Source organism: Burkholderia stagnalis (assembly GCF_902830275.1).
GTDB classification, from domain to species: domain Bacteria; phylum Pseudomonadota; class Gammaproteobacteria; order Burkholderiales; family Burkholderiaceae; genus Burkholderia; species Burkholderia stagnalis.
The window spans coordinates 1-55,354 of record NZ_CADESW010000016.1; the positions used below are offsets into that span (position 1 = coordinate 1).

General features: G+C 68.7%; 54 protein-coding genes, 2 tRNA genes and 1 pseudogene (1 of these 57 cut by a window edge). 21 read left to right on the plus strand and 36 right to left on the minus strand.

Translation table 11 applies throughout. The annotated features are described in order from the left end of the window. Window positions 1-215 precede the first annotated feature (215 nt). Window positions 216-1,502, minus strand: coding sequence for a D-amino acid dehydrogenase (locus tag HWY45_RS24660; RefSeq protein WP_059885711.1), 1,287 nt, complete (start codon window positions 1,500-1,502; stop codon window positions 216-218). A 144-nt stretch (window positions 1,503-1,646) separates the two neighbouring features. Between HWY45_RS24660 and HWY45_RS24665 the strand changes: the two genes are divergently transcribed. After that, window positions 1,647-2,135, plus strand: coding sequence for an Lrp/AsnC ligand binding domain-containing protein (locus HWY45_RS24665; RefSeq protein ID WP_017333107.1), 489 nt, complete (start codon window positions 1,647-1,649; stop codon window positions 2,133-2,135). Window positions 2,136-2,215: 80 nt separating this feature from the next. Next, window positions 2,216-3,388 (plus strand): PA0069 family radical SAM protein, encoded by a 1,173-nt coding sequence (locus HWY45_RS24670; RefSeq protein WP_059885709.1) that lies wholly within the window; start codon window positions 2,216-2,218, stop codon window positions 3,386-3,388. A gap of 52 nt (window positions 3,389-3,440) precedes the next feature. Here HWY45_RS24670 and HWY45_RS24675 read toward each other — a convergent pair whose 3' ends face one another. Both HWY45_RS24675 and HWY45_RS24680 read right to left on the minus strand, forming a co-directional pair. After that, window positions 3,441-3,908 (minus strand): NINE protein, encoded by a 468-nt coding sequence (locus HWY45_RS24675; protein ID WP_059885707.1) that lies wholly within the window; start codon window positions 3,906-3,908, stop codon window positions 3,441-3,443. A 110-nt stretch (window positions 3,909-4,018) separates the two neighbouring features. Further along, window positions 4,019-5,158 (minus strand): PQQ-dependent sugar dehydrogenase, encoded by a 1,140-nt coding sequence (locus tag HWY45_RS24680; protein WP_059885706.1) that lies wholly within the window; start codon window positions 5,156-5,158, stop codon window positions 4,019-4,021. A gap of 154 nt (window positions 5,159-5,312) precedes the next feature. Here HWY45_RS24680 and rpsP point away from each other — a divergent pair, with 154 nt between their 5' ends. The 6 genes from rpsP to HWY45_RS24710 all read left to right on the plus strand — a co-directional run bounded on the left by rpsP (window position 5,313) and on the right by HWY45_RS24710 (window position 9,444). Next, window positions 5,313-5,567, plus strand: a complete 255-nt coding sequence (gene rpsP, locus HWY45_RS24685; RefSeq protein ID WP_006400702.1) for a 30S ribosomal protein S16 — start codon at window positions 5,313-5,315, stop codon at window positions 5,565-5,567. A 42-nt stretch (window positions 5,568-5,609) separates the two neighbouring features. Beyond that, on the plus strand, window positions 5,610-6,287 hold the full coding sequence (gene rimM, locus HWY45_RS24690) for a ribosome maturation factor RimM (protein WP_059559240.1): 678 nt from the start codon (window positions 5,610-5,612) through the stop codon (window positions 6,285-6,287). Then, complete coding sequence (trmD, locus tag HWY45_RS24695; protein WP_059559236.1) at window positions 6,288-7,082, plus strand: tRNA (guanosine(37)-N1)-methyltransferase TrmD; 795 nt, start codon at window positions 6,288-6,290, stop codon at window positions 7,080-7,082. 134 nt (window positions 7,083-7,216) lie between these two features. Then, window positions 7,217-7,609, plus strand: a complete 393-nt coding sequence (rplS, locus tag HWY45_RS24700) for a 50S ribosomal protein L19 (protein ID WP_059885704.1) — start codon at window positions 7,217-7,219, stop codon at window positions 7,607-7,609. An 88-nt stretch (window positions 7,610-7,697) separates the two neighbouring features. Next, window positions 7,698-8,384, plus strand: coding sequence for a CoA pyrophosphatase (locus HWY45_RS24705; RefSeq protein WP_059885702.1), 687 nt, complete (start codon window positions 7,698-7,700; stop codon window positions 8,382-8,384). A gap of 121 nt (window positions 8,385-8,505) precedes the next feature. Further along, window positions 8,506-9,444: a CobD/CbiB family protein gene (locus tag HWY45_RS24710; protein ID WP_059559225.1), complete on the plus strand. Its 939-nt coding sequence runs from the start codon at window positions 8,506-8,508 to the stop codon at window positions 9,442-9,444. Window positions 9,445-9,527: 83 nt separating this feature from the next. On the opposite strand, the gene HWY45_RS24715 is transcribed toward HWY45_RS24710, so the two are convergent. The 3 genes from HWY45_RS24715 to HWY45_RS24725 all read right to left on the minus strand — a co-directional run bounded on the left by HWY45_RS24715 (window position 9,528) and on the right by HWY45_RS24725 (window position 12,110). After that, entirely contained in the window at window positions 9,528-9,845 is a 318-nt protein-coding gene (locus HWY45_RS24715) for a putative signal transducing protein (RefSeq protein ID WP_059559221.1), read from the minus strand. A 64-nt stretch (window positions 9,846-9,909) separates the two neighbouring features. After that, window positions 9,910-10,854: a ribosome small subunit-dependent GTPase A gene (gene rsgA, locus HWY45_RS24720; RefSeq protein ID WP_059559217.1), complete on the minus strand. Its 945-nt coding sequence runs from the start codon at window positions 10,852-10,854 to the stop codon at window positions 9,910-9,912. Beyond that, window positions 10,851-12,110 carry a M48 family metallopeptidase gene (locus HWY45_RS24725; RefSeq protein ID WP_059559212.1) on the minus strand — a complete coding sequence of 420 codons (1,260 nt, stop codon included), beginning with the start codon at window positions 12,108-12,110 and terminating at the stop codon, window positions 10,851-10,853. Before HWY45_RS24725 ends, rsgA begins: the two co-directional genes overlap by 4 nt. 114 nt (window positions 12,111-12,224) lie before the next feature. Between HWY45_RS24725 and orn the strand changes: the two genes are divergently transcribed. Further along, entirely contained in the window at window positions 12,225-12,851 is a 627-nt protein-coding gene (gene orn, locus HWY45_RS24730; protein WP_059559208.1) for an oligoribonuclease, read from the plus strand. Between the two features lie 28 nt (window positions 12,852-12,879). On the opposite strand, the gene mog is transcribed toward orn, so the two are convergent. Further along, on the minus strand, window positions 12,880-13,497 hold the full coding sequence (gene mog / locus HWY45_RS24735; RefSeq protein ID WP_059802955.1) for a molybdopterin adenylyltransferase: 618 nt from the start codon (window positions 13,495-13,497) through the stop codon (window positions 12,880-12,882). Next, the gene (gene yjgA, locus HWY45_RS24740) at window positions 13,481-14,083 is read right to left on the minus strand and encodes a ribosome biogenesis factor YjgA (RefSeq protein ID WP_059559199.1); all 603 of its coding nucleotides are present in this window, start codon (window positions 14,081-14,083) and stop codon (window positions 13,481-13,483) included. Before yjgA ends, mog begins: the two co-directional genes overlap by 17 nt. 206 nt (window positions 14,084-14,289) lie before the next feature. Between yjgA and pmbA the strand changes: the two genes are divergently transcribed. After that, window positions 14,290-15,660: a metalloprotease PmbA gene (pmbA, locus tag HWY45_RS24745; protein ID WP_059559193.1), complete on the plus strand. Its 1,371-nt coding sequence runs from the start codon at window positions 14,290-14,292 to the stop codon at window positions 15,658-15,660. Between the two features lie 120 nt (window positions 15,661-15,780). Here the strand turns inward: pmbA and HWY45_RS24750 are convergent, their stop codons facing one another. From HWY45_RS24750 to HWY45_RS24785, 9 genes and pseudogenes are all read right to left on the minus strand, one after another. Continuing rightward, window positions 15,781-16,281 carry a dihydrofolate reductase gene (locus tag HWY45_RS24750; RefSeq protein WP_059802953.1) on the minus strand — a complete coding sequence of 167 codons (501 nt, stop codon included), beginning with the start codon at window positions 16,279-16,281 and terminating at the stop codon, window positions 15,781-15,783. 69 nt (window positions 16,282-16,350) lie between these two features. After that, window positions 16,351-17,922 (minus strand): annotated as a pseudogene (locus tag HWY45_RS24755) (sigma-54 dependent transcriptional regulator); the annotation flags it as partial. Next, window positions 17,855-19,237, minus strand: a complete 1,383-nt coding sequence (locus HWY45_RS36945) for a hypothetical protein (protein WP_059885700.1) — start codon at window positions 19,235-19,237, stop codon at window positions 17,855-17,857. The pseudogene HWY45_RS24755 and the gene HWY45_RS36945, both read right to left, overlap by 68 nt. Window positions 19,238-19,352: 115 nt before the next feature. Continuing rightward, a complete protein-coding gene (locus HWY45_RS24760; RefSeq protein ID WP_059885698.1) occupies window positions 19,353-20,180 on the minus strand; it encodes a hypothetical protein in 828 nt (275 codons plus the stop codon). A 6-nt stretch (window positions 20,181-20,186) separates the two neighbouring features. Then, the gene (locus HWY45_RS24765; protein WP_059564710.1) at window positions 20,187-20,897 is read right to left on the minus strand and encodes a C39 family peptidase; all 711 of its coding nucleotides are present in this window, start codon (window positions 20,895-20,897) and stop codon (window positions 20,187-20,189) included. A gap of 71 nt (window positions 20,898-20,968) precedes the next feature. After that, on the minus strand, window positions 20,969-22,411 hold the full coding sequence (locus HWY45_RS24770; protein WP_059885696.1) for a hypothetical protein: 1,443 nt from the start codon (window positions 22,409-22,411) through the stop codon (window positions 20,969-20,971). Between the two features lie 24 nt (window positions 22,412-22,435). After that, entirely contained in the window at window positions 22,436-23,068 is a 633-nt protein-coding gene (locus HWY45_RS24775; RefSeq protein WP_124519102.1) for a hypothetical protein, read from the minus strand. Window positions 23,069-23,106: 38 nt separating this feature from the next. Next, window positions 23,107-23,589 (minus strand): hypothetical protein, encoded by a 483-nt coding sequence (locus HWY45_RS24780; protein ID WP_059564713.1) that lies wholly within the window; start codon window positions 23,587-23,589, stop codon window positions 23,107-23,109. 47 nt (window positions 23,590-23,636) lie between these two features. After that, window positions 23,637-23,999 (minus strand): hypothetical protein, encoded by a 363-nt coding sequence (locus HWY45_RS24785; protein WP_063888826.1) that lies wholly within the window; start codon window positions 23,997-23,999, stop codon window positions 23,637-23,639. A 518-nt stretch (window positions 24,000-24,517) separates the two neighbouring features. Here HWY45_RS24785 and HWY45_RS24790 point away from each other — a divergent pair. Together HWY45_RS24790 and HWY45_RS24795 are read left to right on the plus strand one after the other, a co-directional pair. Continuing rightward, entirely contained in the window at window positions 24,518-25,918 is a 1,401-nt protein-coding gene (locus tag HWY45_RS24790; RefSeq protein ID WP_059885694.1) for a sigma-54 dependent transcriptional regulator, read from the plus strand. A gap of 40 nt (window positions 25,919-25,958) precedes the next feature. Beyond that, window positions 25,959-26,930, plus strand: coding sequence for a thymidylate synthase (locus HWY45_RS24795; protein ID WP_059885713.1), 972 nt, complete (start codon window positions 25,959-25,961; stop codon window positions 26,928-26,930). 85 nt (window positions 26,931-27,015) lie between these two features. Here HWY45_RS24795 and HWY45_RS24800 read toward each other — a convergent pair whose 3' ends face one another. Beyond that, window positions 27,016-29,991, minus strand: coding sequence for a DUF6600 domain-containing protein (locus tag HWY45_RS24800; protein ID WP_059885692.1), 2,976 nt, complete (start codon window positions 29,989-29,991; stop codon window positions 27,016-27,018). A gap of 137 nt (window positions 29,992-30,128) precedes the next feature. After that, the gene (locus tag HWY45_RS24805; RefSeq protein WP_059802945.1) at window positions 30,129-30,836 is read right to left on the minus strand and encodes an ArsR/SmtB family transcription factor; all 708 of its coding nucleotides are present in this window, start codon (window positions 30,834-30,836) and stop codon (window positions 30,129-30,131) included. Window positions 30,837-31,018: 182 nt separating this feature from the next. Here HWY45_RS24805 and HWY45_RS24810 point away from each other — a divergent pair, with 182 nt between their 5' ends. Together HWY45_RS24810 and HWY45_RS24815 are read left to right on the plus strand one after the other, a co-directional pair. Then, window positions 31,019-31,159 carry a hypothetical protein gene (locus tag HWY45_RS24810; protein WP_170304029.1) on the plus strand — a complete coding sequence of 47 codons (141 nt, stop codon included), beginning with the start codon at window positions 31,019-31,021 and terminating at the stop codon, window positions 31,157-31,159. A 100-nt stretch (window positions 31,160-31,259) separates the two neighbouring features. Continuing rightward, window positions 31,260-31,772, plus strand: a complete 513-nt coding sequence (locus tag HWY45_RS24815; RefSeq protein ID WP_017333137.1) for an acyl-CoA thioesterase — start codon at window positions 31,260-31,262, stop codon at window positions 31,770-31,772. A gap of 94 nt (window positions 31,773-31,866) precedes the next feature. On the opposite strand, the gene fumC is transcribed toward HWY45_RS24815, so the two are convergent. The 3 genes from fumC to HWY45_RS24830 form a co-directional block, all read right to left on the minus strand. Continuing rightward, window positions 31,867-33,261, minus strand: a complete 1,395-nt coding sequence (gene fumC / locus HWY45_RS24820) for a class II fumarate hydratase (RefSeq protein WP_059564718.1) — start codon at window positions 33,259-33,261, stop codon at window positions 31,867-31,869. A gap of 159 nt (window positions 33,262-33,420) precedes the next feature. Then, window positions 33,421-34,809 carry a multidrug efflux MATE transporter NorM gene (gene norM / locus HWY45_RS24825; RefSeq protein ID WP_059885690.1) on the minus strand — a complete coding sequence of 463 codons (1,389 nt, stop codon included), beginning with the start codon at window positions 34,807-34,809 and terminating at the stop codon, window positions 33,421-33,423. A gap of 173 nt (window positions 34,810-34,982) precedes the next feature. Next, window positions 34,983-35,201, minus strand: a complete 219-nt coding sequence (locus HWY45_RS24830; protein WP_059564720.1) for an RNA-binding S4 domain-containing protein — start codon at window positions 35,199-35,201, stop codon at window positions 34,983-34,985. Between the two features lie 297 nt (window positions 35,202-35,498). On the opposite strand from HWY45_RS24830, the gene HWY45_RS24835 reads away from it, so the two are divergent. Beyond that, window positions 35,499-35,909 (plus strand): hypothetical protein, encoded by a 411-nt coding sequence (locus HWY45_RS24835; protein ID WP_059885689.1) that lies wholly within the window; start codon window positions 35,499-35,501, stop codon window positions 35,907-35,909. Between the two features lie 101 nt (window positions 35,910-36,010). Here HWY45_RS24835 and HWY45_RS24840 read toward each other — a convergent pair whose 3' ends face one another. From HWY45_RS24840 to fdxA, 8 genes are all read right to left on the minus strand, one after another. Beyond that, window positions 36,011-36,790, minus strand: coding sequence for a DUF4088 family protein (locus HWY45_RS24840; protein WP_059564722.1), 780 nt, complete (start codon window positions 36,788-36,790; stop codon window positions 36,011-36,013). 150 nt (window positions 36,791-36,940) lie between these two features. After that, window positions 36,941-37,282 carry an AzlD domain-containing protein gene (locus HWY45_RS24845; RefSeq protein ID WP_059564723.1) on the minus strand — a complete coding sequence of 114 codons (342 nt, stop codon included), beginning with the start codon at window positions 37,280-37,282 and terminating at the stop codon, window positions 36,941-36,943. Then, window positions 37,279-38,031, minus strand: coding sequence for an AzlC family ABC transporter permease (locus HWY45_RS24850; protein WP_059885687.1), 753 nt, complete (start codon window positions 38,029-38,031; stop codon window positions 37,279-37,281). The genes HWY45_RS24845 and HWY45_RS24850 overlap by 4 nt, the downstream gene beginning before the upstream one ends. Before the next feature lie 112 nt (window positions 38,032-38,143). Next, a complete protein-coding gene (locus HWY45_RS24855; RefSeq protein ID WP_059885685.1) occupies window positions 38,144-39,046 on the minus strand; it encodes a helix-turn-helix domain-containing protein in 903 nt (300 codons plus the stop codon). Between the two features lie 55 nt (window positions 39,047-39,101). Beyond that, window positions 39,102-39,587: a CreA family protein gene (locus tag HWY45_RS24860; protein ID WP_059885683.1), complete on the minus strand. Its 486-nt coding sequence runs from the start codon at window positions 39,585-39,587 to the stop codon at window positions 39,102-39,104. A gap of 114 nt (window positions 39,588-39,701) precedes the next feature. Next, window positions 39,702-39,777, minus strand: a tRNA-Asn gene (locus tag HWY45_RS24865). A gap of 69 nt (window positions 39,778-39,846) precedes the next feature. Then, window positions 39,847-39,922, minus strand: a tRNA-Asn gene (locus tag HWY45_RS24870). A 99-nt stretch (window positions 39,923-40,021) separates the two neighbouring features. After that, on the minus strand, window positions 40,022-40,345 hold the full coding sequence (gene fdxA / locus HWY45_RS24875) for a ferredoxin FdxA (protein ID WP_059564727.1): 324 nt from the start codon (window positions 40,343-40,345) through the stop codon (window positions 40,022-40,024). Window positions 40,346-40,608: 263 nt separating this feature from the next. Between fdxA and pncB the strand changes: the two genes are divergently transcribed. The 5 genes from pncB (at window position 40,609) to HWY45_RS24900 (ending at window position 46,556) form a co-directional block, all read left to right on the plus strand. Further along, the gene (pncB, locus tag HWY45_RS24880; RefSeq protein WP_059882882.1) at window positions 40,609-41,808 is read left to right on the plus strand and encodes a nicotinate phosphoribosyltransferase; all 1,200 of its coding nucleotides are present in this window, start codon (window positions 40,609-40,611) and stop codon (window positions 41,806-41,808) included. 86 nt (window positions 41,809-41,894) lie between these two features. Then, window positions 41,895-42,557: a LutC/YkgG family protein gene (locus tag HWY45_RS24885; RefSeq protein ID WP_059882880.1), complete on the plus strand. Its 663-nt coding sequence runs from the start codon at window positions 41,895-41,897 to the stop codon at window positions 42,555-42,557. A gap of 42 nt (window positions 42,558-42,599) precedes the next feature. Next, a complete protein-coding gene (locus HWY45_RS24890; protein WP_059882879.1) occupies window positions 42,600-44,030 on the plus strand; it encodes a sodium:proton antiporter in 1,431 nt (476 codons plus the stop codon). A gap of 67 nt (window positions 44,031-44,097) precedes the next feature. After that, a complete protein-coding gene (locus tag HWY45_RS24895) occupies window positions 44,098-45,087 on the plus strand; it encodes a 2-hydroxyacid dehydrogenase (RefSeq protein ID WP_059882892.1) in 990 nt (329 codons plus the stop codon). Further along, entirely contained in the window at window positions 45,084-46,556 is a 1,473-nt protein-coding gene (locus HWY45_RS24900) for a DNA recombination protein RmuC (protein WP_059802927.1), read from the plus strand. The genes HWY45_RS24895 and HWY45_RS24900 overlap by 4 nt, the downstream gene beginning before the upstream one ends. An 87-nt stretch (window positions 46,557-46,643) precedes the next feature. On the opposite strand, the gene HWY45_RS24905 is transcribed toward HWY45_RS24900, so the two are convergent. The 6 genes from HWY45_RS24905 to HWY45_RS24930 all read right to left on the minus strand — a co-directional run bounded on the left by HWY45_RS24905 (window position 46,644) and on the right by HWY45_RS24930 (window position 53,864). Beyond that, complete coding sequence (locus HWY45_RS24905; protein ID WP_059882877.1) at window positions 46,644-47,129, minus strand: GNAT family N-acetyltransferase; 486 nt, start codon at window positions 47,127-47,129, stop codon at window positions 46,644-46,646. Further along, window positions 47,126-47,401, minus strand: a complete 276-nt coding sequence (locus HWY45_RS24910) for a hypothetical protein (protein ID WP_059564733.1) — start codon at window positions 47,399-47,401, stop codon at window positions 47,126-47,128. The genes HWY45_RS24905 and HWY45_RS24910 overlap by 4 nt, the downstream gene beginning before the upstream one ends. A gap of 40 nt (window positions 47,402-47,441) precedes the next feature. Beyond that, on the minus strand, window positions 47,442-48,740 hold the full coding sequence (gene moeA, locus HWY45_RS24915) for a molybdopterin molybdotransferase MoeA (protein WP_059882875.1): 1,299 nt from the start codon (window positions 48,738-48,740) through the stop codon (window positions 47,442-47,444). A gap of 111 nt (window positions 48,741-48,851) precedes the next feature. Then, a complete protein-coding gene (mobA, locus tag HWY45_RS24920) occupies window positions 48,852-49,469 on the minus strand; it encodes a molybdenum cofactor guanylyltransferase MobA (RefSeq protein ID WP_059882873.1) in 618 nt (205 codons plus the stop codon). Window positions 49,470-49,475: 6 nt separating this feature from the next. Continuing rightward, entirely contained in the window at window positions 49,476-50,588 is a 1,113-nt protein-coding gene (moaA, locus tag HWY45_RS24925; protein WP_059882872.1) for a GTP 3',8-cyclase MoaA, read from the minus strand. Window positions 50,589-50,714: 126 nt separating this feature from the next. Further along, a complete protein-coding gene (locus tag HWY45_RS24930) occupies window positions 50,715-53,864 on the minus strand; it encodes an Rne/Rng family ribonuclease (RefSeq protein ID WP_059882870.1) in 3,150 nt (1,049 codons plus the stop codon). A 722-nt stretch (window positions 53,865-54,586) separates the two neighbouring features. On the opposite strand from HWY45_RS24930, the gene HWY45_RS24935 reads away from it, so the two are divergent. Continuing rightward, window positions 54,587-55,354, plus strand: partial view of an RluA family pseudouridine synthase gene (locus HWY45_RS24935; protein ID WP_059564738.1) — the 5' portion only. It continues 237 nt past the right edge of the window; only the first 768 of its 1,005 coding nucleotides appear in the window; it begins with the start codon at window positions 54,587-54,589; its stop codon lies off the right edge, out of view.

The following is a 55,354-nucleotide window of genomic DNA, read 5'->3' on the forward strand; positions in this document are numbered from 1 at the left end:
ATCGCGATCGCGCAGCACTATGCGGAACACGTGCTGGTGCAGGCGGAAGGGCTCGAAGCGTCGATCGTCGGCGCGAAGGGCGGCGACGGCGTGCTCGCGCTGACGGAAGACCAGTTCTGATCGGGGAACGGTATCCGTTGAAAAGCTGAAAGGCACCCGAGGGCGCCTTTCAGCTTTGCTTGCTCGCGGCCCGCACGGCAGCGGGCCGGCGCGACTTACGCGTAGGCGGGGCGCGTCTGGCCGGCCACGTCCTTCAGGTAGCGATGCACCGACAAGTCGTCTGCCTGAATTGCGGGCATCTTGCCGGAGATCAGGTCGGCGATCAGCTGACCCGAACCGCACGACATCGTCCAGCCGAGCGTGCCGTGGCCGGTGTTCAGGAACAGGTTCGACACCGGCGTGCGGCCGACGATCGGCGTGCCGTCCGGCGTCATCGGGCGCAGGCCCGTCCAGAACGTTGCCTTCGACGTATCGCCGCCGCCCGGGAACAGGTCGTTCACGCACATTTCGAGCGTTTCGCGGCGCGCGTCGCGCAGGCGCTTGTCGAAGCCGACGATCTCCGCCATCCCGCCGACGCGGATGCGCCGGTCGAAGCGCGTGATCGCGATCTTGTAGGTTTCGTCGAGCACCGTCGACACGGGCGCCGCCGCTTCGTCGACGATCGGCGCGGTGATCGAATAGCCCTTGAGCGGATAGACCGGAATCTTCATCAGGTTCGAGATGAAGTGCGTCGAGTACGAACCGAGCGCGACGACGTACGCATCCGCGCGCACCATCTCGCTGCCGCACTGCACGCCTGCGATCTTGCCGCCCGCGATCGCGAGCGCGTCGATCGGCGTGTTGTAACGGAACTTGACGCCGAGCCCTTCGGCGAGCGCGGCAAGGCGCGTCGTGAACAGCTGGCAGTCGCCCGTCTCGTCGCCGGGCAGGCGCAGGCCGCCCGTCAGCTTGTGCGACACCGCGGCGAGCGCCGGCTCGGCGTTCTTCAGCTCGGCGGGCGACAGCAGTTCGAACGGCACGTTCGCTTCGCGCAGCACGGCGATGTCCTTCGCCGCGCCGTCGAGCTGCTGCTGCGTGCGGAACAGCTGCAGCGTGCCGCCCGTGCGGCCTTCATATCCGATGCCGGTGTCGGCGCGCAGCGCCTGGATGCAATCGCGGCTGTATTCGGCGAGCCGGACCATGCGGCCCTTGTTGACCGCATAGCGCTCGGCCGTGCAGTTGCGCAGCATCTGCCACATCCATTGCAGCTGGAAGCGGGTGCCGTCGAGGCGGATCGCGAGCGGCGCGTGCTTTTCGAACATCCATTTGACGGCCTTCAGCGGCACACCGGGCGCGGCCCACGGCGCCGCATAGCCGGGCGAGATCTGGCCTGCGTTCGCGAAACTCGTCTCGAGCGCCGGACCGGCCTCCCGGTCGATCACCGTGACTTCATGACCGGCGCGCGCGAGGTAATACGCGCTTGCCACGCCCACCACACCGCTGCCCAGAACGACGACTCGCATAGCTGCTCCACAAGGAAGAATCGGATCGAGGCCGGTCGCACCCGCGACTCCGTATAACCTCTATCTGACCTAGTTTTTTGCGCTATGGTATTGTCGAATGACCAGGTTTTGTTATCGTATTTTTTCGCTTTTCAGCAGAATCACATGAGAACTCAACGGCAGCCGGTACGCACGCTCGACAAGCTCGACCGGCGCATCCTCAAACTGCTTCAGAACGACGGCCGGATGGCGATGAAGGACCTCGCCGAGCAAGTCGGGCTCACCGTCACGCCGTGCATCGAGCGCGTGCGGCGCATGGAGCGCGACGGCGTGATCACCGGCTATCACGCGCGCGTCGATCCGGCCCAGCTTGGCGCGGCGCTGCTCGTGTTCGTCGAGATCACGCTCGGCCACAAGGGCGGCAACATGTTCGAGCAGTTCCGCCGGGAAGTGATGAAGATCGACGAGGTGCTCGAGTGCCACCTCGTGTCCGGCGACTTCGACTACCTGATCAAGGCGCGCATCGGCGAGATGGCCGACTACCGCAAGCTGCTCGGCGACATCCTGCTGCAGCTGCCCGGTGCGGTGCAGTCGAAGAGCTATGTCGTGATGGAGGAAATCAAGGAGACGCTGACGATTTCGGTCGACGAATAGGCGCCTGATTTCACCCTTGGCACGTCGCGCCGAATACTGTATAAATATCCAGTATTCGGCGCGAATGATGGGGTGTGGAGATGGGCGGTCGATCCGACAACGAATTTCCGGTTGCGCCGCCCATGCCCCGCAAGGGGCGCGGGGCGGTCGACAACCTGCAGGGGCGGTACGAAACGGCGCTGCGCGAGGCGGTCGACGATGGCTGGGCGCACGAGGCGGATGATGCCGACCTGCCGGCGCCGCTGCGCACGCAGGTGTTCGAGGAGCGTGCGAAGAGCATCCTGACGCGCAACCAGTCGCCCGACATTCCGTTCAGCGTGTCGCTCAATCCGTATCGCGGCTGCGAGCACGGCTGCATCTATTGCTTCGCGCGGCCGACGCACAGCTATCTCGGCCTGTCGCCGGGGCTCGATTTCGAGAGCCGCATCTATGCGAAGGTCAATGCGGCCGAACTGCTCGAGCGCGAGATCGCCCGGAAAAGCTACGTGCCCGAGCCGATCGCGCTCGGCGTCAATACCGATGCCTATCAGCCGGTCGAACGCGACTTGCGCATCACGCGCAGCGTGATCCAGGTCATGCACGATCACGGGCTGCCGTTCGCCGCGATCACGAAATCGTCGCTGATCGAGCGCGACCTCGACCTGCTCGCTCCGATGGCCGAGCGCGGGCAGGTGATGGCGGCGGTCACGATCACGACGCTCGACGCGGATCTCTCGCGCACGCTCGAGCCGCGCGCGGCGACGCCGGCCCGCCGGCTGCGCACGATCCGCGCGTTGCGCGAAGCGGGGGTGCCGGTCGGCGTGAGCATCGCGCCGGTCATCCCGTTCGTCACCGAGCCGGACATGGAACGGGTGCTCGAGGCATGCGCGGAAGCGGGCGCGACACACGCGAGCTACATCATTCTGCGGTTGCCGTGGGAGGTCGCACCGCTGTTCAGGAACTGGCTGGATGCGCATTTCCCGGATCGGGCGGAGCGCGTGATGAACCGGGTGCGCGACATGCGCGGCGGCAAGGACTACGACTCGGATTTCGGCAAGCGGATGAAGGGTGAGGGGATCTGGGCCGATCTGCTGAAGCAGCGCTTTCGGCAGGCGGTCAAGCGGCTGGGGTTGAACGAGCGCGCGAACGGCATTCTCGACCTGTCGCAGTTTCGGGGCGCTCGGGATGTTGCGGGAACGGTGGCCGTGCCGCGTGTGAATGCGCGGTCAGCCGGCGCGGCGCTACGCGACGATTCGCAGCTGAGTTTGTTCTAATCGAGCGCACGTCGCGTCGCCGGCCCGGCAGGCGCCCCGTGCGTCGTCCTTGTTACTGGGAAATCTGCTTGGCCGCTTCGACCTGCGTTTCGAAATACGTCTGAAACGACAGCGCAAGCGCGGTCATCAGCAGGAACGCGCCGATCAGCAGCGAGAAAATCACGACGAAGATCACCGTCCAGCCCGAACGGCTGTGTCGGCCGGTGTCGGCGTTGAATTGCGCGTCCCACTTGTCGTCAGCGCGCAGGCCGTAGACGATCGCGGCGAGAAACGCCGCCAGCAGCGAGATCGCGCCGGGAACGGCCAGCCACCAGCCGAGGCCGGCGGTGCGCTGGGTGGCCGCGAGCAGCAGGAAGCCCGGGACGCCGACGATCGTCGCGAGCAGGTGCGCCCAGCCATAGACGTCCCGGAAACCATACAGGTAGAAACGGTGCGCGCCGATCGAACCGAACAGGAACGCGAGGGCGGCGGTGAGCGTCTTGGAGCGGAAGCGGCGGAGCGGGGCGGTGCTGCTGGACATGGATGGCGGGCAGATTGTCGTTGGCATGGGCTGCCGGCAAGGCGGCGCGGGCGTGCGGCCCGGCACGCATTCTACGATGCCGCGGGTGAGGCGGTCACCTGCGGTCTGCGTCACGGTGCCGCATAGGTCACGCGATAGATCGCGCCGGCATGGTCGTCGCTGACGAGCAGGGAGCCGTCGGGCAGCGGCAGCACGTCGGCCGGCCTGCCCCAGACGGTGCCGTCGCGCCGCAGCCAGCCCGTGATGAAAGGCATCTGGCGTGCGTGGCTGCCGTCCGCCGAGACGACGACGCGCATCACGCGGTAGCCGACCTTCGTGCTGCGGTTCCACGAACCGTGCTCGGCGATGAAGATGTTGTTGCGGTATGCGGCGGGAAACATCGTGCCTGTATAGAAGCGCATGCCGAGCGCCGCGACGTGCGCGCCGAGCTTCAGCACGGGCGCGGTGTAGCGGCGGCAGGCGTCCGGGCTGCCGAATTCGGGGTCGGGCGTGTCGCCGCCGTGGCAATACGGAAAGCCGAAATCGAGGCCGGCGCGCGGCGCGCGATTGAGCTTGTCGTCGGGCACGTCATCGCCCATCAGGTCGCGGCCGTTGTCGGTAAACCACAACTCGCCCGAATCCGGATGCCACGCGAATCCGACCGTGTTGCGCACGCCGCGCGCGACCACCTTCCGATGGCTGCCGTCCGCATTCATCCGCGCGATGACTGCGTAGCGGTCGCGGTCGGCGACGCACACGTTGCACGGCGCGCCGGTCGGCACGTACAGCTTGCCGTCGGGGCCGAACGCGATGAATTTCCAGCCGTGATGGTGTTCGGTCGGCAACGCATCGGTGACGACGACGGGTTTGGGCGGTGCGGCGAGCTGGTCGTCGATGCGGTCGAGGCGCACAATACGCGACACGGCCGACACGAACAGCGCGCCGTCGCGATAGGCGACGCCGACCGGCATGTCGAGCCCGGACGCGATCACGTAGTGCGCGCTGATCTGCCCCTCGTGCATCACGAGGGCATGCACGCGGCCTTCGCGGCTGCCGACATACAGGATGCCGCGTGGCGACCACGCCATTTCCCGTGCGGCCGGCACCGCGTCGGTCAGCACCGACACGCTGAAGCCGGGCGGCACGACGAGTTCGTCGACCGGCAGCCGGCCGGCGGCGAAGGTCGTGGCGGAGGCGAGGCAGGCGACGCCGGCAAGCAGCCCCGCAAGGCAGCGCTCAGCGCGGCGCGCCACGGCGCGAAGCGGTGGCATGGCGGCGTCGGACGGTGCTGGACAGCACGATTGTATGCCCGGCCGGAAGGGCGTTTGCCGATTTTTTGCGCGTAAGTGTTTGTTGTGCCACTGGTTTCCAGCTATAATCGCGTGTTTCAGTAGTTTCGAACCCGGTTTTCCCGAAGGATTTCATATGGTTATCATCCGTCTGGCTCGCGGCGGCTCGAAGAAGCGCCCGTTCTACAACATCGTTGCTACCGATTCGCGCAACCGTCGTGACGGCCGCTTCATCGAGCGCGTCGGCTTCTACAACCCGGTCGCGACGAAGGGCGAAGCGCTGCGTATCGCTCAAGATCGTCTGACGTACTGGCAAGGCGTTGGCGCGCAACTGTCGCCGACCGTCCAGCGTCTCGTGAAGGAAGCGCAAAAGGCGCAACCGGCTGCCTAACATGGCGCGGTGTGCCGGTCGTGCCGGCTGCGAGGTGTATTGATGTCGGATCACGATTCCGGTAACGCAAGGCGCGGGCGAGCGTCGTTTGGCGCATTCGTCCGCAAGCCGGTCGAGCGCGGTTCTGCCGCGAACGCCGGCCAGGCTGCCGAGCAGGGCGGTCTTGAAGCAGCGTCATCCCTGCCCGACGATGCCGTTGAGGTCGGAGCGGTGGTCGATGCCTACGGCCTGAAGGGCTGGATCAAGGTCGCGCCTCATGCCGATACCGGTCGCGGCGGCGATGCGTTGCTCAACGCTCGCCGCTGGTGGCTGGAGCGGGGCGCCGAGCGTCACGTCGCACGCGTCACGCAGGCGAAGACGCACGGCGATACGGTCGTCGCACAACCCTCCGGGGTAGGCGATCGCGATGCCGCGCTGTCATTGCGCGGGTTTCGCGTGTTCGTGCGCCGGGAAGATTTTCCGGCGCTGGCGATCGACGAGTTTTACTGGGTCGACCTGATCGGTCTCGATGTCGTCAACGAGCAATCGGTGGCGCTCGGGAAGGTGGTCGGGATGATCGACAACGGCGTGCATTCGATCATGCGCATCGAATATCCGGCGACCGGGAAAGACGGCCAGCCGGCGAGCGCCGAACGGCTGATCCCGTTCGTCGGGGTGTACGTCAAAACGGTGGATCAGGCGGCGCGTCGCATCGTCGTCGACTGGGAAGCCGATTACTAAATGAATCAGGTCACGGAGCGCGCGGTGCAGTTCGATGTCGTCACGCTCTTTCCCGAAATGTTTCGCGCGCTGACCGACTGGGGCATCACCAGCCGGGCCGTGAAGCAAGGGCGTTTCGGGTTGCGTACCTGGAACCCGCGTGATTTCACGACGGACAACTACCGCACGGTCGACGATCGGCCTTATGGTGGCGGTCCGGGCATGGTGATGCTGGCGAAGCCGCTCGAGGCTGCGATCGGTGCCGCGAAAGCGGCGCAGGCGGAGCAGGGCGTCGCGAGCACGCGTGTCGTGATGATGTCGCCGCAGGGCGCGCCACTGTCGCACGACCGTGTGGTGCGGATGGCGCAAGAGCCCGGCGTGATCGTGCTGTGCGGCCGCTACGAAGCGATCGATCAGCGTCTGCTCGATCGTTGCGTCGACGAGGAAATCAGCCTCGGCGATTTCGTGTTGTCCGGCGGCGAGCTGCCGGCGATGGCGATGATGGATGCCGTCGTGCGCCTGCTGCCCGGCGTGCTGAACGATGCGCAGTCGGCCGTGCAGGACAGCTTCGTCGGCGGCCTGCTCGATTGTCCGCATTACACGCGTCCCGAGGAATACGAGGGAGTGCGCGTGCCGGACGTGCTGCTCGGCGGCCATCATGCCGAGATCGAGCGCTGGCGTCGCCAGGAAGCATTGAGGAACACGTGGCTGAAGCGTCCGGACCTGATCGCCCGGGCGCGTCGCGACAAGTTGCTGAGCCGTGCCGACGAGGCATGGCTTGCGAACCTCGCACGCGAAGCGAAGGACGCCTCCTGAGGCGAGATTCGCGGGCGGGAATTGGCGGTGCCGTGCATGCGTGCGCGGCGCCTGATGTGAACCCATCCTCTATCGGGGCCATGCCTGGAATCAGGCGGGCGCAAACGCCGACAAGATGGTTTTAGGAGTCAGTGATGAATCTGATTGCAAAGCTTGAGCAGGAAGAAATCGAGCGCGCGCTCGCAGGCAAGACGATCCCCGAATTCGCCCCGGGCGACACGGTGATCGTGAACGTGAACGTGGTTGAAGGTAACCGCAAGCGCGTTCAGGCTTACGAAGGCGTCGTGATCGCGAAGCGCAACCGTGGCCTCAACTCGTCGTTCATCGTCCGCAAGATTTCGTCGGGCGAAGGCGTCGAGCGTACGTTCCAGACCTACTCGCCGCTGCTGGCGAGCATCGTCGTGAAGCGCCGCGGCGACGTGCGTCGCGCGAAGCTGTACTACCTGCGCGAGCGTTCGGGCAAGTCGGCTCGTATCAAGGAAAAGCTGGTGTCGAAGGATCGCACCGCAGCAGCTTCCCAAGAGTAAGAGCTGTAAGGAAAAAGCACCCACCCGGGTGCTTTTTTCATTCCGGCGCGACAATACGCTCAGAGCAACCCGAATCAAGAGAGCCCCATTGAACCGCCGCCCCATCATCGATCCCGAAGTGCTGCCGGTCGAAGGCACCGGCGCAGGCCTGCCGCTCATCGATTACGACCGGATGACGCCAGCCGGGATGCGCGAGCGCTTTACCCGCACGCTCGAATGGACCACGGAACCCGCCGAGGTCCGTCTTCAGGACGGCGTCGATCTGCGCAGCGCAGCCGTGCTCGTGCCGCTCGTCGTTCGTGACGGCGGCCTGACCGTGTTGCTCACGCAGCGCGCCGATCACCTGAACGACCACGCGGGGCAGATCAGCTTTCCCGGCGGCCGGCGCGAGCCGTTCGACCGCGATGCGACCGCGACGGCGCTGCGCGAGGCGAAGGAGGAGATCGGGCTCGCCGGCGAGCGGGTCGAGATCCTCGGCTCGCTGCCGGATTTCCTGACGGGCACCGGCTTTTGCGTGTCGCCGGTCGTCGGGCTCGTGCATCCGCCGTTCACGGTGCAGGCCGATACGTTCGAAGTCGCCGAGATCTTCGAGGTGCCGCTCGCGTTCCTGATGAATCCGGCGAACCACGAGGTGCGCGTGTTCCGCTGGGATGGCGGCGAGCGTCGTTTTTTTGCGATGCCTTATCCGAGAGGCGACGCGCACGGGCATTACTTCATCTGGGGCGCAACTGCCGGCATGTTGCGCAATCTGTACCGCTTCTTGGCGGCCGGCTGAACATGCGCGCCGCCCGGCGCGCGTGCGCGGCCGCCGGCCGGCGGCGCCGGCAAGCCATGCGTGGCTTACGCTGTGCTATCGTTATGCAAAAAATGACATAACTCCGAAGACGGCGCCACGCATGACTTTCTTTTCGGTTCTCCTCGCCCTCATCATCGAACAGGTCCGCGCGTTGTCGCCGAGCAATCCGGTGTTCGCGCTGTTCCAGTTTCATGCGGAAACCGTCGCACATGGCCTCGACGCCGGCAAGCAGAAACACGGCATCCTCGCGTGGCTCGCGGTCGTGTTGCCGTGGGTGCTGGTCGTCGCACTGGTCTACTTCCTGCTGTACAAGGTGAGCTTCGTGCTGGCGTTCCTGTGGAACGTCGTCGTCGTGTACTTCACGCTCGGCTTCCGCCAGTTCAGCCATTACTTCACCGATATCCATCTCGCGCTCAACAACGACGACGTGCCGCGTGCGCGCGAAATCCTGCAGGAGTGGACCGGCATCGACACGGTCGACATGCCGGTCGGCGAGATCGTCCGCCACACGCTGATTCACGCCGTCGTCGCGTCGCATCGCCATGTGTTCGGCGTGTTCTTCTGGTACGTGCTGCCGGTCGGCCCGGCCGGCGCGGTGCTGTACCGCATTTCCGAATACCTCGCGCGCAGCTGGTCGGCGCCGGCCGATGATCGCACCGCGGCCTTCTCGACGTTCGCGCAGCGCGCGTTCTTCGTGATCGACTGGGTGCCGTCGCGGCTGACCGCGCTCGGCTTCGCGATCGTCGGCAACTTCGAGGATGCGATCTACGCGTGGCGCAACCACACCCGCCAGTGGCCCGACCCGAATGACGGCGTGCTGCTGGCCGCGGGTAGCGGAGCGCTCGGCGCCCGGCTTGCCGGGCCGCTCGCGGAGCCGTCGAGCCTCGATGCACTGGCGGTCGGCGACAGCGGCCCGCTGACGGTCGGGGACGATTGCACGCCGCGCACGCTGCAGTCGGCCGTCGGCCTCGTCTGGCGCGCGGTGATTCTGTGGATGCTTCTGCTGCTGATGCTGACGATCGCCGTCTGGGTGTCCTGATACGGGCGACACGGGCGTCGTCATACGCAATGAAAAGGCCGGCTCGATGCCGGCCTTTTTGCTGGCGGCTCGCCGCGCCGGCGTCAGTCGTCGCGCGGGTCGCGCACTGCACCGCAGCGCCAGCATGCGGTGAACTGCGCTTCGAGCTGCTCGCCGCATTGACGGCATCGCCATGACGCGTCGCCCGCTGCCGGGCCGTGCGATGCGGCGTCGAGCAGGCGGCGCGCGAGCGCGTCATCGCGCTCGTCGTCGAGCCAGACCTCGGGCGCGCATGCGTCGGCGGGCAGGCCGCCGAGCGCGCCTGTCGCGTAGCGGTTGTGCAGTTCGCAGCCGATGCCGGCCGCTTCGAGCACGTTCACCCAGTGCTGCGCGGTCGCGAGATCGGGTGCCTTGAAACGCATCGCGGCTCCTGTCGGCGAGGGGGCGGGGAGCGACCGGGGCGGACCGACATGCCCCGGCCGGCCATCAGCGCACGACCTGGCTTGCCTCGTGCACCAGTTGCGCATACAACGCATGCCGCGTCGGCGCCACGCGGCCGTCGGAGACTGCCTCCAGGATCGCGCAGCCGGGCTCGTGCAGATGATGACAATTATAGAAACGGCAGTGCGCGAGCAGCGGGCGGAACTCCGGGAACGCGCGCTCGAGGCGGCCTTCCGTCAGATGATAGAGGCCGAATTCCTGGAAGCCCGGCGAATCGATCAGCGCACCGTCGCCGCCCGGCAGCGGATAGAGGCGCGTGAACGTCGTCGTATGCCGGCCGCTGTTGAGCGCGGCGGAGATTTCCCGGGTCGCGGCTTCCGCATCGGGCACGAGCAGGTTCACGAGCGTCGACTTCCCCATGCCCGACTGGCCGAGCAGGATCGTCGCGTGCCCGGCCAGATGCGGGGCCAGCTGCGCGCGCGCGTCGTCGGGGCGGCCCTTGACCGACAGTTCCAGCACGTCGTAGCCGAGCGCGCGATACGGCGCGAGCCGTTCGCGGGCGACCGGCAGCGCGGCTTCGACGTCGATCTTGTTCAGCACGATCAGCGGCTTCAGGTCGTTCGCCTCGGCGGCGATCAGTGCGCGGCCGAGCAGATCCTCGCTGAAATAGGGCTCGGTCGCGAGCACGATCAGCAGCTGGTCGAGGTTGGCCGCGAACAGCTTCGACTTGAACTGGTCGGAGCGGTACAGCAGATTGCGCCGCTCGCCGATCTCGACGATCACGCCCTGGTCGGCGGACGCATGTTCGTACGCGACGCGGTCGCCGACCGCGACGTCGCTCTTCTTGCCGCGCGGGAAGCACTGCAGCATCGGGCCGCCGTCGTCGGGGGCGACGATGTAATGGCGGCCGTGCGCCGCGATCACGCGGCCTTCGGCACGTTCCGCGCGCGATGCGCGCGGGGCCGGCTTGCGGGAGGTCGGCCGGCTCATGCGTGCTGCAGCAACCGGTCGATCCGCTGCGATGCGGGCGGGTGCGAGTAGTAGAAGGCCGTGTAGACGGGGTCGGGCGTGAGCGTCGACGCGTTGTCCTCGTACAGCTTCACGAGCGCGCTGACGAGATCCTGCGCGGCGGTCTGGCTGGCGGCGAACGCGTCCGCTTCGAACTCGTGCTTGCGCGACGTCAGGCTGCCGACCGGCGTCGCGAAGAACAGGAACACCGGTATCGCGAGGAAGAACAGCACGAGCGCGGCGCCGGCGTTGCTGGAATCGAGCGACGGCATCACGCCGAGCCCGGTGTAGAACCATGCGCGCTGCGCGAGCCAGCCGAGCAGCGCGAGCAGCGCGAGGCTCAGCACGAACGACACGAGCATGCGTTTCATCACGTGGCGGCGCTTGAAATGGCCGAGCTCGTGCGCGAGCACGGCCTCGATCTCCTCGCCGGACAGGCGGGCGAGCAGCGTATCGAAGAACACGATCCGCTTCGACGCGCCGAAACCGGTGAAGTACGCGTTGCCGTGCGCGGAGCGGCGGCTGCCGTCCATCACGAACAGGCCCTTCGCCGCGAAGCCGCAGCGCTGCATCAGCGACTCGATGCGCGCGCGCAGCGCGTCGTCCTTCAGCGGTTCGAACTTGTTGAAGAGCGGGGCGATGAAGGTCGGGTAGATCAGCAGCACGAGCATCTGGAACGCGACCCAGACGATCCAGGTCCACAGCCACCACAGGCTGCCGGCCTGGTTCATCAGCCAGAGCACGACGAACAGCAGCGGCAGGCCGAGCGCGGCGCCGAGCAGCGCATTCTTCAGCAGATCGGCGAAGAACAGGCGCTTGGCCATCCGGTTGAAGCCGAAGCGCTGCTCGATGCCGAACTGGCGGTAGTACTCGAACGGAACGTCGATCACGCTCGTGATCGCGAACACCGCGGCGACGAGCGCGACCTGCTGCCCGTAGCCGCGGCCGAGCCAGCCGGACAGCAGCGTGTCGAGCGCGCCGACGCCGCCGAGCAGCGTGAGCGCGACGAGCACCGCCGCGCTGACGACGATCTCGACCATCGCCAGCCGGGTGCGCTCGACCGTGTAGTCGGCCGCGCGCTGGTGCGCGGAGAGCGGGATGGTCGAGCTGAACTGGGCCGGCACGCGGTTGCGGTGCGCGGCGACGAAGCGGACCTGCCGCGAGGCCAGCCACAGCTTGGTGACGACCATCGCGAGCACGGCAAGCGCGAACAGCAGGGTGAACGAATAGGGTGACATCGAAGGCGCCAAAGGGTTCTATGCGAGAATTATATGTTCTTGCGGACGGGGCCCGCTGACGCGTCGCCTGCCGACGCCGCGCAGCGCGCCGCCCGCCAATTTCCAGGACGACTCATGACCGATACCCCCGCTTCCGCCAGCCAGCCCGAACTCGTACGCAACGAGATGAATCTCGTCTGGCTCGACATGGAAATGACGGGCCTCGACCCGGATAACGACCGCATCATCGAGATCGCGGTCGTCGTGACCAACTCGACGCTCGAGATCGCGGTCGAAGGCCCGGTGTTCGCGATTCACCAGAGCGATGCGACGCTCGCCAAGATGGACGACTGGAACAAGAACACGCACGGCCGCTCGGGGCTGATCGACCGCGTGCGCGCGTCGACCGTGACCGAGGCGGACGCCGCCGCGCAGCTCCAGGCCTTCCTCGGCCAGTACGTGCCGCCGGGCAAGTCGCCGATGTGCGGCAACTCGATCTGCCAGGACCGCCGCTTCATGGCGCGCTGGATGCCGGAGTTCGAGCGCTTCTTCCACTACCGCAACCTCGACGTCAGCACGCTCAAGGAGCTGTGCCGCCGCTGGCAGCCGGCGATCTACAAGGGGTTCCAGAAGCGCGCGATGCACACCGCGCTGGCCGACATCCACGAGTCGATCGATGAGCTGAAGTACTACCGCCAGCATTTCCTGATCCCGGCCACGCCGGCCGCCGCGAGCGCCGGCGAATCCGCGCCGGCCGCCTGAGCGGGCCGGCCTTGCGGGCCGCGCCGCGTCAGCGCGGCGCGCGCTGCGCGCTTTTCGGCCGGAACGCCGCGACCACCGCCGCGTCGGTCTCGATGTACGGGCCGCCGATCAGGTCGATGCAGTAGGGCACCGCGGCGAAGATGCCCGGCACGGTTGTGTTGCCGCTCGCGTCGCGCAGCCCTTCGAGGGTTTCCTTGATCGATTTCGGCTGGCCCGGCAGGTTGATGATCAGCGCCGCGTGGTCGGCCGTCTCGCGGATCACCGCGACCTGCCGCGACAGGATCGCGGTGGGCACGAAATTCAGGCTGATCTGCCGCATCTGCTCGCCGAACCCCGGCATTTCCTTCGTCGCCACCGCGAGCGTCGCCTCGGGCGTCACGTCGCGGCGCGCGGGGCCGGTGCCGCCGGTCGTCAGCACGAGGTCGCAGCCGGCCGTGTCGACCAGCTCGACGAGCGTCGCGGAGATCGTCGCGGCGTCGTCCTGGATCAGCCGCGTCTCGGCGCGCCACGGCGAGCTCAGCGCGGCGCCGAGCCACGCCTGCAGCGCCGGAATGCCCTTGTCCTCGTAGACGCCGGTGCTCGCGCGGTCGCTGATCGACACGAGGCCGACCAGCAGCTCGTCCGGGTGGTTACGCTTCGTCGTCATCGTCCTCTCCGGCCGGCGCGTCTTCCTCGTCGTCCGCGCCGGGCGTGCCGCTCGCCGTCTTGATCCACTGGAACAGCTCGCGGAAGTAGCGCGGCGGCTTGCCTTGCTGCGCTTCCTTGCGCGCGTTGCGGATCAGCGTGCGGCCTTCCTGCACGTCGGCTTCCGGGTGCTGGCGGACGAATTCGGTCAGCGCGTCGTCGTTGGCGAGCAGCTGCTCGCGGGTGCGTTCGATCCAGTGCAGGCGGGCCGTCGCGGCCTTGTTCACGCCGCGCTGCGCGTCGAGCGCGGTGCGCAGCGCGGCCGTCTCGTCGTCGGTCAGCGAGCGCATCACGCGGCCGACATACTGGAGCTGGCGGCGCTTGCCTTCGTGATCGGTGATGCGGCGCGCCTCGCGCACCGCGTCCGCGAGGTCTTCCGGCATCGGCATGCGCTTGAGCGCGTCTTTCGGCAGGTCGACGAGCGCCTGGCCGAGTTCCTGCAGCGCGTGCATGTCGCGCTTCAACTGGGATTTGCTGGGGCGATCGTAGCCATGGCCGGCGTCGTCGTCGGCGTGCTCGATCGGCTGAATACGGGTTTTGCGTGTCATGGGCGGCATTGTATCGCGCCGCGGCCGCCCCAAGCTTCTCCGTTACGGCGTCCCGGACCCGAAATGAAACGGCCCCGACGCCGACTGCGTTCGCTGCGCCCCGAGGGGGCGATCAGTGCGCTTGGGGCGGCCCGGCACTGCTATGATCGCGGGATACGACAATTTTGAACACGCGGGCCGCGAGCCCGTCACCGGATATCACGAAGATGGCTGCCAATCTCGACACGCAAGCGCGCTATTTCCCGCATACGCAGGACCAGCTGAAAGAAATCGCCTCGGACATCCTCCGGCACGCGAAGGCGCTTGGTGCGTCGGACGCCGCGACCGAAATCTCCGAAGGCGACGGCCTGTCGGTGTCGGTGCGCCGCGGCGAGGTCGAGACGATCGAGCACAACCGCGACAAGATGGTCGGCGTGACGGTGTTCATCGGCAAGAAGCGCGGCAACGCGAGCACGTCGGATTTCTCGCCGGCCGCGATCAAGGACACCGTCGCCGCCGCGTACAACATCGCGCGCTTCACCGCCGAGGACGACGCGGCCGGGCTCGCCGAAGCCGAGCTGCTCGAGACCGACCCGCGCGACCTCGATCTCTACCACCCGTGGGACCTGAGCGCCGACGAAGCGGTCGAACTCGCGCGCCGCGCGGAGGACGCAGCGTTCGCGGTCAGCCCGCAGATCCGCAATTCGGAAGGCGCGAGCGTGTCCGCGCAGCATTCGCAGTTCGTGCTCGCGACGTCGCGCGGCTTCCTCGCCGGCTACCCGTACTCGCGCCACTATGTCGCATGCGCGCCGATCGCGGGCAGCGGCCGCCACATGCAGCGCGACGACTGGTATTCGTCGAAGCGCAGCGCGGCCGACCTCGCGGCGCCGGAAGCGGTCGGCCGTTACGCGGCCGAACGCGCGCTCGCGCGGATGGGCGCGCGCCGCCTGGATACGCGCAAGGTGCCGGTGCTGTTCGAGGCGCCGCTCGCGGCCGGCCTGCTCGGCGCGTTCGTGCAGGCGGTGAGCGGCGGCGCGCTGTACCGCAAGACCTCGTTCCTCGTCGACAGCCTCGGCAAGCCGGTGTTCGCGCCGCATGTGCAGATCGTCGAGGATCCGCACGTGCCGCGCGCGATGGGCAGCGCGCCGTTCGACGAGGAAGGCGTGCGCACCCGCTCGCGCAGCGTCGTCAAGGACGGCGTCGTCGAGGGGTATTTCCTGTCGACCTATTCGGCCCGCAAGCTCGGCACGCAGACGACCGGCAATGCCGGCGGCTCGCACAACCTGTCGCTGCGCAGCGCGAACACGCAGCCGGGCGACGATTTCGACGCGATGCTGAAGAAGCTCGGCACGGGCCTGCTGCTGACCGAACTGATGGGGCAGGGCGTGAACTACGTGACCGGCGACTATTCGCGCGGCGCGGCGGGGTTCTGGGTCGAGAACGGCGTGATCCAGTATCCGGTCGAGGAGATCACCGTCGCGAGCACGCTGCAGGAGATGTTCCGCCACATCGTTGCGATCGGCGCGGATTCGATCGTGCGCGGCACGAAGGAAACCGGCTCGGTGCTGATCGAGCAGATGACGATTGCCGGGCAGTGATGCGCGCGGCGCGCCGATGATGCGGCGCCGCATCGCGCGGCGTTCGCCGGCCCGAGCGGCCGCACCCATGAAAAAGCCCGACCGGCGGATGTGCCGGTCGGGCTTTTTCGTTGCGGTGCGTCAGCCGCGCTGGCGCGCGTAGACGACGAACGCGTAGCCGAACGCGTTCGGCGCGGCGGCCTGGTGCGGCTCGCGCGACACTTCGCGCCAGTGCGCGGGGTCGGGCGCGGGGAACGACGCGTCGCCGTCGAAGTCGGCGTCGATCTCGGTGACGACCAGCTTGTCGGCGAGCGCGAGGCCTTCCGCGTAAAGCTGCGCGCCGCCGATCAGGAACGCCTCGGCCGCGCCGTCCCGCGCGGCGAGCGCGAGCGCGTCGGCGAGCGACGTGACGGTGTCGCAGCCGTCGAAGCGGCGCGCCGCGTCGCGCGTGACGACGATGTTGCGGCGCCCCGGCAGCGGCCTGCCGATCGATTCGTGGGTCTTGCGGCCCATCACGATCGGCGCGCCCATCGTCGTGCGCTTGAAGAAGGCGAGATCCTCGGGAAGTTTCCAGGGCAACTGGTTGTCGCGGCCGATGATGCCGTTGCGGGCACGCGCGACGATCAGGGTCAGCGTCGTCATGAATGGTGGGAAGCGGAAAACGGGAACGGCGCCGATTCTACCGGAATGCCGGCGCGCGTCCCGTGTGGCCTACTGCCCGTGTTCGTCGTCGCCCGCCGCCGCCGCGCGCTGCTCGGTGTCGGACAGGTCGCGCAGCCCGTGCGCGCCCATCAGCCGGTACAGCGTCACGCGCGAGATCCCGAGTTCCGCGGCGGCCTCCGCGAGCCGGTGACGGTGGCGCAGCAGCGCCGCTTCGATCGCGCGTTTTTCCGCGCGCTCGCGGGCCTCGGCGAGCGTCGTCGACTGCTGGGCCGTGTACTGCCCGAGATCGAGATCGGACGCCGAGATCAGCCGGCTGTCGGCCATCACGATCGCGCGGCGGATCCGGTTGATCAGCTCGCGCACGTTGCCGGGCCACGGATAGTTGTACAGCGCCTCGATCGCGCACGGCGTGAAGCCGCGGATCTTGCGCGCACCGTCGCTGCGGAACTTCAGCAGCACATGATGCGCGAGCAGCTCGATGTCCTTGCCGCGCGCGCGCAGCGGCGGCTCGTCGATGCGCAGCACGCACAGCCGGTGGAACAGGTCCGCACGGAAATGGCCGTCGCGCATCGCCGCTTCGAGATCGACGTGCGTCGCCGACAGGATCCGCACGTCCACCGCGATCGATTCGTGGCCGCCGAGCCGCTCGATCCGGCCTTCCTGCAGGAAGCGCAGCATGCTCGCCTGGCTCTCGAGCGGCATGTCGCCGATTTCGTCGAGGAACAGCGTGCCGCCGTGCGCGGCCTCGACGCGGCCGATCTTGCGCTGGTTCGCGCCGGTGAACGCGCCGCGCTCGTAGCCGAACAGCTCCGACTGCAGCAGGTGATGCGGGATCGCGCCGCAGTTGATCGCGACGAACGGCGCCTTGCGGCGCGTCGAGCGCTCGTGGATCGCGAGCGCGGTCAGCTCCTTGCCGGTGCCCGATTCGCCGGAGATGAACACCGTCGCGTCGGTGTTCGCGACCTTGCGGATGGTGCGGAACAGCTGCTGCATCGCATCGCAGGTGCCGACCATCTCGTCGTCGCCGGTCGCGGCGACGTCGCTCGCGAGCTCGAGATCGCACAGCGTCACCATTCCGTACGCGTGGCCGACGAGGTAGTCGATCGTCGTGTGCGTCGGCGGGCCCTTCACGTAGTCGAAGCAGCACTGGCGGATCAGCTTGCGGATCTCGGGCTCCGCGAGGCGCACGGGATCGGCGAGCGCGATCCAGCCGATCTGCTGGTGGCGCAGGATCGGCTCGAGCGCGGCGATGTCGCGCATCGCGAAGCCGTCGAGATCGACGATGCCCGCGTGCGCAAGCTCGGGCTTCACGAGCCGCTGCGCGTCGTGCGCGGATTTCGCGCACAGCACCTCCCAGCGCCGCTCTCGCAGATGCGCGACGAGCGCCGCATCGGGGCGGCGCGACAGATACACGAGTGGCCGGACTGCAGGCAGATGGCTGGTCCCGGCCCCGTCGGAGTGCGCGATCGTGAGTCGCGGCGCGAAGCCCGGCGGGGCGGCTGATGAGACGGGGCGGGAGTCGTGCACGATATCCTCGCTACGGTGTCGCGCTTCAGAACGTATACGGGAAGCGCAGGCCGACGATGAAGTTCGGCGCGTCGGGCGTGAGCCCGATCGCGACCGACGCATTCATCGTCAGGTGCTTGTTGAACACATGGTTGAGACCGAAACCCAGCGTCGACGCGGTCGTCTGGCTGCCCGGCACCCGCTGCCAGTTGCCGCCCGGCGCCTGCGTGCGGGTCGACGCTGCGATCGCCATCGTGTAGGAGATGCTCGCCGAGTCGCGCTCCGAGAACGCGAGCGCGACGCCGCCGCCGAACTGGACGATGTCGGCAAGCTTCACCTTCGCGGGCTGGGTTTGCCCGACCACCGACGAGATGTCGGAGAACGAGCGCGCGACGTTGTACGTATAGGAGACGCTGCCGAACAGCACGACCGGGTCGTAGGTCTTCAGCGCCGACACGCCGGCCGTGATGCTCCAGAAGCCGGTACCGGTCGGCAGCTTGCTCGGCGCAACGAGGTTGGTGTTGTTCGGGTCGGACTGCAGCAGCTTGATGCCGAACGGCGACGTGCCGGTGGGCGACTTCACGCGCAGGCTGCCGACGATGTCGGGCACGCTGCCGTGCTCCTTCACGAACTGGTAGTAGATGCCGAAGTTCACGTCGCCGAGCGCGTGCGAATTCACCGACGTGTCGGACAGCGTGTTGGCCGCGCCGCCGGCGCCGCCGTTCATGAAGGTCGCGGTGCGGTACATGTAGGGCACGTCGACGTCGACGCTGATGCGATCGGTGAGCCCGTAGCGCACGTCCACGTCGGACATCAGCTGGTGCGACTTCGTCTGGCCGAGATTCAGGTTGCCGAGGAAGATCGCATCGAGCGCGAGGAAGCCGGAGAGCTGCAGCTGCCGGCGGTCGTAATAGGTGTCGCTGATCCCCCAGTCGATCGTCAGCTTGCGGGCGAACAGCGGCGCATGCTCGCGCTGCGCGACCGCTTCCTCGGCGGCCGTGCGGGTGGGTTCCGCGGCTTTCTGCGTGGTGCCGATCGTGCCGGGCATGCCGGTATCGGCTGCGCCCGAGCCCGAACCTGCAGGCGGCGGCGGATTGACCGGCACGCCGGTCGCGGTGCCGGTGCCTTCGCCCGGCGCGGGCGTGACGGGCGTGTACTGCGAGACGAGCGTGCCCGGCGCGGCGCCGGGCGCGCCCGGTTCGCCGCGGCCGCGCCGCGCCATCTCGAGATCGATGACCTGATGTTCGAGCGCGTTGATCTTGCGCTGCTGCTCGTCGACGACTTTCATCAGCATGTTGAGCCGCTCCTCGAGCGATTGGTCGGCGAGCGCCTGGGCGTGCGCGCACTGCATGAATACGAAGCAGAGGACCGCGGCCGGTATGGCGGCAAGCGAGGCGCGCGGCTGATCTGTTGACGACTTGTGTGACATGTCCTTCCCCCCGGATGGGGCGGCTGCGCGGCGAACCAAGGGGTTCGCTCCGCGGCCGCCTGAAACGGCGCACGCACGCGTGGCCGATGCGATGTCGCGGCTTGCGCGCCGCCTGTCATCTCCTCAAGAGGGCGCCGCTTTGCAGCGCCTGCAGGACGCCCATCTGACGGAGCGTCGCGGGTGACATCTGTTGCGTATGCAACAGGATTTGCAGCTGGTTCGAGACGATCTGGCGATTGCCTGCGACCTGCAGCAGTTGTGCGATCGCGCCGGCCTGCTGGTTCGCGGCCGGGGTGATCGACTGGGTGGCGAGCCCGGCGGGCGTCTGCAGCACGAGCGAGACGCCGTTGCTGCCGAACGAGACGCCGGCCTTCACCGTGCCGGACGCATCGGTCGCGAACGCGCTCGAATTCGACGTCGAGCCGGGCAGGGCCGCCGGCGCCGGGTTCTGCGCATTGAAATCGATGACGGCGGCGTTGCTGCCGGCATTGTTGTTGCCTGCGACCTGCGTGACCTGCGAGATGCCGTTGACCGATACCGATTGCCCGCCCGTCGCGACGGCGTGCGGGTTCGCGCCGCTCGGCCCGCCGTGGCCGCCGACGACCTTCGCGAGCGTCGTGACATGCGCGTCGAGCTGGTTCGCGGCATTCGTGGCGGCCGTCAGCGTGCCCTGTGCGATCGCCAGGGCGCCGTTCGGCAGCTGCCATTGGGACACCAGGTTCACGACGAACCCGGAAATCATCGAAGCGCCGGCATATTTGCCGGTCTGGTGGGCGAGCACGTCGTCGTCGACGAGCTGCATGGCCGGTGCAGGCAATCGGTTGTCGAACGGACGTGTTGCATTGAGCGCGCCGGGCGCGTTTTCGGCTGCAACGGCGCTGCTCGCGTAGCCGCACATGGTGGCGCACCAGGCGAGGCAAAGCGGCGAGAGGTAGCGTTTCATGACGGGTCAGAACAAGTCTGCCTTGATCAAGCCGAATTCAACGAAGGGAACCGCGGCGGAGCCCGTGTTGAGCGCCTGATCGCGCAACTTGAGCGCCAGCGATTCGTTGTTCTGCAAAAGAGGCGAGTCCTCCCTGAAGGGTTTGCCCAGCACGGCGAACACGAGGCCGTTCCAGGTCTTGGCGAAATCCTGTTCGAGCAGAATGCGGTTGCCGAGCGCCGGGTCGGCAATGAAGACCCGGCCGTTCTCCGCATGCTTGACGATCACGAAATGCTCGTAGCCGTCGAGATCCATCAGCACGAGCACGGGAATCTGCAGGTGGTACAACGCGTCGATGCCGACCCGGAAACCGCGGCCGCGCAGCCCGAGCGTCTCGACGAACTTCTTCATGTCGAGCATCGAGAAGCCGTTGCGGACCACGACCTCGGGCGTCGAGAACGCCATCATCCGCCGGATCATTTCGGTTTCCGGAATATCGATGTCGTAGCCGTACTTGAGCAGCGTCGCGAGCGCGGCCGAGCCGCAGCTGAAGTCGAACTGCTGGTTGACGACGTCGCGATAGCGCAGGTCGCGGATCGATTGCAGATGCTTCGTGAGCGGGACGCCCGCGAGCGTGGACGTATCGATGCTCGACTGCGCGAAGCCTGATGTGCACCCGATGCCGCTGGCGATGACGACGGCGATGCGCAGCGACACCCGCCGATATTCCCCGGACATGCTGTTCTCCTGCTGCGCGCGTCGCGCCGCACGATGTGCGGCACGGCGCGCGCTCCCCCCGGTTGCAGCGGTCAATGACCGTTGTTGAGCGCAGCGATCGCGAGACCGTTGTGCTGCAGGTTGCCGATGCCGCCGGCAATGTTCACGCCGATGTTGCCGCTCGAGCCATGCAGCGTATTGGCGCCGAGCATCGCGTTGCCTTCGAAGCGGCCGGAGGCCTGGGCCGCCGCGCTTTGCGTGTTGTCGTCGGTGGCGACCATCGCGACCGTGTTGACCTGGCTCGCGTTGACGGTCGTCACGGCGCCGGCAAGGCTGTTGTTCTGCACGTTGCCGATACCCGACGCGACGTTCACGCCGACGTTGCCCTGCACGGCGGACAGCGAGCCGTCGCCGACCGATGCGTTCAGCTTGAAGTTGTTGACGGTGGCCCTGCCCGCCGACGACTGGTTGCTGAAGATCTGCGCGTTGCCGAACACGTTGCCGACATCCACCGACGCGAGCGCGACGTCGTTGCTCTGCACGTTGCTGATGCCTTCCGCGATGTTCACGCCGAGGTTGCCGGTGACGCCCGATGCCGCGTTGGCGCCGGTGCCCGCGTTCAGCACGCCGGGCTTGCGCGTGTCGATGTGCTGCGTGACGCTGCCCGTCGTCTTCACGTCGGTCTTGTCGACGTCGAGGTTGAAGGCCCACGACTTGCTCTTCGAGTGCTTTTCGCTGCCGCTTGCTTGCGCGGACTGGCTCGACGACGAGGACGACGATGCATCGTCGTGATGCACTCTCGCCCGGTACCCGGCTTCGCTCGAAGACGAATTCGAACTCGTCGTCGTGCTGCCCGCGGCATCATGCGTCGTGCTGCTCGACGCTGCGTTGTCCCACGCCACGGCGGCGGAGCCGGTCGCATTGAAGCGGGCGTCGAAGTTCACGTTTTCGCTGCTGCTGCCGTTGCGGCGGTTGCCGCTGTGGGCGTGCGATTCGTTCAGGCTCGCGGCTGCGGACACCGTGGCGTTCACCACGCCCGCGACGGCCTTGTGGCCGCTGCTGGCGCTCGTGTCATGCGTCGACGACGTCGTGTGCGACATGCTGCTCGACTGCGACCGTTCGGCTTCCGCCGACGCCCAGGCCGTCACGCTGCGCGAATCGTGCGACGACATGTGCGTTTCGCTCGAACGCGACGACGACATCCGTTCGAACGACTCGCTCGACGAGGACGACGAGCTGCCACGCACCGAGACGTTCTTGTCCTCGTTGTTGAAGGTCGTCGTCACTGCGCCTTTCAGGTAGCTCTGGTAGTTCGGGTCGAGCCGGGCGCCGGAAAGGTTGACCGACTGGGTGTTGTTGATCACCGCCCCCGCGGTGCTCGTCACGGTGACGCATCCGAACAGCCGGACCCAGCCGCGGATGCCGACGGTCTCGGTCACGCCTGTCGTGTTGAACAGATACGCCTTGGGCGGTGCGGCATACACGGACCCTGCCGCAGTGACGAGAACCGCCGCTGCAATGAGTGTGCGCTTCATGGTTCACTCCGTTTCGGTGATGGCTTAGTTAAAAAGAGTGCCCGCCGGGGGACGGAGCACAAAACTGTTCGCCGTTGCATTACCGGCGCCGGAGGTCTGGTTGACTTGTACGATGCCGCTGATATGCTTGAAAGCGTCGCCGCTAATCGACACTTCATGCATACCCCGCCCGCCCACCGGGAGTCCCAGTCCACCGTGTCGCGGGGCTGTCTCGGATAGTTCGGTATCCGAGACAGCCCTCACTCCCGCGCCCAGCGTGCCGAGCACGGTGCTGTTGCGCTGAAGATTGCCCACCCCTGCGCTCTGGTTCACCATCACCGCGCCCGAGATGTTCGAAAATGCCGAGCCCTCGATGCGCGCGGCCGTATCGCCCACGCGGGCGGACGTGCTCGCCGCCTGCGTGATGCCGACATGGCCGGCGCCGAGCGCGCCCGTTCCCAATGCCAGCTGGTTGCTTTGCGCGTTGTCGAGGCCTGCGGTTTCATTGATCGTGATCGCGCCGGTCGTGCCGTTCGCCGCGCCCGTCGCGATCGTCGCGGTGCCGCTGACGATCGCCGCGCCTGCCGGCACGTTCTGCGCGCATGCGCCGCGCGCGGCGAGCAGCGCGATCAGGGCGACGGCGATCGCGCCGAGAGGCGTGCCGATATGCAGCCGCATGCCTGCGCGGCGATGCGCCGCAGGTGAGGTGCGCGCGTTCATTTGGCCGCTCCGAGCGCGCTCGTGAGCGGCGCCAGCGCGCCCGTCACCGAGCCCGCGATCATGCCGCCGATGCCGCCCGTCGCCGGCGCGCCGCCGACGGCGCCGCGCACGATCGACCCACCGCCCGCGTCCCCCGCGAGCGCACGCGTGACGGCTTGCATGCCGAGGTCGCCGAGCATGCCGCCGGGTGCGACGCCGTTCGAGCCGTGCGCATTCGTCAGGTCGAGATCGGACACCATCGTCGCCATCATCGGGTTGAAGGTGTTGGACGGGAACGTCGTCGCGCGGGACAGCACGGGATCCTGATCCGTCGGCACGTTGTGATACGCGACCCGCGGCGTGACATTGCGCAGCACGATGATGTCGCCGGGATTGGCGACCTGTTCCTGTGCGTGTGCCGCGCCGCAGGCGATGCCGGCGCATGCCGCGCACAGCGCGGCGAGAACCGGGTGACGCAGCGGAAGGAGCAGAGCGTTCATGTCGGGCCTCTCGGTGGCGCATCGACCGCGGGTCGCGGCGCCGGTTGTTACTTGCGTGTGTAGCTCGCGCTGTTGCCTTGCACCGCGCGTTGCGCATCGACCGGAATCGGCAGCGGCGTGGGCGGCGTGATCTCATCCCACAGCGTCACCGACGCATTGCCGCCGGCCGCCATCTGCGACGCGGTCGACACGGTCACGTAGCCCGGCGCGCGGCCGCGCTGGCGGCTGAGCGTGTCTTCGTCGAGCGGCGCATAACGCTTCATCCACGTAGCGTCGGCGAGCGAGGGCGCAAACGTTGCAGCCGGCTCGACTGCTTGCGACGCTTCCTGGGCATGGGCCGCGTTCGGCAGCCACGCGGTCGCCAGCACGGCGGCCATCGAGGCGAGGGAAAGGCGAAGGAGGTGTCGCATGGCATGTCTCCGGTGTACCGGGTATTCAGCGAAATGCATGCCATCGACGTCAAACCGTTGTCGCGACTGCGGTTTGCCATTCCGCGTAGGGAATTGCCCGGTAAAACGCGAAAAAAATGTTTCAGGCCTGAAACGAGGGGACTTGGGAGTACTGCGGATTCAAGCGAACCGCTGCAAGGACGACAATCAGCGCTACGTGTCGATGCGCAAACGGCCCCGATGCATGCGGATATATGCAGAGGAATGCCGGGCGCGATCTGCTGCGGGCGAGGCGTTGAAATCGGCTTGTCTTGTTCGACGCCTATAACTAAGCTGCTTTGACCAAAAAGAACGACACGCAAAGAAAGTCGCGGGGCTGCACGCGACATTGATGAGCGCCATCATGCGAGGCATTGCGTCGCCTTGCATTGAAATGGCGAATCGAGCCGACCCCTGGGCGTGGACCCGATTCGATTCTTTTTGCACGTGATTTGACGTGCGCTGGTAATCGTTAGACGGTTGATGAACGGGGTGAGAGTATGGAAGCCGAGCTGCGGCACGTGATCTACTATTCCCGGGAACCGAGCGATGCGCTGCGCGGGCACTTCGATGCGCGCGGCTGGCGCGTCGATCTCGCGGAGACCGCGCGCGACGTGCGGCGCGCCATCCAGCAGGGTGTCGCGACGGCCGGGCTGCTCGACTTCTCGTCGGGCTTCAAGCCGGCCGACCTGCGCGAACTCGAACCCTGCCTGACGATTCCCCACATCGGCTGGATCGCGGCCACGCAGCGCGGCCAGTTGCAGGATGCGACGCTGCGCCACCTGATCCGCGACTACTGCTTCGACTACGTGACGATGCCGTTCGAGACGACGCGCATCGTCGAGACCGTCGGCCACGCGCACGGCATGGTCGCGCTGACCGAGCCGGTCACGCCGCAACCGGGCGCCGGGCGCGGCGAAGGCGAGATGGTCGGCACCTGCGATGCGATGCTCGCGCTCTTCAAGATGATTCGCCGGGTCGCGACGACCGATGCGCCGGTGTTCATCTCCGGCGAGTCGGGCACCGGCAAGGAGCTGACGGCCGTCGCGATTCACGAGCGTTCGTCGCGCGCGCAGGCGCCGTTCGTCGCGATCAATTGCGGCGCGATTCCGTCGACGCTGCTGCAGGCCGAGCTGTTCGGCTACGAGCGCGGTGCGTTCACCGGCGCGAACCAGCGCAAGACCGGCCGCGTCGAAGCGGCGCATGGCGGCACGCTGTTCCTCGACGAGATCGGCGACCTGCCGCTCGAGAGCCAGGCGAGCCTGCTGCGCTTCCTGCAGGAAGGCAAGATCGAGCGGCTCGGTGCGCACGTGTCGATTCCGGTCGACGTCCGGGTGATCTGCGCGACGCACGTCGACATGCAGGCGGCGCTGCGTGACGGGCGCTTCCGCGAGGACCTGTTCCACCGGCTCTGCGTGCTGAGGGTCGAGGAACCGCCGCTGCGCGCGCGCGGCAAGGACATCGAGGTGCTCGCGCGACACATGCTCGAGCGCTTCAAGGGCGATTCGCATCGCCGCCTGCGCGGCTTCTCGCCGGACGCGATCGCGGCGCTGTACGGCTATCCGTGGCCCGGCAACGTGCGCGAGCTGATCAACCGGGTGCGCCGCGCGATCGTGATGTCGGAGGGCAGGACGATCACCGCGGCGGATCTCGAGCTGAACGACTATGCGGTGCTGGCGCCCATCTCGCTCGTCGAGGCGCGCGAGGCGGCGGAGCGCCAGGCGATCGAGCATGCGCTGCTGCGGCATCGCGGCCGGTTTGCCGATGCGGCGCGCGAGCTCGGCGTGTCGCGCGTCACGCTGTACCGGCTGATGTGCGCACACGGCATGCGCGACCGCAGCGACGGCGCACTGGCCGGGTTTCCGGCGCCGCTGCCGGACCTTCCGCGGCACGCTTGCTAAAATGGCGGGTGCGGCCGCCCTCGCGGCCGAAGGAACCCGCATGAAACAGTATCTCGACCTCGTACGCAGCATCCTCGACACCGGCACCTGGCAGGAGAACCGCACGGGCATCCGCACCATCAGCATGCCCGGTGCGATGCTGCGCTTCGATCTCCAGGAAGGCTTCCCGGCCGTGACGACGAAGAAGCTCGCGTTCAAGTCCGCGATCGGCGAGCTGGTCGGCTTCCTGCGCGCGTCGCGCAGCGCCGCCGATTTCCGCGCGCTCGGCTGCAAGGTGTGGGACGCCAACGCGAACGACAACGCGCAATGGCTCGCGAATCCGTACCGGCAGGGCGTCGACGATCTCGGCGACGTGTACGGCGTGCAATGGCGCCAGTGGCCCGGCTACAAGGTGCTCGACGCGGGCGCCGACGCGCAGATCGCCGATGCGACCCAGCGCGGCTATCGCATCGTCACGCGCTTCGACGAGGACGGCGCGCCGAAGGTGCTGCTGTACAAGGCGATCGACCAGCTGCGCCAGTGCCTCGACACGATCATGCAGAACCCGTCCGACCGCCGCATCCTGTTCCACGCGTGGAATCCGGCGGTGCTCGACCAGATCGCGCTGCCGGCCTGCCATCTGCTGTATCAGTTCCTGCCGAACGCCGCGAAGCGCGAGATCTCGCTGTGCCTGTACATCCGCAGCAACGACGTCGGCCTCGGCACGCCGTTCAACCTCACTGAAGGGGCGGCGCTGCTGTCGCTCGTCGGCCGGCTGACCGGCTATACGCCGCGCTGGTTCACCTACTTCATCGGCGACGCGCACATCTACGAGAACCAGCTCGACATGCTGCAGCAGCAGCTCGTGCGCGAGCCGTACGAGAGCCCGCGGCTCGTGATCGCCGACCGGGTGCCGGCATACGCGCAGACGGGCGTCTACGCACCGGAATGGCTGGAACAGGTCGAGCCGTCCGACTTCTCGCTCGTCGGCTACCGGCACCATGAGCCGTTGACGGCGCCGATGGCCGTCTGAGCGCGGCGCGCTCCGGTTTCCGTCCCGACGGATGAAGGCCCGATCGACGCAAGTCGATCGGGCCTTGTTTCATCTGCGCGGGCGCTTATTGATGGTGCCGGTTGTCATGGCCGTTGTCGTGCGGCGCCTGCGGCGGCGGGTGGCTCTCGACGTGCGGCGCCGGCATTGACGGACGCGGCTCCATGCGGGGTGGCTGCGGCTGCGGACGCGGTTGTTCCATGTGCGGCGGCTGCATCTGCGGCCGGGGCTCCATGTGGGGCGCCGGCATCTGCGGCCGCGGCTCCATGCGCGGGGCGGGCTGCGGCCGCGGCGTTTCGCGCGCGGGAGCCGGCGGACGGTAGTCGTTCACATGTGGCGGCGCGACGTCATGGCGCGGCGCGGGCGGCGCATAGTCGGCGTGCGGGCGGGGCGCCGGGGCCGCATTGTCCGGCCGCGATTGCCCATGCTGCGCCGGCGGGACGAAATCGGGGCGCGGCTGCGGCGCCTGGGCCGTCATGTCGGTGCGGGGATTCGGCAGCGCGCGTGGCGACGGCGTTCCGCGTGGCGGCTGCTCGGCGTTCGCGGCGTCCGGATGCGGCGCTGGCGCCGGCGTCGCGCTGCGCACCGGCGGCAGCGCGTTCTGTCCCGCCGGATGCGTCGCGGTGGGCGCGCCGGAGGGCGCGAAGCCCGCATGCTGGCGATCGAGCGGCGCATGCGGCTGCACCCAGGCCGGCGACGGTGACGGCGACTGTGCCGCGACTAAGCGATTGTCGCCGTGCGCGCCGGGGGCGTTGTCGAACGACGGCGGATGCGGGACGCCGTTCGTGACCCGGGCGGCGTTCTGGTCTCCGCCATTCATCGAGCGGGGCGCATTGGGCGCGGCGCCATTCGCGAAGTGCGGGGCATTCGGCGCTTCGCCGTTGAGCGGGTGGGGCGCATTCGGGGGCGCGCCGTTTGTGAACCGCGATGCGTTCGGCGCTTCGCCGTTGAGCGGGCGGGGCGCGTTCGGGGGCGCGCCGTTCATGAACCGTGATGCGTTCGGCGCTTCGCCGTTGAGCGGGCGGGGCGCATTCGGGGGCGCGCCGTTTGTGAACCGCGATGCATTCGGCGCTTCGCCGTTGAGCGGGCGAGGCGCATTCGGGGGCGCGCCGTTTGCGAATCGTGATGCGTTCGGCGCTTCGCCGTTGAGCGGGCGGGGTGCATTCGGGGGCGCGCCGTTTGCGAACCGTGATGCATTCGGCGCTTCGCCGTTCGGCACATGGGGCGCATTCGGCGCCACGCCATTCATCAATCTCGACGCGTCCGGTGCCTCGCCACCGCCCGGCCGGCCATTCGCGGGCTCGCCCGCGCCGGCGCGCACCTGACCGGGCTGGCCTTCGCGCGCCGGCTGCACGACCGGGCCGTGCGGATTCACGAGCTGCACGTTGTGCATCGCCCAGCCGCCGGCGTGCGGATTGCCGGGCACCCGCACCGGGTGCGGCGTGTAGTCGGGCGGCACGGCCGTCTTGACGACCGGTGCGCCGGCGCCGGGCACGCGGGCGCCTTGCTGGACCAGGTGCGCGGCCGCCTGGTCGCGATACGCGGGCGGCACGGCCGGGTTGCGCGTCGCGATGACCGGGCGCTGTCCGAGCGCGGCCGGCGGATGGTAGGCGGCGTTGCGCAGCCCGCCGGTGAAGCTCTGGCGCACCGGCGCGATGCCCGGCGTGCCCGGCGTGACGTGCGCATTGCGCCATTGCTGCGGATCGACGTGCTGCGAGAAGTGCGCGACCGGCTGGCCGTGCACGAAGGCGGTCGCCGGTACGGCCGTGATCGCGTGCGGTGCGCGGAAATTGACGTACGTGTTGTTGATGTTGGTGATGTTCGTCACGTTCACGGTCTTGTTCACGTTGACGTTGTTCACCACGATGTGCTGGTTCACGCGGTCGTAGTAGCGCGGGCTCCAGCCGCCCCAGCCCGGATGCCATCGCTCGCCCGGGCCGAGCGGGAACCACGCGCAGCCCGCCGCGGCGGCCCCGCCGACCGCGAGGCCGACGCTCCAGTCGAACCCTCCACCGCCGCCACCACCGCCGACGAACGCGACCAGCGCCGGCGCATAGACGGGCGGCTCGCTGACCACGACCGGGCCCGGCACCCACGCCCAGCTGTCCTCGACATACGCCCAGCGGCCGTAGTGATACGGCGCGAAGCCCCACGGCGCGTCGTCGACCCAGGTCCAGCCCCACGGCGCCTGCCAGATCCAGTGCCCGTCGCGATAGGGCGCCCAGTCGGCAGGCGTGTCATTCGGCACCCATACGGCGCCGTAGCTCGGGTTGTCGCGCCACGTGCCGTTCGCGTCCAGGTCCTGGTAGCCGGGGATGTCGCGCGACACGTAACGGGCCGACACCGAGCGGTCCTCGGCCGCGTCGCGGTTCGCGGCCCACTGGTCGAGCGGGTCGTAGGCGGGCGCGCCCGCCTGCTGCGCGACCTGCAGGCCGGTGCCGGTGAAGACCACCTGCTGCCCGGCCGACAGCGGGTACTGGCCGCTGTCGCCATAGACGGTCGCGCTGCCGCGCCGCACGGTGACCGTCGTGCTCGCGCCGTTCGGCGCGACGTCGACGCGGTAGTCGCCGGGGCCCGCGATGCCGAGCGCGAGGTTCGGCGTGTCGATTTCATACGACGTGCCGGGCGGCAGCGCGCGCACGTGCGTCGACACGGTGCCGAGGCCGACCTTCAGCTGCGTCGTCGTGTCGTCGAGGTTCATCACCGACAGGCTCGTCGATTCGCCGAGCCGTACGGCGCTCGAGCCGATGTGCAGCTCGGAGCGTGCGCCCGCGTCGTTCCAGAGCTGGTCGCCGGTCGTGAGCGGCCGGTTCACGGTGGCGTACGACCACGTATCGGTGCCGGCCGGCTCGGTCGTCACCGCGCCCGACAGGTAATTGAGCCGCGCGACGCGGCCCGGCGGGTCGCCGCCCGGCTGCCGGGCTGCCGCGGCATACGGCGCCGCAGCAGCCGACTGCGCGAACGCGGGAGGCAGCGCGGCGAGCGCCGCGAATGCGAGCAACGTGAGGCGGGCGGTGCGCGTGAGCGTGAACTGGAGGGCCATGATGAGCGTTGTCGTTGTCCCGGCGCGTCGATTCGTGCCGATGAATTCACAATATCCGCTCGGGCTGTTTCAGTGCTCTGCGTTTTGTAAGGCCTTCTGCTCGTCGTGTAACAAAACTTGTCCGGCGCGCGCGTTTGTCATGCGGCCGTAAGCCAGCCGTCGAATGCCTGCTGCCCGGACACGGTGACGCGCAGCACCCGCGGCCGCGCGGTGCGTTCGACCCAGCCGTGCGTGCAGAAGCTGTCGAGCAGCGCCGCGCCGAGCGCGCCGCCCAGGTGCGCGCGGCGTTCGCTCCAGTCGAGGCAGCCGCACGCGAAGCGGCGCCGGCGCGTGCGCTGCTGCGCGACGTCGATGCCCCAGCGCGCGAGCGCCTGCGCGCCGAGCTCGGTCGCGTCGACGCGGTCGCCTTCCGCGTTCAGCCAGCCGCGCGCGGTGAGCCCGTCGAACAGGCGCACCGCGAACTCGCCGGCCATGTGGTCGTAGCAGGTGCGCGCATAGCGCAGCTCGGCGGGCACGGTGCGCGCGGTCGGCGGCGCCGGCCGGTGCGGCGCCGCCGCGCGGGCGACGTTCGCGAGCGCCTCGAGCGACGCGGCAATGTCGGCGGACGCGATCCGGTAATAGCGGTGCCGGCCGCGGACGTCGAGCGCGAGCAGCCCGCCCTCGGTCAGGCGCGCGAGGTGCGCGCTCGCGGCGGACGGCGACAGCCCGGCGATCAGCGTCAGCTCGCCGGCGGGGCGGGCGCTGCCGTCCATCAGCACCCACAGCATCGCGGCCCGGCCGGGGTCGGCGATCAGTGCGCCGAGGCGGCTCAGGCCCGGAAAATGATGGTCGTCGGAGTCGGTCATCGTCGTAGCCCGGAAAGAGGATGCTCGCAGTGTAGGCGCTGGCGGCATTCGATGTTTCGTCTCGTGCTGAAATGTCGGATGCCGACGATCAGCCACGGGCGGTCCCGCGGCCGGCCGGCGCCCGCGCGTAGAATGGCCGGGCGCGGCGGCACTGGGGCCGCCGCACGCGACACGATGCGACGATGAAGACGATTTTCTGCATATTGGCGGCCGCGCTGGCGTGCGCGGCGTGCGCGCAGGGCGGTGTGAGCGCCGCGGGCGACGGCGGCAGCCATATCGAGATGTATGGCGTGGTCGACCAGGGCGTGACGGTGCGCCGCTGACCGAAGGGGACGGATCGCCGGGCCCCGGCGCGCCGCGACGCGTTGTCGCACTGCACCGTATAATGGCCCGATTGCAGCACCCCCGCCTGGAGCCAACAAGATGTCTGCCTCGTCCCCCGCCACCGCGACCCTCGATCGCTCCGAAACCGTGTTCCGCTTCCTCGCCGAGCCGTCGTCCGTGAACTTCGGCGGCAAGGTGCATGGCGGCGCGCTGATGAAGTGGATCGACGAGGTCGCGTATGCGTGCGCGGCGGTCTGGTCGAGCCGCTATTGCGTGACGGTCAGCGTCGGCAACATCCGCTTCCAGCGCCCGATCCTGGTCGGCAACCTGGTCGAGCTGAAGGCGCGCGTCGTCGCGACGGGGCGCACCAGCATGCACATCCATGTGTCGGTGCACGCCGGCGACCCGAAAGGCGGCGTGCTGCGCCAGACCACCGACTGCCTCGTGGTGTTCGTCGCCGTCGACGAGAACGGCAATCCGCTGCCGGTGCCGGCGTTCGTGCCGGAAAGCGACGAGGAGAAGCGTCTCGCGAAGTACGCGATGGACGTGCGCGCCGCGCTCGACAAGATCGTCGAGATGAAGCCGGAAGAGGTCGCGAAGGGCACCGTCTGAAGCCCGCCGTCGCGGCATGCGCCGCGGCGCGGGCGATTCCACCGAAACAACCTTTGCGCGCGCCGCGCGACTGCGGCGGCGCGCGCGTCGCGTATCAGCGCGACCCGATCATCTGCTCCGGCCGCACCCACGCGTCGAATTCCGCGTCGCTCAGGTAGCCGAGCGCGAGCGCGGCGGCCTTCAGCGTCGTGCCTTCCTTGTGCGCCTTCTTCGCGATCTGCGCGGCCTTGTCGTAGCCGATGTGCGGATTGAGCGCCGTCACGAGCATCAGCGATTCGTTGAGCAGCAGGTCGATGCGCGCGCGGTTCGGCTCGATGCCCACCGCGCAGTGATCGTTGAAGCTGCGCGCGCCGTCCGCGAGCAGCCGCACCGATTGCAGTACGTTATGCGCGATCATCGGCCGGAACACGTTCAGCTCGAAGTTGCCGCTCGCGCCGCCGACGTTCACCGCGACGTCGTTGCCGAATACCTGGCAGCACAGCATCGTCACGGCTTCGGACTGCGTCGGGTTCACCTTGCCCGGCATGATCGAGCTGCCCGGCTCGTTCTCCGGAATCGACAGTTCGCCGAGCCCGCAGCGCGGCCCGCTCGCGAGCCAGCGCACGTCGTTGGCGATCTTCATCAGGCTCGCCGCGACGGTCTTCAGCGCGCCGTGCGCGAACACCAGCGCGTCGGCCGCCGCCATCACCTCGAACTTGCTCGGCGCGGTCACGAACGGCAGCGTCGTGAGGCGGCCGATCTCGTCGGCCACCCGCACCGCGAATTCCGGATGCGCGTTCAGCCCGGTGCCGACCGCGGTGCCGCCGAGCGCCAGCTCATACAGGTGCGGCAGCGCCGATTCCACGTGCCGGATGCCCTGGTCGAGCTGCGCGACGTAGCCGGAGAATTCCTGGCCGAGCGTGAGCGGCGTCGCGTCCTGCAGGTGCGTGCGGCCGATCTTCACGATATCGGCGAATGCCTTCGACTTCGCGTCGAGCGTCGCGCGCAGCGTGCGCAGCGCAGGCAGCAGGTGGTTGACGATCGCGTACGCGGCCGCGACGTGCATCGCGGTCGGGAACACGTCGTTCGACGACTGGCCGCGGTTCACGTCGTCGTTCGGATGCACCTTGCGCGCTTCGCCGCGTTCGCCGCCCATCAGCTCGCTGGCACGGTTCGCGATCACCTCGTTGAGGTTCATGTTGGTCTGCGTGCCGGAACCGGTCTGCCAGACCGCGAGCGGGAATTCGCGCGGATGCTGGCCCGCGATGATCTCGTCCGCCGCCGCGATGATCGCGTGCGCCTTGTCGTCGGCCAGCACGCCGAGCGACTGGTTCACGGCCGCCGCCGCGCGCTTGACGATCGCGAGCGCGTGGATCAGCTCCGGCGACTGCTTCTCGGTCGAGATCCGGAAATTCTGCAGCGAGCGCTCGGTCTGCGCGCCCCAGAGCCGGGCGGCCGGCACGGCGATCTCGCCGAACGTGTCGCGTTCCATCCGAACTGCTTCGTTCATGATGCACTCCTCTTGGAAAGGGGAAGGGCCGCGCGGTGCGCGGCATCGGGCGTATCGTGGGGAGTCGCGCCGCTTGCGCGGCGTCTTCAACCGACAAGCATAGCGCCGCGGGCGTTTTTGCGCGCTGTCGCGGGGAAGGTGCGGGGCCCGGGCCGGCGCTCAGGCCGGCCGCTCGGCGAGCGATGCGCTCTTGCGATGGAAGCGCCACGCCATCAGCGCGGCGACGCTCGCGAGGCCCGCCGCGAGGCCCCACCACAGGCCGCGTGCGCCGAGGCCCGCGTGGAACGCGAGCCAGTAGCCGGTCGGGAAGCCGATGCCCCAGTAGCCGAAGGTGGCCGCGAGCATCGGGATACGCGTGTCCTTCAGGCCGCGCAGCGCGCCGGAGCCCACCGTCTGCATGCCGTCGACGATCTGGAACACCGCGGCGATGCCGAGCAGCGATGCGGCGAGCGACACGGTGGCCGCGTTCGCGGGATCGTCGAGGCGCAGGTAGAGGCTGACGATCGTGTGCGGCGCGACGATCATCACGAGGCCCGACAGCGACATGAACGCGACGCCGAGCCCGAGCGCGACGAAGCCGGCGTGCCGCGCGGCCACGGCGTTGCCCGCGCCGGCCCAGTAGCCGACCCGCACGTTGGCGGCCTGGCCGATCGCGAGCGGCACCATGAACGACACCGACGCGACGTTCAGCGCGATCTGGTGCGCGGCGAGCGAGGTTGCGCCGAGCACGCCGATGGTGAGGCCGGTCGCGAGGAACAGCGTCGATTCGACCCCGTACGTGATCGCGACGGGCCAGCCGATGCTGATCAGCTCGCCCATCACGGGCAGCTTCGGCCGCGTGGCGGTCACGAAATGCTTGAAGCGCCGTCGGCCGTGCAGCAGCCACACGAGTGCGAGCGCGGTGAGCCAGATCGTGATCGTGGTTGCGACCGCCGAGCCGATAAAGCCGAGCCGCGGCAGCCCGAACGCGCCGTGGATCAGCCCGTAGTTCAGCACCGCGTTGACGCCGACGCTGCCGATCGACACCCACAGCAGCCGCCGCGCGGCGCCGATCGCGGGCAGGAACGAGCGCATCAGGCCGACGCCGATCAGGCTGCCGAGCGCCGCGAAGCGCAGCACGCCGGTGTATTCGCCGACGTTGCGCGCGAGCGCGGGCGGCTCGTGGAACATCAGCAGGATCGGCTCGGCGAGCGACAGCGCGACGATCGCCGGAATCGCGAGCAGCACGGACAGCGCGAAGCCCGTCCAGTAGATGTGCGGCACGCGATCGTCGGCTTTCGCGCCGCGCGCGTGCGCGACGCTGACGCTGACCGACGACAGCACGCCCTGCAGCACGGTGACGATCACGAAGAAGAAGTTCGCGCCGAGGCCGCCCGCGGCGAGCGAGTCGGGGCCGAGCGAGCCGAGCAGCACCGTGTCGGTGACGCTCATCGCCATCTGCGACAGCTGCGCGATCGCGAGCGGCGCGGCGAGGCGCGCGGTATCGGCGGCGTGGCTGGAAAGGGAAGGCGGCGCGGCGGGCGCCCGCGAGAGACCGGTGTGCGACATGGAATGGACGGGTTGCGCAGGTGCGGGCCCGCGCTGTGCTTATTTTGAGAAAAGCCTAGCTTACGGGTTTATTCGAACCGTGTCGAACGCGCGGCCGATGGCCCTGTCGCGGACAGGGGCGGCGGGTAGGGCGGGGAAAGGGGGGGGGCGCAACGCCCCGGCAGGACGTCGCGCTACGCGCCGTGCACCGCGATGCGCGTATCGCCGAGCAGCACGACCTGCCCCGCGCGAATCTTGCAGGTCTTGCGGAGCTCGACCGCGCCGTCGACCTTGACCGCGCCGGACGCGACGATCACTTTCGCAGAGCCGCCGCTGTCGGCGAGGCCGGTGATCTTGAGGAGGTTGTGCAGCTCGACGAATTCGCCGGTCAGCGTGAAATCCAGATTGGGCATGACGAAGGAAGCGCTCGGGGCGCGGGAGGAATCGCCCCGCATCATACGGCACCGCGGGCCCGCGCGCGAGCGCGGCGGCGCGGGTTTAACACATCCCGGCGGGGAATGTGTCAGTCCGAGGTGTTAAAGAGTGTGAGCGATTCGTCAGCAAATGAAACGGTGGGTAACAGTCTGCGAGATCGGCGAACCGGCCGTGTGAACGCCGGGTCTCTAGCCGTACCCGTTGCATGTTGCGGCGGGTATGCGACGGACCGCATCGACGCGATCCGCGCCAACAACTTCTTGAGGAGGATAGCCATGTCCAACATTCGTACGATGCTGATCGGTGCCGCTCTGACGGCGTTCGCCACTTCGGCCGCGTTTGCCCAGACGGGCGCGGGCGCACAAGGCTCGGCAGGCGCCGGCGTGCAGGTGCAGACGCCGGTGGCCGGCGTCGGCGTGGGCGCGCAGGGCGGTGCAGGCGCCAATGCGGGCGCGGCGGCGGCCAACACGGTCGGCGGCGCAACCGACGCCATGAGCGCGACGGCCGACCAGGCGAAGGACACCGCGTCGTCGGCTGTCCACTCGACGAAGAAGCACGTCAAGCACGCCGCGAAGTCGGTGAAGAGCCATGCCGATGCCGCGAAGGCGAAGGCCGGCGACGCGCTCGAAGGCGGCGCGTCGGTCGGCGTGCAGGGCGGTGCATCGGCCCAGGGCGCGACGCAGTAAGCGTCGTTCGTCCGCCGCACGGCGCTCGCCCCGGAAGGCGCGTCGGTGCGGCGGCGCTCAGGCGGCCCGGTTCGCTGCGCGCGATCCGGGCCGTTTTTCGTTTACTGCGGCCGGCGCTGTTCCGGCGTCTGGCCCTGCGAGGCCCGTGATGGCGCCGGCGTAAACACGCCGCGCAGCCACGCGGCAAGGCGCGCGAACACGTCGTACGGCTCCTCGACGAAGATCTCCGGCTTCAGCAGCCGCAGGTACTCCATGATCTGCTGCGCTTCCTGCTTCTGGAACGAACCGTGCGCGAGCCCCAGCCGCAGCAGGCCGCGCAGCTCGCCGAGCTTGTCGCGCGCGGTGCTGCCGACGCTCATCTCGCACGCGAGCTTGGCCTCGTAGATCCGCTGCCGCAGCGATTCCGCGAGCCGCCATGCAGGCGTCTGCATCTGCTCCTCGAGCACCTGGATGTCCTGCACCGCGCTCTTGATCTGCGCGGCGAGCGGGTCGATGAGGTCCACGTCGCTCTGCGCCTCGGCGACGATCGCCTTCGACCAGTCGCGGCAGGCCTTCGCGAGTTCGTCCGGCGTCCATTCCGAGCGCGCCGCGAAGCCGAAGCCGAACTCGCCGGCCTGTCGCATCAGGATCGCGACCACGTCCGGGAACTCCTTGTCGAGCGTGCGCTTGGCCCACGCGTACTGGCCGCCCTGCAGCATGCGCTGCACGGCGTGCTCGGTCAGCGGCACCATGTTGTCGAGCAGTTTTGCGCGCAGGAAATCCTCGAACGACGGGGTCGCGAATTGCGGGTCGAGTTTCAGCGACACGCGCACGAATGCGTCGTAATCCTTGCGCAGGGACGCGAGTGTGTCGTCCTTGAGGGAAAGGGTGATCTGGCCCATGAATCGTCTCGATGGCGGCCCGCGCCGGCCGGATGCCGGGATGGCGCGCCGCATGCGCGCGCCGTCGGCACTCCGGTCCGCGCCGGGGCCGATGGCAGGTCTTCAACCGTTTATCGGCCGGTCGCGCGGAAACTTGAGCGATTGGCGCGTTCAGCCGGGCAGCCAGCCGTGCGGCAGCACCACGCCCTGCCACAGGAAGAACACCGCGAGCCCGACCGCGATCGTCACGAGCGGCCGGCGCGTGGCCGCAGACACCAGCACGGCGGCCAGCGCGCCGACGAGCTGCGGATTGCGCCAGGTGAGCTCGGCTGTGCCGCCGTGCGGCGACACGGTCATCGGCACGATGATCGCGGTCAGCACGGTGACCGGCACGAAGCCGAGCGCGGTACGCACGAGCGGCGGGAACGCGAGGCGTTCGCCAAACAGGAACAGCGTCGAGCGGATCGCGTACGTAATGACGGCCATCCCGAGGATCAGCAGCGCGTAGCTCACGATGCGGCCTCCGTGCGCGAGCCGGCGCGGGCGCGCTCGTGCAGCAGCGTGAACACGACGCCCACCACGACGCCGGCGGCCACCGCGCCGAGCAGGCCGAGCTTGTACGGCCAGCCCTGCCAGCAATAGGCGAGCACGCCGGCCGTCGCGGCGGCCGCGAAGTAGCGCAGCGTGCCGAGCTGCGGCACCACGATCGCGATGAAGGTTGCCGCCATCGCGAAATCGAGGCCGAGCGACTGCAGCCCCGGGAACGCCGAGCCGAACCCGAGGCCGGCGAGCGTCCACAGCTGCCAGTTCAGGTACATCGCGAGGCCCGAGCCGAAGAAGTAGTACGGGCCGATCGCGCCGGGCGGGAAATGCCGGTAGTGCGCATACGCGACCGCGAACACTTCGTCGGTCATCAGCGCGCCGAGCGTCGCGCGCCAGCGCAGCGGCAGGTGGGCGACATACGGCGCGAGCGTCGCGCTGTACAGCAGATGGCGCAGGTTGACGATCAGCGTCGTCGCGAGCACGACGGCGAAGCTCGCGCTGCCGGCGATCAGCCCGAGCGCGATGAACTGCGCGGAGCCGGCGAACACGGCGAGCGACATCAGCGCGCCGTGCCAGCCGGCGAGCGGGCCGCCGCTGACGAGCGTGCCGAAGATCACGCCGAACGGCGCCGCGCCGACCATCATCGGGATCGTGTCGCGGGCGCCGTCGAGCCACTCGTTCAGCGGCCGGCGGGGGGGTGACGTGGGTGACGGGTTCAAGATGGCTCCTCCATGCGCAGGAGCTTAGCGCGCCGGCGTGCGGGCGGCTTGTATGTTCTTGCGCTGCCGGGCGGGGCGCTCCTCTGGCGGCCCGCGGCGACGCGCCGGGGCGTCAGCGCATCTGCCAGCGCCCCGGCGGCACGCCGAACATCCGCTTGAAGTGTCGCGTGAAATGGCTCTGGTCGACGAAGCCGCTGTCGGCCGCGACGTCGGCGACGGCGACGCCCGCGCGCAGCGGCGCCAGCGCGCGCTGCAGGCGTAGCTGGTTGCGCCACGCGTGCGGCGGCATGCCGGTCGTGCGCGTGAACAGGCGCGCCGCATGGAACGGCGACAGCCCGGCCGCCTGCGCGACCTCGTCGAGCGTGACCGTGCCAGTCAGATCGGCGGCAAGCCGTTCGCGCATTGCTTCGACGCGCGGTTCGTCCGACGCGAGCCACGCCGGCCGCAGATGCGCGTCCGCGTGGCGCACGATCAGCGTCGAGAACGCGTCGAGCATCGCCGTCTCGGCGGCGAGCGGGTCGTAGATCGGCGGTGCGTCGGGCATCGCATCGTCGTCGGCCGGCGGCCCGTATTCGTGGGGCGCCGTCGCGCGTACGCTGCCGGCTTCCATCATCCGGTGCGCCCGCGCGACCCGGGCCGCGAGATCCCGATCGCGGATCACGTCGTGCGGAAACCACGGCGCGTCCTGCGGGCGCCCGGCGATCGTGCTCGCGAGCGACCGGATGAACTCGACCGGCACGTAGCAGACCCGGTAGCGCCAGCCGTCGTCGGCCGCGCGCGAGCCGGTGTGCACTTCGCCGGGATTGATCACGGGGACGGTGCCCGTATCGGCGATATGGCCGGCGCCGCGACAGACATAGCGTTCGGCGCCTGCTTCGATGACGGGGACCGTATACGCGTCGTGCCAATGCGGCGCGAACTTGTGGTCGCAATAGGTGGCCGTGACGAGATCCGCATCCGGCAGCAGCGGGGTGCGCCAGTAGCGTGCGGAATCTCGGGGGCGGGCGGCGGACATGACGGGGCGCGGGAAGGGCGAATCGACAGTGTAGTCCCGCGCGGGCCCGGTGCGCTTACTTGACGGGGATCGGCGTCGAGGCCGGGACGGGCACCGCGGTGACGCTGTTCTTCGGGCTGCCGCTGACGACCCGGTCGCTGTACGTCAGGTAGACGATCGTGTTGCGCTTCTTGTCGACCACGCGCACCACGTGCAGCGTCTTGAAGATGAACGACATCCGCTCGCTGAACACGTCCGACTGCTGCTTGAGCGGCCCGGAGAAGCTGATCGGGCCGACCTGGCGGCATGCGATCGACGCTTCGCTCGGATCCTCGGCGAGGCCGAGCGAACCCTTGATCCCGCCGGTGCGGGCGCGCGATACGTAGCAGGTCACGCCGGCGACCTGCGGATCGTCGTAGGCTTCGACGACCACGCGGTCGGAGCCCGTCAGGCGGAAGTTGGTATTCACGCTGCCGACTTCCTCCGCATGCGCGAGCGGCGCGGCGGCGAACGAAGCGAGAAGGAGGGCGGACGGTGCGGCAAGGCTGAGACGGCTCTTCATCGGCGGAATCTGAAACGATTTCGGGACAGAGACTCTAGCATGCGCACGGGATGCGCCATTGTGCGGTTGCCGGAAAAACAAAAGGCCCGTCGCATGGACGGGCCTTTCGCTGTCTGGCTCCCCGACCTGGGCTCGAACCAGGGACCTACGGATTAACAGTCCGGCGCTCTACCGACTGAGCTATCGGGGAATAAATCGGTACATCTGCGTTTGGTTACCATCAAAAAACCCGTCAACCGACAACGGGCTTTTGCATTTTTGGCTCCCCGACCTGGGCTCGAACCAGGGACCTACGGATTAACAGTCCGGCGCTCTACCGACTGAGCTATCGGGGAACAAACAGCAGAGAAACGAGATTTTATGGAGTGTTGGCTAAGCTGTCAACACTTTTGGCGCACGTCGTACAAAATTTTTTGCAGACGGGCGCCGGGAGATCAGCGCTCGAGCAGATGCAGCTTGTCCTGCACGTCCTTCCAGTCGTCCGCGTCGGCCGGCGCCGGCTTCGTCTTGGTGATCGACGGCCAGTCCTTCGCCAGCTCGGCGTTCAGCGCGGTGAACTGCTGCTGGTCGCCCGGAACGTCTTCTTCGGCGTAGATCGCGTTGGTCGGGCATTCGGCGACGCACACGGCGCAGTCGATGCACTCGTCCGGATCGATGGCCAGAAAGTTGGGACCTTCACGGAAGCAATCCACCGGGCACACATCCACGCAATCCGTGTATTTGCACTTGATGCAGCCTTCGGTCACAACGTGAGTCATTAAAACGCTCCTGCTTGGCGGTATATATGGGGTGGCGCTGGCGCCAAAAGCGGCATTGTAACTGAAGCGTCAAACCCGCATGCCGTGGTCGGCTTTCCGGCTTATACCGTTTCGTGATTAGTTTATGAGCACTCGCATGGGGACGCACCGCGGCGCCCGGCGCGGCGTCGCGATGGTCGGGCCCGCATTCGGGTAACATGGCCGGCAGACCGGGCGGCGCGCGGTGCGCCGGGGCCGGTTCCGATATTGGCGGTGCCGTCATCATGATCATCACTTCGCTGCTCGACACGGATCTCTACAAATTCACGATGATGCAGGTCGTCCTGCATCACTTCCCGGCCGCAAGCGTCGAGTATCGCTTCAAGTGCCGCACGCCCGGCGTCGATCTCGTGCCGTACATCGACGAGATCCGCGACGAGGTGCGCGGCCTGTGCGCGCTGCGCTTCACCGACGAGGAGCTCGACTACCTGCGCCGGATGCGTTTCATCAAGAGCGATTTCGTCGACTTCCTCGCACTGTTCCACCTGAACGAGAAGTACATCTCGATCACGCCTTCGCCGAAGGGCAACGGCGAGATCGACATCGAGATCAAGGGGCCGTGGCTGCATGCGATCCTGTTCGAGATTCCGGTGCTCGCGATCGTCAACGAGGTCTATTTCCGCAATACGCAGCGCGAGCCTGATTACCGGGAAGGGCGCGGGCGGCTGGGCGAGAAGATCAAGCTGCTCGGCGCGAAGCCGGAATTCGCCGACTGCAAGATCGCCGACTACGGCACGCGCCGGCGTTTCTCGAAGGTCTGGCACGAGGAGGTCGCGCTTACGCTGCGCGACGGCCTCGGCCCGCAGTTCGCCGGCACGAGCAACGTGCTGTACGCGATGAAGCACGGCATCACGCCGCTCGGCACGATGGCGCACGAATACCTGCAGGCGTGCCAGGCGCTCGGCCCGCGGCTGCGCGACTCGCAGACCTACGGCTTCGAGATGTGGGCGAAGGAATACCGCGGCGACCTCGGCATCGCGCTGTCGGACGTCTACGGGATGGACGCGTTCCTGCGCGACTTCGACATGTACTTCTGCAAGCTGTTCGACGGTGCGCGCCACGATTCGGGCGATCCGTTCGAGTGGGGCGAGCGGATGATCTCGCACTACGAAGCGAACCGCTGCGACCCGCGCACCAAGGTGCTGGTGTTTTCCGACGCGCTCGACATCCCGAAGGTCATGCAGCTGTACGAACGGTTCCGCGGCCGCAGCAAGCTCGCGTTCGGCGTCGGCACCAACCTGACCAACGACCTCGGCTACGTGCCGCTGCAGATCGTCATCAAGATGGTTCGCTGCAACGGCCAGCCGGTCGCGAAGCTGTCCGATTCGCCGGGCAAGAGCATGTGCGACGACAAGGCGTATCTCGCGTACCTGCGGCAGGTGTTCGGCATCGCGCAGCCGGTCGAGGACGACGCGTCGCAGTAGCCGTCGGCCGTTCGGCCGAAGGTGCGTGGCGAGAGGGGCGGCCGGTATAATCCGACGGTATCGCACGCAACGTCACGAGGCCGTTCATGGACACTTCCGCTGCCCGTCGCCAGATCCTCGCGCGCATCCGCGCCGCGCAGGGTCGCTCGGCCGAACCCGATGCGGCGGAGCGCGAAGCGGTCGCCGACTACCTCGCCCGTCATCCGCAGGGGCCGCGTCCGCCGGCGCCGGCCGACCTGATCGCCGCGTTCGTCGATGAGGCAACCAAGCTGTCGACGACCGTCGACGAAGTCGCGGCGCTCGCCGATGCGCCGGCCGCCGCTGCCCGTTATCTCTCCTCGCACGGCCTGCCAATGCAGGCCGTCGCCTGGCGCACGCTCGCCGAGCTCGACTGGGCAGGCGCAGGCCTGGCCGTCGAATGCCGCAAGCCGGCCGACGGCGATCTCGTCGGCCTGACCGGCTGCTTCTGCGCGACGGCGGAAACCGGTTCGCTGGTCCTGCTGTCCGGTCCCGATACCTATGCATCGGCCGGCCTGCTGCCGGAGACGCATATCGCGATCGTGCCCGCGTCGCGGATCGTCGCCGGCCACGAAGACGCATTTGCGCTGATCCGCGCGGAGCGCGGCGAATTGCCGCGGGCGGTCAATTTCGTGTCCGGTCCGTCGCGCACGGGCGACATCGAGCAGACCATCGTGCTGGGCGCACACGGCCCGTACCGGGTCCACGTGATCGTCGTGCGGGGCGCGTGACGCGCCCGCTCAATCCACCGCCATTCAAAAAGGAAGTTCTGCATGAAACGACATGCCGCCTGGGCAGGCATGGCGTCGGGCGCCGCGCTCGGCGCCGCGCCCGCGCTCGCATCGGCCGCGACGCTCGACGGCGCCACGCTGTCCGCGCTCTGGGGCGTCCCGTTCGCCGGGATCCTGCTGTCCATCGCCCTGTTCCCGCTCGCCGCGCCGGTGTTCTGGCATCACCACTTCGGCAAGATCGCGGCTGCGTGGTCGATCGCGTTCCTCGCGCCGTTCGCCGCCGTGTTCGGTGCCGGCACCGCGTTCGGCACGCTCGTGCACGCGCTGCTCGAGGAATACATCCCGTTCATCGTGCTGCTCACCGCGCTCTACACGGTCGCGGGCGGCATCTGCGTGAACGGCAACCTGCACGGCACGCCGAAGCTCAACACCGCGATCCTCGCGCTCGGCACACTGCTCGCGAGCGTGATGGGCACGACCGGCGCGGCAATGCTGCTGATCCGGCCGCTGCTGCGCGCGAACGACAATCGCAAGCACGTCGTGCATGTCGTGATCTTCTTCATCTTCCTCGTCGCGAACGCGGGCGGCTCGCTGTCGCCGCTCGGCGATCCGCCGCTGTTCCTCGGCTTCCTGAACGGCGTGAGCTTCTTCTGGACGACGGCGCATCTCGCGCTGCCGATGCTGTTCATCTGCGCGGTGCTGCTGACGGTGTTCTTCGTGCTCGACACGTACTTCTACCGCAAGGGCGGCGAGACGCGGCCGGCCGCGCTCGATCCGACGCCCGACAGCGCGGCGCTGTCGATCGACGGCAAGATCAACTTCGTGCTGCTCGCGGCCGTGGTCGGCCTCGTGCTGATGAGCGGGATCTGGAAGCCGGGTGTCACGTTCGACGTGTGGGGCACGCACGTCGCGCTGCAGAACCTGGTGCGCGACGTGGCGCTGATCGTCGTCGCGCTCGCATCGCTTGCGCTGACGCCGCGCTCCGCGCGCGAGGGCAACGCGTTCAACTGGGCGCCGATCGAGGAAGTCGCGAAGCTGTTCGCGGGCATCTTCGTGACGATCGCGCCGGTGATCGTGATCCTGCGCGCGGGCGCGGACGGCGCGTTCGCGCAGATCGTCCATCTCGTCACCGGGCCGGACGGCAAGCCGATCGACGCGATGTACTTCTGGGCGACGGGCCTGCTGTCGTCGTTCCTCGACAACGCGCCGACCTACCTCGTGTTCTTCAACCTGGCGGGCGGCGACGCGCAATCGCTGATGACCACGGGCGCGACGACGCTCGCCGCGATTTCCGCGGGCGCGGTGTTCATGGGCGCGAACAGCTATATCGGCAATGCGCCGAACTTCATGGTGAAGGCGATCGCCGAATCGCGCGGCGTGAAGATGCCGAGCTTCTTCGCGTATCTCGGCTGGGCGCTGGTCGTGCTGGTGCCCGTATTCCTGCTGGCGACGTGGATCTTCTTCACGGCGTAAGCTGACGATTTTCAACAAGAAGCGGGCGGGGCGCGTCGCGCGCCGCCCGTGGCATGCGGAGATGGGGATGCAGAAGATCCTGGTCGCGCGTCCGATCTTCCCGGACGTGATCGAACGGCTCAAGCAGTACTTCGAGGTCGATTGGAACGATGGCGATGCGCTGGCGCCCGACGCGCTCGCGGCGCGCCTCGCCGACAAGGACGGCGCGCTGACGGCCGGCGACCCGGTCGGCGCCGCCACGCTCGCGGCCGCGCCGCGCCTGCGCGTCGTGTCGAACATGGCGGTCGGCTACAACAACTTCGACATGGCGGCGTTCAACGCGGCGAACGTGCTCGGCACCAATACGCCGGACGTGCTGAACGAATCCACCGCCGATTTCGGCTGGGCGCTGATGATGGCGGCCGCGCGGCGCATCGCCGAATCGGAGCACTGGCTGCGCGCCGGGCACTGGCGGAAGTGGGCATACGACGGCTTCCTCGGCAGCGACATCCACGGCTCGACGCTCGGCGTGATCGGGATGGGCCGCATCGGCCAGGCGCTCGCGCGCCGCGCGAAGGGCTTCGGCATGCAGGTGATCTATCACAACCGGTCGCGGGTTGCGCCGGAGATCGAGGCCGAGCTGAACGCCGAATACGTGTCGAAGGAAGCGCTGCTCGCGCGCGCGGACCACGTCGTGCTCGTGCTGCCGTACACGCAGGAAAACCACCACACGATCGGCGCGGCCGAGCTGGCGCGGATGAAGCCGACCGCGACGCTGACCAACATCGCGCGCGGCGGGATCGTCGACGACGCGGCGCTGGCCGCCGCGCTGCGCGAGAAGCGGATCGCGGCGGCAGGCCTCGACGTGTTCGAGGGCGAGCCGAGCGTGCACCCGGCGCTGCTCGAGGTGCCGAACGTCGTGCTGACGCCGCACATCGCGAGCGCGACCGAGCACACCCGCCGCGCAATGGCGAACCTCGCCGCCGACAACCTGATCGCCGCGCTGGGCGAAGGGCCGCGCGCGGGGCGTCCGCCGAACCCGATCAACCCCGACGTGATCGGCAAGGCGCGCGCATGACGACAACGTTGTTGCTCGCGGCGGTCGTCGTGCTGGCCATCGCACTGGCGGTGGCGATCGTCGCAATCGTGCGGGGCGGCGGCCGCCACGACGACGTGGCGGTGCTCGGCGACCAGATCGAGGACGCCGCGCACGCGCAGGCGCGCGCGGTCGAGCGGCTCGAGCGCGAGCTGCGCGGCGAGATCGTCGAGGGCGCGCGCGGCTCGCGCACGGAACTGGCCGGAAGCTTCGCGAGGCTGCAGCAGACGCTTGCCGCGCAGCTCACCAGTGTCGCGACCGTGCAGAACAACCAGATCGACGGGTTCGCGCAGCAGCTCGCGAAGCTCGTCGCCGGCAACGCGCAGCAGTTCGATGCGATGCGCGACGGCCTGCAGCGCCAGGCGCAGCAGGCGCGCGAGGAGCAGACCGCGGCGCTCAGGCTGTTCGGCGACACGCTGAATCGCCAGCTCACGCAGCTCACCGAGGCGAACGACCGGCGTATCGGCGAAGTGCGCGCGACGCTCGAGCAGCGCCTGAAGGACATCGAGACGAACAACGCGGCCAAGCTCGAGGAGATGCGCCGCACCGTCGACGAGAAGCTGCATGCGACGCTTGAGCAGCGGCTCGGCGAGTCGTTCAAGCTCGTGTCCGACCGGCTCGAGCAGGTGCATCGCGGGCTCGGCGAGATGCAGACGCTCGCGGCCGGCGTCGGCGACCTGAAGAAGGTGCTGACCAACGTGAAGACGCGCGGCACCTGGGGCGAGGTGCAGCTCGAGGCGCTGCTCGAGCAGATGCTGACGCCCGACCAGTATGCGAAGAACGTCGCGACCGTGCCGAAGAGCAGCGAGCGGGTCGAGTTCGCGATCCGGCTGCCGGGGCGCGACGCCGGCGCCGGCGATGCGCCGCCGGTGTGGCTGCCGATCGACGCGAAATTTCCGCGTGAGGATTACGAGCGGCTGATCGATGCGCAGGAGCGCGCCGATGCCGCGGCGGTCGAGGACGCCGCGCGCGCGCTCGAGGCACGCGTGCGGGCAGAGGCGCGCACGATTGCCGAGAAATACGTCGCGCCGCCGCACACGACCGATTTCGCGCTGCTGTTCCTGCCGACCGAAGGGCTGTATGCGGAGATCCTGCGCCGCCCGGGGCTGACCGACCTGCTGCAGCGCGACTATCGCGTGACGGTGGCGGGGCCGACCACGCTCACCGCGTTGCTGAACAGCCTGCAGATGGGCTTCCGCACGCTCGCGATCGAGAAGCGTTCGAGCGAGGTGTGGCAGGTGCTCGGCGCGGTGAAGACGGAGTTCGGCAAGTTCGGCGACGTGCTGGCGCGCACGAAGTCGCAGCTGGAGACGGTCACGCGCTCGATCGAGCTGGCCGAGCAGCGCACGCGCGTGATGAACCGCAAGCTCAAGCAGGTCGAGGCGCTGCCGGGCGACACGGCGGCCGGCTTGCTCGGCGCGAACGGCGTCGACGACGCGGACGAAGCCTGACCGACATCGGCCGCGGGTTCGGACGGAAACGAAAATGGGCGCCATGTGAACATGAGCGCCCATTTCTTTTGCCGGCCGTGGCGGGGTTCAGCGTCCCGCGAGCTCCGCCAGCGCGTCGTCCGTCACCCGCACGATGCGCCATTCGGGGAGCACGGTCGCGCCCATCTTCTCGTAGAAATCGATCGCCGGCTGGTTCCAGTCGAGCACCGACCATTCGAAGCGCCCGCAGCGGCGCTCGATCGCGACCGCGGCGAGCCGCCGGAGCATCGCAGTGCCGAGGCCCGTGCCGCGCTGCGACGGCTGCACGTACAGATCCTCGAGGTACAGGCCGCGGCGGCCCAGGAACGTCGAATAGTTGTGGAAGAACAGCGCATACGCGACGATCGCGCCGTCGCGTTCGGCAACCAGCGCCTCGGCCGCGGGATGCGCGCCGAACAGCGCATCGGCGAGATCGTCGTCGGTCGCGACGAACAGCTGCGTAAGCTTTTCGAATTCCGCCAGCTCGCGCATCAGCGCGAGGATCGCGCCGACGTCGCGCGCCTCGGCCGTGCGGATCAGCGGGCTGCCGCTCACGCTTCCTCCGGCGGATCGGACAGCACGATCTCGATGCCGCCGAAGCGCGACGCGACCCAGTTGTACGCGTGGCACGCAATCCACAGCAGCACGAAACCGACGACCGCGTTCAGCAGCAGCGCGCTCAGGATGGTGCTCAGCTCGACCATGCCGAAGCGGATGTACGCGACGAGAATGCCGAGCAGCACGATCGGCACGCTGAACGTCAGGTAGACGAGGATCAGCGCCTTGGCGGTCTGTCCCGCGGCGATCGACAAAATTTGTTTTTTCATGTGCGAATTGCCCCCGTAGTGAAACTGATAAAGATGGAATTCAGATCAGGCCGTCGAACGGCAGGATGTCGACCGGCGCGCCTGTATCGATTGCCGCGGCATCGTGGCCGAGGACGATGAAGCAGTTGGCGGCCGCGAGGCCGCTCAGCGATGCGGAACTCTGCGAGCCGGCCGGCGTGACGCGCCAGCCGCCGTCGGCGGCGCGCGTCGCGATGCCGCGCAGGTATTCGGTGCGGCCCGGCCGCTTCTTCAGCGCGTGCGTGCTGAGCGCGGTGTACATCGCGGGCGGCGGCAGATGGGCGCCGGCCATCGAGAACAGCGCAGGGCGCACGATCGCGTAGAACGTCACCGCGGCGGCCACCGGGTTGCCGGGCAGGCCGAAGAACAGCGTGCCGCGCCCGGCGGCGGACTGCGGCGCCAGCGTGCCGCACGCGAGCGGCCGCCCGGGCCGCAGCGCGAGGCTCGCGAACGTGACGTCGCCGAGCCGTGCCATCACGTCGCGCGTGAAATCCGCTTCGCCGACCGACACGCCGCCCGACGTGATCACCGCATCGGCCCGCGCGGCGATTGCATCGCGCAGCGCCGCTTCCAGCGCGACCGGGTCGTCGCGGACGATGCCGAGATCGACCGGTTCGACGTTCATCCGCTCGAGCATCGCGACCAGCATCCCGCGGTTGCTGTCGTACAGGGTGCCGCGGTCAAGCGGCGCGCCCGGCGCACGCAACTCGTCGCCGGTCGAGAATACCGCGACGCGCAGCCGGCGGTGCACGCTGACGTCGGCGCAGCCGAACGACGCAAGCAGGCCGAGGTCCGCCGGCCGCAGGACGCGGCCCGCGGCGAGCGCACAGGCGCCGCGCGCGAGATCCTCGCCGGCCTTGCGGCAGTTCGCGCCGCGCGATACGTCGCGTGCGGCGAAGCGGATCGCGTCGTCCTGCGCGGTCACGCGCTCCTGCGGAATGACGGTGTCGCAGCCGGCGGGCAACGGCGCGCCCGTCATGATGCGGATGCAGCCGCGCGCGGGCACCGTGCCGTCGAACGGATGGCCGGCGAGCGCCGTGCCCGCGACCGCGAGCGTCACGTCGCCGTCGGGCGACGCGTGCGCGCATTCGGCACTGTCGAACGCGTAGCCGTCCATCGCCGAGTTGTCGTACGCGGGAATGTCGAACGGCGCATTCACGTCGGCCGCGAGCACGCGGTCGAGCGCGTCGCGCAGCGGCACCGTGTCGCACGCGTCGACCGGCACCGCGAACCGGCACGCGAGCGCCTGCGCGTCGACGAGCGACAACGGCGCGTCGGGATCGGCAGCGGGGCGGGAGGCGGGCGAGGAATGCGTGGTCATCGGTCGGACTGCGCCGCAAGGCGTATCGGGTTCGTGGCCGGCAAGGCGTTGGTGGCGCGTGAGCGCGGGGTCGCAAGCGGCGGGCGGCGCGCGGGAACGGGGCCGATGCCGTCAGCGACGGGCGAGCGCGGCGAGTTCCTGCCAAGAGTTGGCATTGTAAAACGCACGCTCGTCATGAAACTCGACTTCGACCGTCTTGTGGCGCGCGTACCACGAACGCACCTTGCGGTCGCCGGCGTCGAGCCGGCCGGCAAGGTCGTCGGCCAGCGACGTGCGCAGCAGCGCGAAGGTTGGCTGCGGCGCGCGTTCCTGCCGCGCGTCGACGAGGACGGCCATCGCGATATCCGCCTGCTGCGCGGCGAGCGCCGCGTGCAGCCGCGCGACCAGGTCGTCGGGCAGGAACGGCGAATCGCAGGGCGCGCACGCAACGAGCGGTGCGCGCGCGGCGCGCATCCCGGCCAGCAGGCCCGCGAGCGGGCCGGGGAAGTCGCCCGTCGCATCCGGCACGACGCGGGCGCCGAACGGCGCGCCCAGTTCCGCATAGCGGTCGGGATGGCGGTTCGCGCTGATCAGCGTTTCATCGACTTGCGGGGCGAGACGGCGCAGCACGTGCAGCGCGAGCGGCGTGCCGTCGAGCAATTGCAGCCCCTTGTCGGCGCCGTCCATGCGCGTCGCGCGTCCGCCGGCGAGCAGCAGGCCGGCGATCGAAGGCGTGGGTGAGTCGGACATCGCGCGTCAGCCGCCGATATACGACATTTCGACGCGCTTGCCGGCCCCTTCGGCCGCCGCATCGGCTGTCGCGCTGCCGCGCAGCTGCGAATAGCGGTCGGTGCGGGCCTGCCAGATGCGCGCGATCGCGGTGGCGATCTCGGTGTCGCTCGCGCCGCCGCGCACCAGCGCGCGGAGGTCGTGGCCGGCCGACGCGAACAGACACAGGTACAGCTTGCCTTCGGTCGACAGGCGCGCGCGCGTGCAGTCGCCGCAGAACGCCTGCGTGACGCTGGAAATCACGCCGATTTCGCCGCTGCCGTCCGCGTAACCCCAGCGCTGCGCCGTTTCGGCCGCGGAGTGCGGGTCGAGCGGGACGAGCGGGAAGTGCTCGGCGATGCGCGCGACGACGTCGGCGGACGGCAGCACTTCGGTCATGTTCCAGCCGTTCGACGTGCCGACGTCCATGTATTCGATGAAACGCAGCACGACGCCGGTGCCGCGAAAGCGCGCGGCCATCGGCAGGATTTCGCTGTCGTTGGTGCCGCGCTTCACGACCATGTTGACCTTGACCGGCTCGAGGCCGGCGGCCTGCGCCGCGAAGATGCCGTCGAGCACGTCGGCGCTCGCGAAGTCGGCGTCGTTCATGCGCTTGAACAGCGTGTCGTCGAGCGCGTCGAGGCTGACCGTCACGCGCGTGAGCCCCGCATCCCTCAGCGTGCGGGCCTTGCGGGCGAGCAGCGAGCCGTTGGTGGTCAGCGTCAGGTCGAGCGGGCGGCCGTCGTGGGTCGTCAGACGCGCGAGGCGCTCGATCAGGAATTCGAGGTTCTTGCGCAGCAGCGGCTCGCCGCCGGTGATGCGGATCTTCTCGACGCCGTGTGCGACGAACAGCCGCGCGATCCGCTCGATTTCCTCGAGCGTCAGCAGCGCGCTGTGCGGCAGGAACGGGTAGTCCTTGTCGAACACCGCGCGCGGCATGCAGTACACGCAGCGGAAGTTGCAGCGATCCGTCACCGAGATGCGCAGATCGCGCAACGGCCGCGCGAACGTGTCGTGCAGCAGGCCGTCCGGAGTGTGCGCGGTGCCGGTGACGTCCGGCATGCCGCTGACGTCGGTGAGGGGGATGATGCGTCGGGACATGTTGAAAGCAGTACGAGCCAGATCTCTATTCTAGCTGGAAGCGCCTGGGCGGGCCGCGCGCGGAAACCCGCAGCGCGGACGTGAAAAAGCCCGCCGAAGCGGGCTTTTTCGACGGGGCGGACGCGATCAGTGATGCGTCGTTTCCACCTGCTGCATCGGCGTCGTGTCGACCGGCGGCAGCGCCTTGCGTTCGCGCGGCACGCGGGCCGGGCGCTGAACCTGCGCGGCGGCTTCCTGGGCGGCACGGAACTTGTCCGCGTCCGTGTTCACCCAGACAAGGCCGGCTTGCTCGAGCACGGTTTCGAGGCCGCGCGATGCCGGCGCCGCGGCGGCCGGCTGGGCGCGCTCGACGACCGGTGCGGTCACGACTTCGATCGGCGCCGGTTCGACGCGGGCCGGTTCGGCAGCCGCCACCGGAGCAGCTTCGACCTCGGCGGCCGGCGCTGCTGCCACGACAGGCGCGGCTTGCGGGGCTTCGGCGACCGGAGCGGCCTGCGGCACTTCCAGCGCATCGGTCGGCGAGACCTCGACCGGGGCGGGCCCGGCTTCGGCGACGACGGCCGGCGCGGCGGCGGCGGTTTCCACCGGTTGCACGTCGGTGGCAACCGCCGGGGCGGCTTCGACGTGCGCCGGGGCCGGCTGCGCGTCGGCGGCGGCCGGCGTGGCCGGTTCCGCATGCGCCACGGCTTCAACGACGACAGCGCTTGCCGCTGCGACAGCCGCGACGGCTACCGGTGCGGCAGCGTGCGCCGGTTCGGCCTGCGTGGCCGGTGCCGCGTGTGCGACCGGCTCGGCTGCCGGTGCGGTGTCGGTTTCACCGTCCATACCTTCCGCTGCCTGGCCGACGATCGCGCCGTCTTCCTCGCGTTCGCGACGGCCGCCGCGACGGCCGCGGCGGCGGCGGCGGCGTTCCTCGCCGTCGCGCGCGCCGGCATCGGCGTCGGCCATCACTTCAGCGCCGGGCAGGGCTGCTGCTGCCTTGTCGGCTTCCTCTTCCGCGTGGCTTTCGCCGCGAGTGACCGTCTCGAGCGTTGCCGCGTGCTGGGTCGGCTTGCGGCGCTCGCCGCGCTCGCGACGTTCGCCGCGTTCCTGGCGCTCGCCGCGGCCGGCTGCCTCGGCGGCTTCCGGCTGCTCGACGCGTTCGCGCGGCTCACGCGGCTCACGGGGTTCGCGCGGTTCGCGTTGTTCACGCGGCTCGCGGGTTTCGCGACCTTCGCGGCCTTCCCGTGCTTCACGGCCCTCGCGCGCTTCACGCGGTTCGCGCTGGCCACGGCCTTCGCGACCCTCGCGACCCTCGCGGCCTTCGCGACCTTCACGCGGTTCGCGCGCTTCCTTGCCTTCGCGTTCCGGGCGCTGCGGCTGGCCGCCACGGCCGGCTGCTGCCTGGTCGCGGCCGCCCTGCGGCGCCTGGGCGCCGCCTGCGCGGCGGTTGCGGTTGCGATCGCCACCGCGCTCGCCACGCTGTTCGGCCTTCTCGGTCTTCTCGCGGGCCGGACGGGCGGCAGCCTGTTCCTTCACGGGCGCCGGTGCGGGCGCCGCCGGCTGCATGCCGAACAGGCCCTTCAGCCAGCCGATGAAGCCGCCGCTCGCCGCGGCGACAGGGGCCGGCGCCGGGGCCGGTTCAGCCGCGCGCTGCGGTGCCGGGCTCGGTGCCGGACGCTCGGGCGTGATGCCCTTGACCGCGGCTTCCTGCTTCGGCTTCACTTCCGCGGCACGCTTGCTGTAGCCGGTTTCCGACTCCATCTCGCGGGCGGCTTCCTCGGCCATCTTCCACGATGCGCGCGGGTCGTCGAGGCGCGCGTCGTCGTGGCGCAGGCGCTCGAGCTTGTAGTGCGGCGTATCGAGATGCTTGTTCGGGATCAGCACGATGCCGACCTTGAAGCGCGACTCGATCTTGTTGATTTCCTGGCGCTTTTCGTTGAGCAGGAAGGCGGTCACCTCGACCGGCACCTGGCAGTGGATCGCCGCGGTGTTTTCCTTCATCGCCTCTTCCTGAATGATCCGCAGGACCTGCAGCGCGGACGATTCGGTGTCGCGGATGTGGCCGGTGCCGTTGCAGCGCGGGCAGGTCACGTGGCTGCCTTCGGACAGCGCCGGGCGCAGCCGCTGGCGCGACAGCTCCATCAGGCCGAAGCGCGAGATCTTGCCCATCTGCACGCGGGCGCGGTCATGCTTGAGCGCATCCTTCAGGCGCTGCTCGACCTCGCGCTGGCTCTTCGCCGATTCCATGTCGATGAAATCGATCACGATCAGGCCGCCGAGGTCGCGCAGACGCAGCTGGCGGGCGACTTCGTCGGCCGCCTCGAGGTTGGTGCGGGTCGCCGTTTCCTCGATGTCCGCGCCCTTGGTCGCGCGCGCCGAGTTCACGTCGATCGCGACGAGCGCCTCGGTGTGGTCGATCACGATCGCGCCGCCCGACGGCAGCGGCACCGTGCGCGAGTAGGCCGTTTCGATCTGGTGCTCGATCTGGAAGCGGGAGAAGAGCGGCACGTCGTCGTGGTAGCGCTTCACCTTCGCGACGTTGTCCGGCATCACGATGTCCATGAATGCACGGGCCTGATCGTAGATCTCGGTCGTGTCGATCAGGATTTCGCCGATATCCGGCTGGAAATAGTCCCGGATCGCGCGGATCACGAGGCTCGATTCCAGGTAGATCAGCATCGGCTGGCCGGTGTGGCCGCTTTGCGACGCCGCCTCGATCGCGCGCCAGAGCTGCAGCAGGTAGTTCAGGTCCCACTGCAGTTCCTCGGCGCTGCGGCCGATGCCCGCGGTGCGGGCGATCATGCTCATGCCGTCCGGAATCTGCAGCTGCGCCATCGTTTCGCGCAGTTCCTGACGCTCGTCGCCCTCGATGCGGCGCGACACGCCGCCGCCGCGCGGGTTGTTCGGCATCAGCACGAGGTAGCGGCCGGCGAGCGAGATGAAGGTCGTGAGGGCGGCGCCCTTGTTGCCACGCTCCTCCTTCTCGACCTGGACGATCAGCTCCTGGCCTTCGCGCAGCGCGTCCTGGATGCGCGCGGAGCGCATGTCGACGCCTTCCTTGAAGTACTGGCGGGCGACTTCCTTGAACGGCAGGAAGCCGTGGCGATCTTCGCCGTAGTTGACGAAGCACGCTTCGAGCGACGGCTCGATGCGGGTGACGACACCTTTGTAGATATTGCCTTTGCGCTGTTCGCGCCCGGCTGTCTCGATGTCGATGTCGATGAGCTTCTGCCCATCGACGATGGCGACGCGCAGCTCCTCCTGCTGCGTCGCATTGAACAGCATGCGTTTCATGAACGACTCCAGGCGGCTCTGCTGCCGGCGCCTCGCGCTTGTCAGTCGCGAGGGCGGGAACGACGGCAGGCCGCGCCTTGTTGTGTTGTCACAAGCACGCTGGAGCGGGAACGATGGCGGGGAGAATTGCCTGATGCGGCGCTTGGGCCCGAACGACGGGGCCGGCGGCCATAGGGCACCTGCGAACACGGCTTCAAAGCACGGCGTTCACACTCCGCACGCTGAAAAAGCGCGCTAAGCCTCAGACCGGGGGCACTGCCGCGGCGCGCGTCGCAATGCGTCGCGCGCGCCAACGGGCGGCAGATGCTGCGGCTTGGGCCGCAGCGGGGAGTATCGAATCCAGCCCGACTTTCCCGCCTGGGGTGTTCTTCCTTGGTTTGACGTCGCCAGTCCCCGCACGCTTCGCGGGGCCAAATCGGGCGCAACGCCGTCTTTCGCAACCGGCAGCCTGCGTGGGCGCTTCGCGCCGCCCGGCTGCCAATTAAATTCTTTTCAACCAACTTTCCGTTACCGCGGCGCCTTGCCGACCGAATCCGCCTGTGGGCGCGATCCTTGCCGGCGGCAGGCGCCGTGCGTGCAACTTGCTGCTTCTCTTTGTTCGGGGCGAGCAGCCAGCCCCCGGCGCAAGTAAAATGACGGTTTGCGCTTGCGCCGTGCCCAATCCATCCGGGCCGGCCGGTTAGGCCGCCCGCTACGTCAGGCTGGGCAAAATTATATTCAGTATGAATGAGTTAGGCAAAATATCCCAGAATTCGGTCGCAAGCGGCCAGGTCTCGATGGTCGAGATCGACGAAAACGCTGCCGGTCAGCGGATCGACAATTTCCTGTTGCGCGTCTGTAAAGGCGTGCCGAAAAGCCATATTTACCGGATCCTGCGCAGCGGCGAAGTGCGCGTCAACAAGGGCCGGGTCGACGCGCAGTATCGGCTCGCGCTCGGCGACGTCGTGCGCGTGCCGCCGGTGCGGATGGCCGCTGCCGACCTGGCGCGCGCCGACACGCCCGTCATCCCGCCCGCGCAGTTCGACGTGCTGTTCGAGGACGATGCGATGCTCGTCATCGACAAGCCGGCCGGCGTCGCGGTGCACGGCGGCAGCGGCGTCGCGTTCGGCGTGATCGAGCAGCTGCGCCAGGCGCGGCCGCGCGCGAAATTCCTCGAACTGGTGCATCGTCTCGACCGCGAGACGTCCGGCGTCCTGATGCTCGCGAAGAAGCGCGCGGCGCTCGTCGGCCTGCACGAGATGATCCGCGAGAACCGGATGGACAAGCGCTACTACGCGTGCGTGCACGGCGAGTGGCAGTCCGACTGGGGCCGCCGCCGCGCGGTGAAGGCGCCGCTGTTCAAGTACACGACCCCGGAAGGGGAGCGCCGCGTGCGCGTGCAGGAAGACGGGCTCGCGTCGCACACCGTGTTCAACCTCGTCGAGCGCTGGCCGGACTACGCACTGGTCGAAGCGGAACTCAAAACGGGTCGGACCCATCAGATTCGTGTG

Bases quoted from the DNA above. Each gene is read 5' to 3' on its own strand.
- HWY45_RS24775 (WP_124519102.1), bottom strand. From the start codon at position 23,068: ATGCGGCTGCATATCGGCACGCCTCTCGGCGCGATCGCCGTCGCCCTG.
- rimM (WP_059559240.1), top strand. From the start codon at position 5,610: ATGTCGGATCACGATTCCGGTAACGCAAGGCGCGGGCGAGCGTCGTTT.
- HWY45_RS24750 (WP_059802953.1), bottom strand. From the start codon at position 16,281: ATGACGACGCTGACCCTGATCGTCGCGCGTGCCCGCAACGGCATCATC.
- mog (WP_059802955.1), bottom strand. From the start codon at position 13,497: ATGACGACGAAGCGTAACCACCCGGACGAGCTGCTGGTCGGCCTCGTG.
- pmbA (WP_059559193.1), top strand. From the start codon at position 14,290: ATGGCTGCCAATCTCGACACGCAAGCGCGCTATTTCCCGCATACGCAG.
- HWY45_RS24765 (WP_059564710.1), bottom strand. From the start codon at position 20,897: ATGTCCGGGGAATATCGGCGGGTGTCGCTGCGCATCGCCGTCGTCATC.
- orn (WP_059559208.1), top strand. From the start codon at position 12,225: ATGACCGATACCCCCGCTTCCGCCAGCCAGCCCGAACTCGTACGCAAC.
- HWY45_RS24835 (WP_059885689.1), top strand. From the start codon at position 35,499: ATGTCCAACATTCGTACGATGCTGATCGGTGCCGCTCTGACGGCGTTC.
- HWY45_RS24895 (WP_059882892.1), top strand. From the start codon at position 44,098: ATGCAGAAGATCCTGGTCGCGCGTCCGATCTTCCCGGACGTGATCGAA.
- HWY45_RS24785 (WP_063888826.1), bottom strand. From the start codon at position 23,999: ATGCGACACCTCCTTCGCCTTTCCCTCGCCTCGATGGCCGCCGTGCTG.
- norM (WP_059885690.1), bottom strand. From the start codon at position 34,809: ATGTCGCACACCGGTCTCTCGCGGGCGCCCGCCGCGCCGCCTTCCCTT.
- HWY45_RS24675 (WP_059885707.1), bottom strand. From the start codon at position 3,908: ATGTCCAGCAGCACCGCCCCGCTCCGCCGCTTCCGCTCCAAGACGCTC.
- HWY45_RS24725 (WP_059559212.1), bottom strand. From the start codon at position 12,110: ATGTCACCCTATTCGTTCACCCTGCTGTTCGCGCTTGCCGTGCTCGCG.
- HWY45_RS24780 (WP_059564713.1), bottom strand. From the start codon at position 23,589: ATGAACGCTCTGCTCCTTCCGCTGCGTCACCCGGTTCTCGCCGCGCTG.
- fumC (WP_059564718.1), bottom strand. From the start codon at position 33,261: ATGAACGAAGCAGTTCGGATGGAACGCGACACGTTCGGCGAGATCGCC.
- HWY45_RS24805 (WP_059802945.1), bottom strand. From the start codon at position 30,836: ATGACCGACTCCGACGACCATCATTTTCCGGGCCTGAGCCGCCTCGGC.
- rpsP (WP_006400702.1), top strand. From the start codon at position 5,313: ATGGTTATCATCCGTCTGGCTCGCGGCGGCTCGAAGAAGCGCCCGTTC.
- moeA (WP_059882875.1), bottom strand. From the start codon at position 48,740: ATGACCACGCATTCCTCGCCCGCCTCCCGCCCCGCTGCCGATCCCGAC.
- HWY45_RS24830 (WP_059564720.1), bottom strand. From the start codon at position 35,201: ATGCCCAATCTGGATTTCACGCTGACCGGCGAATTCGTCGAGCTGCAC.
- rplS (WP_059885704.1), top strand. From the start codon at position 7,217: ATGAATCTGATTGCAAAGCTTGAGCAGGAAGAAATCGAGCGCGCGCTC.
- HWY45_RS24840 (WP_059564722.1), bottom strand. From the start codon at position 36,790: ATGGGCCAGATCACCCTTTCCCTCAAGGACGACACACTCGCGTCCCTG.
- mobA (WP_059882873.1), bottom strand. From the start codon at position 49,469: ATGTCCGACTCACCCACGCCTTCGATCGCCGGCCTGCTGCTCGCCGGC.
- moaA (WP_059882872.1), bottom strand. From the start codon at position 50,588: ATGTCCCGACGCATCATCCCCCTCACCGACGTCAGCGGCATGCCGGAC.
- HWY45_RS24770 (WP_059885696.1), bottom strand. From the start codon at position 22,411: ATGAAGCGCACACTCATTGCAGCGGCGGTTCTCGTCACTGCGGCAGGG.
- HWY45_RS24900 (WP_059802927.1), top strand. From the start codon at position 45,084: ATGACGACAACGTTGTTGCTCGCGGCGGTCGTCGTGCTGGCCATCGCA.
- HWY45_RS36945 (WP_059885700.1), bottom strand. From the start codon at position 19,237: ATGTCACACAAGTCGTCAACAGATCAGCCGCGCGCCTCGCTTGCCGCC.
- HWY45_RS24715 (WP_059559221.1), bottom strand. From the start codon at position 9,845: ATGCGTTTCAAGGCACCCGATCTCGCGACCGCGCAGCACTGGGTGAAC.
- yjgA (WP_059559199.1), bottom strand. From the start codon at position 14,083: ATGACACGCAAAACCCGTATTCAGCCGATCGAGCACGCCGACGACGAC.
- HWY45_RS24800 (WP_059885692.1), bottom strand. From the start codon at position 29,991: ATGGCCCTCCAGTTCACGCTCACGCGCACCGCCCGCCTCACGTTGCTC.
- HWY45_RS24680 (WP_059885706.1), bottom strand. From the start codon at position 5,158: ATGCCACCGCTTCGCGCCGTGGCGCGCCGCGCTGAGCGCTGCCTTGCG.
- HWY45_RS24890 (WP_059882879.1), top strand. From the start codon at position 42,600: ATGAAACGACATGCCGCCTGGGCAGGCATGGCGTCGGGCGCCGCGCTC.
- HWY45_RS24660 (WP_059885711.1), bottom strand. From the start codon at position 1,502: ATGCGAGTCGTCGTTCTGGGCAGCGGTGTGGTGGGCGTGGCAAGCGCG.
- HWY45_RS24810 (WP_170304029.1), top strand. From the start codon at position 31,019: ATGAAGACGATTTTCTGCATATTGGCGGCCGCGCTGGCGTGCGCGGCG.
- HWY45_RS24815 (WP_017333137.1), top strand. From the start codon at position 31,260: ATGTCTGCCTCGTCCCCCGCCACCGCGACCCTCGATCGCTCCGAAACC.
- HWY45_RS24910 (WP_059564733.1), bottom strand. From the start codon at position 47,401: ATGAAAAAACAAATTTTGTCGATCGCCGCGGGACAGACCGCCAAGGCG.
- HWY45_RS24665 (WP_017333107.1), top strand. From the start codon at position 1,647: ATGAGAACTCAACGGCAGCCGGTACGCACGCTCGACAAGCTCGACCGG.
- HWY45_RS24930 (WP_059882870.1), bottom strand. From the start codon at position 53,864: ATGAAACGCATGCTGTTCAATGCGACGCAGCAGGAGGAGCTGCGCGTC.
- HWY45_RS24860 (WP_059885683.1), bottom strand. From the start codon at position 39,587: ATGAAGAGCCGTCTCAGCCTTGCCGCACCGTCCGCCCTCCTTCTCGCT.
- HWY45_RS24885 (WP_059882880.1), top strand. From the start codon at position 41,895: ATGGACACTTCCGCTGCCCGTCGCCAGATCCTCGCGCGCATCCGCGCC.
- HWY45_RS24790 (WP_059885694.1), top strand. From the start codon at position 24,518: ATGGAAGCCGAGCTGCGGCACGTGATCTACTATTCCCGGGAACCGAGC.
- HWY45_RS24710 (WP_059559225.1), top strand. From the start codon at position 8,506: ATGACTTTCTTTTCGGTTCTCCTCGCCCTCATCATCGAACAGGTCCGC.
- rsgA (WP_059559217.1), bottom strand. From the start codon at position 10,854: ATGAGCCGGCCGACCTCCCGCAAGCCGGCCCCGCGCGCATCGCGCGCG.
- HWY45_RS24795 (WP_059885713.1), top strand. From the start codon at position 25,959: ATGAAACAGTATCTCGACCTCGTACGCAGCATCCTCGACACCGGCACC.
- pncB (WP_059882882.1), top strand. From the start codon at position 40,609: ATGATCATCACTTCGCTGCTCGACACGGATCTCTACAAATTCACGATG.
- HWY45_RS24670 (WP_059885709.1), top strand. From the start codon at position 2,216: ATGGGCGGTCGATCCGACAACGAATTTCCGGTTGCGCCGCCCATGCCC.
- HWY45_RS24855 (WP_059885685.1), bottom strand. From the start codon at position 39,046: ATGTCCGCCGCCCGCCCCCGAGATTCCGCACGCTACTGGCGCACCCCG.
- fdxA (WP_059564727.1), bottom strand. From the start codon at position 40,345: ATGACTCACGTTGTGACCGAAGGCTGCATCAAGTGCAAATACACGGAT.
- trmD (WP_059559236.1), top strand. From the start codon at position 6,288: ATGAATCAGGTCACGGAGCGCGCGGTGCAGTTCGATGTCGTCACGCTC.
- HWY45_RS24760 (WP_059885698.1), bottom strand. From the start codon at position 20,180: ATGAAACGCTACCTCTCGCCGCTTTGCCTCGCCTGGTGCGCCACCATG.